Below are 55497 nucleotides of genomic sequence, written 5' to 3'. Positions count from 1 at the left end.
GGAGCGGTGCTCTTCGTAGGAGCGAGGGGGACGCCCAGTTCTTGCTCGCGAACCCGGCGTAACCTAAGGCTTGCGCGCCACCAGCGTCGCGCGCAGCGGCGCCGGAAGGCCTTCGATGGTGCGGCTGTGGTCGTTAGCGTCGAGGAAGTCCGGCAGCGACTGGTAGCGCATCCACTCGGTGGCGCGCTGCTCCTCGATCGAGGTGCGGCTCACGTCGACGCTGCGCACGTCGGTGAAGCCCGCGCGGCGCAGCCAGAGTTCCAGCGCCGGCACCGACGGCAGGAACCACACGTTGCGCATCTGCGCGTAGCGGTCCTCGGGCACCAGCACGGTATTTACATCGCCTTCCACCACCAGGGTTTCCAGCACCAGCTCACCGCCACGCAGCAGGCAGTCCTTGAGCGCCAGCAGGTGGTCGATGGGCGAGCGGCGGTGGTAGAGCACACCCATGGAGAACACTGTGTCGAAGCCTTCCAGTTTTTCCGGCAGGTCTTCCAGGGCGAAGGGCAGGTGCCAGGCCGGCTGGTCCGGCAGGAAGCGCTTCATGGCGAGGAACTGGCAGAAGAAAAGCCAGTTCGGGTCGACGCCGACCACGCTGCGTGCGCCGGCTCCGAGCATGCGCCACTGGTAGTAGCCGTTGCCGCAGCCGACGTCGAGGACGCGTTTGCCCGTCAGGTCGATATGCGGCGAGACGCGGTCCCATTTCCAGTCCGAGCGCCATTCGGTGTCGATGTGCACGCCGAACAGGTTGAACGGCCCCTTGCGCCACGGGATCAGCCCCTGCAGGGCAAGCTTGAGCTGGGCGCGGGTGTCTTCGTCGCAGTCGCCTTCCAGGTTGAAGCGCTCGCGCAGCTCGACGGCGGCGGCTTGCAGCTCGGGCAGGCGATCCACCGCGGCCAGCCAGCGTTCGAGATCGCCGTGGCCATCGTCGACCTTGCTGGCCAGTTGTGCGGGCAGCGCGGCGGCCCAGGATTCCAGTGGCGTGCCGGCCAGTTCAAGGCGCAGGCGGTCGAGGTCGAAGCGTTCGATCATGGCAGGGCAATCAGGGAGGCGAAGTTGAGGCACTGGAACCAGGGCACGACCTTGGAGAAACCGGCGGCCAGCAGGCGCTCGCGGTGGGTCTCCAGGGTGTCGGGGCGCATGACGTTCTCGATGGCGGTGCGCTTCTGGGCGATTTCCAGTTCGCTGTAGCCGTTGGCGCGCTTGAAGTCGATGTGCAGGCTGGTGAGCAGTTCGTGCTCCTGCTCATCGGCGAAGCGCAGTTTTTCCGAGAGGATCAGCGCGCCGCCGGGCAACAGCGCGCTGTGCAGGCGGGTGAGCAGTTCCAGACGTTGTTCGGGGGCGATGAACTGCAGGGTGAAGTTCAGCGCGATCAGCGAGCAGGGCTTGAGGTCCAGGGTGAGTATGTCCGCCTCGATCAGTTCGACCGGCAGCAGTTCCTGGTGCATGGCGTCCTGGGCGCGCAGGTATTCGCCGCAGCGCTCGATCATCGGTGCCGAGTTGTCGACGCCGATGACGCGGCAGCCCTCGGTCTTCACATGGCGGCGCAGCGCCTGGGTCACGGCGCCCAGCGAACAGCCGAGGTCGTAGAGCACGCTGTTCGGGGCAGCGAAGCGCGCACCGAGCACGCCGATGTTCTCGACAATGGTGGGGTAGCCCGGCACCGATCGCTTGATCATGTCCGGGAAGACGCGCACCACGTCCTCGTTGAAGGTGAAGTCGGGAACCTGGGTTTGCGGCTGGGCGAAGATGCGGTCGGATTCGCTCACGCTGGATGGGGCCTCGTTGCGCTGGAACAGGCAAGGAGGCGCGGCGCGCCCCGTTTGCCGGGGCGCGCATTGTAGCCGAGGCGCGAGGTGCGCCCAACCGTTAGCGGACGAGGGTCACTTGAGCTGGTCGGAGAAGTATTCGCCGGCGCCCTGCAGCGGGCCGAGGGGGTTCTTCTTGTCTTCCATGCGGCGGATGTTCGGCTCGCCGTTGCTGGTCTTGTGCACCACCACGTCGTCGATCAGCACGAACACCGGGCGGAACGACCAGCCCTGCACCTGGCGGCGCTTGCGGAAGTTGAAGATGTCGGCCCAGAAGCTGCCGACGCGCTGGCTGTCGGTCTTGTTGAAGTCGAAGGCGTAGCCGATGCAGCGGTCCTTGGCCTGCAGGCAGGTCACCAGGCCGTCGGGGAGGTAGTCGATGGGGATGTTGGGTTGCACGAAGAGCAGGCGCACGTCGATGAACGAGAGCATCTTCGCGTTGCCCTGGGACAGCGGGTCGAAGCCCAGTGCGTAGAGCTGGGAGCGGGTGGTCTTGCCAGGATCGACCTGGTTGAAGCGGCTCTGTGCATCCTGGTAGTCCAGGAACGGTGATTGCACTTCCGCGCGTTCGCTGGGCAACAAGCCGCCACAGGCGGAGAGCGTCAGGCACGCTCCCAGCAACAACATCGAGCGAACTACTGCACGCATGGAGCTCCCCTTTTTGCAGACTCTTATGATTGATCTATAGCCGATGGCAGATGGCTCTGCAGGACTTTTCTCACGCCTCTGTCGGGCTAGTCAACGGCGACGCCATAGCCCTGCATCAGAGGCTTCCACTGATCGTCACGGCGCAGTCCGCGCAAGCCTTCGTCGAGGTCGCTCAGGCGCTGTTCGACGCCCTCCAGGCGAGGGTTCAGCGCGACGTACATCGGGCGTTTTTCGCTCAGTTCGCCGGCTGCCTGGATGCGCGCGGAGAGACCGTGGCGACGCAGGTAGTGTTCGACTATCTGGCTGTCTTCGAGCAGCACGGTGATGCGCCCGAGCAGCAGCTTCTGGATATTGCGTTCGAGCACCTTCTCGCCGCTTAAGACCTGCACCTGTTCGTGGTTGGCCAGATTGTCGTCGCGCCAGGCATCCACTTCGCTGCCATAGGAGTAACCCTGGGCCAGGCCGACGGCCTGGTTACCCAGCGAGGGGATGCCGTTCCAGGTCCAGGGATTGTCCTCGCGGACGTAGAAGCGCATGGTCACCCAGCCGATCGGTTCGCGGCCGATCAGCAGGCCATCCGACTCTTCGCTGTAGGCGCCGACCACGCCGTCCACCAGGCCTTCGCGGGCCATCTGCAGCGCGCGTGGCCAGGGCAGGGGTTCGAACTGTGGCGGCTGCGGCAGCAACTGGCCGAGGGCTTCGAGGAGGAAGCCGGGTTTTTCCGGATCGCCTGGGCAGAGATAGGGGCACCAGTCATCGCCGGCCAGGCGCAGGGGCTCGGCGCTGGCCAGCGCGGAACAGAGCAGCAGGGCCGGTGAAGCGAGTCGCAGCATGTCAGGCTCGGGTGGCGGGTTGTCCTTCCGAGTATGGCAGAACGATATGACGACTTGTGACCGAAGCGGCGATGCCGAGCTGGCCGAGCCAGTAGGTCAGCATGATGGCGTAGGAGGAGCCGTCGAAGGCGACGACGAAGCGGCTGATGCCGATCATTGAGTCGGAGCTGACGAACAGCAGCGCGCCCAAGGCGGCAAATACCCGGCTGGCATTGGCGATCGAGGGCACACCGAGCCGGGCGATGGCGCGCCAGAGCATGGCGCTGATGGTCAGGCTGTACAGCGCAATCGGCAGCAGCAATGGGCCCAGGCCTCGGCTGTAGAGCAGGGCGAACAGGCCGCCGCCGAGGGCGCCGGCAACCAGCAGGCCGAGCGGGGCGAAGCGGCGAGTATCACCCAGGTAGGCGACCAGGTAGGCCAGGTGCGCCAGCAGGAAGGCGGCGAGGCCGGGGACGAAGGCGTTGATTGGCCATTCCAGCAGGATGTCGCCGAGCATCGACAGCACCAGGCCGATGGCGACCCAGCGCCGGTAGCCGTCGGCCGGCGTGCCGAGAATCCACAACAGCATGGCCAGCACCGGCAGCGGCTTGCACAGCATGCGCAGCGCGTGCAGGTCGAAGGTGACGGCGAACAGGTAAGCGGCACCGCCGATCAGTGCCAAGAGCGCCCAGCGCATGGGGTTCCCTCCCGTGGAAACGAGCGCTCACTTTGCCGCAGCGTGCAGTTGCTCCACAGGCCGAAGGCGCCAGCACGAGCGGCTTATGGCGCCGGGCTGTCGTTCGGTGGGCGCGCGTTACTTGACGGCAATCGGGCAGACGAAGGTCTGCGCGGGCGCCACTTCCGGCTCCCAGGGGCGGCGGTAGGCCAGTTCCAGCTTGTCCTCGCCAGCGCCGGAAACGCGGAAGCGCCAGGTGGACTCCCCGGCGCTGCCGACCAGGCCGGCGTCCTCGGGATTGCTGTAGACCTCCGGGCCGAGGGCGCGCAGCAGGCCGTTGGCGGCGTTGCGCATCTCCCAGCGGAAACCGGTGGTGGGGTTGCTCGGCAGGATCAGCACCAGCTCCTGGCCGGCATGCAGTTTCAGCGGCTTGCAGTCGCTGGCGTCTTCCAGGGTGACCACGGGTTTGGTCTGCCCGGCGCAGCCGGCGAGCAGGACCAGGGTGAGGGGCAGCAACGAGCGGTACGACGGCATGACGGCTCCTGGGAGGGGACAGGTTGGGCCGCAGGATAACGCAATCGACGTAGCAGTGGACGCACCTGCGATGCTTTTGGCTTGGGCGGTTTAGCGTCGCTTCGGCGTGCGCTCGGACTTCTTGATTCGCCCCCTCGGGCGAGCCAGAGCCAAAGCCAGATCGGTGTGAAGTGGGCTCTTCATAGGAGCGAGCTTGCTCGCGAACCGCCTGGCACCGCATTTCCCCGTAGGAGCGGACCTTGTCCGCGAGCAGAGTTCACATCCCCACCGAAACCACAGCGAAGCACAAACGTAGGATGGCGTGGAGCGCAGCGATACCCATCAATTCCTGTGCGTCAACAGCATCAATGTTCCGCCGGGGAGGGTGGCAGAGTGCGGTTCGCGAGCAAGCTCGCTCCTACAGGGTGGAGCTGGTCGTAGGGCGCATAACGCGCCAGCGTTATCCGCCGTTGTGGTATCGGCGGATAACCCGTTCCGGGTTATCCGCCCTACACACAAGCGCCGGCTCTGGCTCTTGAGGGTTTCCAGAGAAACATCCGCACGCTCCGGAGTGCCCCTTTCAGGAGGCCGAAGGTGATCGGAGTTTCAGGGGGAGAGCGGCATGGATGCCGCGGAAGCCGCGACTGGCCAGGGATGGCCCTTCGCGGCGGCCCCCTGAAACTCCGAGGAACCGAGGGTACTTTTCGCGAAGCGAAAAGCCGGATGGCAGGGGCGAGACCTTTTGGTTCCTTTTGGGGCGTCTGCCAAAAGGGACTCGCCCGAGGGGGCGAAACAAGAAGTCCGCGCGCACGCCGAAGCGGCGCTGAAACTCCCAAGCTCAAGCTCAAGCCCAAGCCCAAGCCCAAGCCCAAGCCAGAGCATCGCGGAGAAGCTCCGCTCCTACAAAAGCCAAAACCCAAACACCGGAGCCAGCCTGTAGGAGCGCCCCATGGGCGCGAATCGCGGGCGTGGCCCGCTCCTACAGGTTGGTTCAGGGCATCACGCCGGGAACAGCACCTTCGCCACATCGCCGAAGCGCTTGGCGAAATGCACCGTCAGGCCTTCCTTCAGGTACTCCGGCAGCTCCTCGAAGTCGCCGCGGTTGGGCTCGGGGAGGATCAGCTCGAAGATCTTCTGCCGACGCGCCGCGATGACCTTCTCGCGCACCCCGCCGATGGGCAGCACCTGCCCGGTGAGGGTCAGCTCGCCGGTCATGGCCACGCCCTTCTTCGGCGCCTGGTTGCGCGCCAGGGACAGCAGGGCGCTGGCCATGGTCACGCCGGCGCTGGGGCCGTCCTTGGGCGTGGCGCCCTCGGGTACGTGCAGGTGGACGAAGGCCTGGTCGAAGAAGGTCGACTCGCCGCCGTACTTCTTCAGGTTCGAGCTGATGTAGCTGTAGGCAATCTCCGCCGACTCCTTCATCACGTCACCCAACTGGCCGGTGAGCTTGAAGCCGCGGTTCAGCGTGTGGATGCGCGTCGCCTCGATGGGCAGGGTCGCGCCGCCCATGCTGGTCCAGGCCAGGCCGGTGATCACGCCGACGCCGGAGAGCACCTGCTCGGTGCGGAACACCGGCATGCCGAGGTATTCCTCCAGGTCCTTGGCGCCGATCTTCACCACCGATTCGGGGTCTTCCAGCAGCTTCATCACCGACTTGCGCACCAGCTTGCCGAGCACTTTCTCCAGCTGGCGTACGCCGGCCTCGCGGGCGTAGCCCTCGATTACCGCGCGCAGGGCGGCGTCGTTGATCGATAGCCGATTCTTCGGCACGCCGGCCTTTTCCAGCTGCTTGGGCCACAGGTGACGCTTGGCGATGGCCAGCTTCTCCTCGGCGATGTAGCCGGACAGGCGGATGACTTCCATGCGGTCCAGCAGCGGGCCGGGGATGGAGTCCAGGGTGTTGGCGGTGCAGACGAACAGCACCTTGGACAGGTCCAGGCGCAGGTCCAGGTAGTGATCGAGGAACTCCACGTTCTGCTCCGGATCCAGCGTCTCCAGCAGCGCCGAGGCGGGGTCGCCCTGGTAGCTGCTGCCGAGCTTGTCGATCTCGTCGAGCATGATCACCGGGTTCATCACCTCGACGTCCTTCAGCGCCTGCACCAGCTTGCCGGGCAGGGCGCCAATGTAGGTGCGGCGGTGGCCCTTGATCTCGGCCTCATCACGCATGCCGCCGACGCTGAAGCGGTAGAACGGCCGCCCCAGGCTCTCGGCGATTGACTTGCCGATGCTGGTCTTGCCGACGCCGGGCGGGCCCACCAGCAGCACGATGGAGCCGGCGATCTCGCCCTTGAAGGTGCCCACCGCGAGGAATTCGAGGATGCGGTCCTTGACGTCTTCCAGCCCGGAATGATGGCGGTCGAGGACCTTGCGCGCGTGCTTGAGGTCGAGCTTGTCGACGCCCATCAGGCCCCACGGCACCGAGGTCGCCCAGTCGAGGTAATTGCGCGTGACGGCGTACTCCGGCGAGCCAGTCTCGAGGATCGACAGCTTGTTCAGCTCTTCGTCGATGCGCTTCTTCGCCTGCTCGGGCAGGGTCTTGCCTTCCAGGCGGGCGCGGAATTCGTCGGAGTCGGCGCTCTTGTCGTCCTTGGTGATGCCCAGTTCCTGCTGGATGATCTTCAGCTGTTCCTGCAGGAAGAATTCGCGCTGGCGCTCGCCGATCTTGCGGTTGACCTCGGCGGACAGCTCCTTCTGCAGGCGCGCGACTTCCACTTCCTTGCGCAGTAGCGGCAGCACCTTCTCCATGCGCTTGAGCATCGGCACGGTGTCCAGCACGCCCTGCAGCTCGGCGCCCGGCGCGGTGGTCAGCGCGGCGGCAAAGTCGGTCAGCGGCGAGGGATCGTTGGGGTTGAAGCGATTGAGGTAGTTCTTCAGCTCTTCGCTGTACAGCGGGTTGAGCGGCAGCAGTTCCTTGATCGCGTTGATCAGGGCCATGCCGTAGGCCTTCACCTCGTCGCTCGGGTCGCTGGGGGTATGGGTGTACTCCACTTCCACCAGGAAGGGCGGGCGATGGCGCTTGATCCAGCCACGGATGCGCACACGCGACAGGCCCTGGGCGACGAACTGCAGCTTGCCGCCCTCGCGGCTGGCGTGGTGCACGCGCACCAGGGTGCCGTGCTCGGGCAGGCTGTCCGGGTCGAAGTGGCGCGGGTCTTCCGGCGGGTTCTCCATGAAGAACAGCGCCAGGCTGTGGTGCTCGGTCTTGGCGACCAGCTCCAGGGTCTCGGCCCACGGTTCCTCGTTGACGATCACCGGCAGCACCTGCGCCGGGAAGAACGGGCGGTTGTGGATCGGGATGACGTAGACCGTGGTCGGCAGGTTCTGCCCCGGCAACACCAGCCCGGTGTTGCTGACCTCTTCGGCGCTGTGGATATCGTGAATCTCGTCGTGGTCGCTCATGAGGCACCTGACTGATTGAACATGACAGTCTAGATGGGGAAACCGACGCAGGGTTTCAATCCCATTTCCGAAGGTTGTGCTCGGAGCATGTTGCGAGACGTTGCTTATGAGCGGATTAGCGGACGTGAACGGAGGAAATCGCTGGGCGGTCGGCCGAACTGGCGGCTGAACATGGCGCTGAAGGCGCTGGGCGTGCTGTATCCCACTTCCAGCGCCACGCTCAGCACGCTTTCGCCCAGGGCCAAACGCTCCAGGGCGGCCAGAAGCCGTGCCTGTTGCCGCCATTGGCCGAAGGTCAGCCCGGTTTCGGCGAAGAACCAGCGTTGTACCGTCTTGCTGTCGACATTCAATCGGGCCGCCCAGTCGCCGAGGCTGGCGCTGTCGCCGGGCTGCGCCTGGATGGCCTGGCACAGCGCACGCAAGCGCGGATGGGCGGGCAGCGGCAGGTGCAGCGGCAGCATCGGGTCTTCGCGCAGTTCATCGAGCATCAGGCCGAGGACGCGGCCGTCGCGGGAGTCCGGCCTGACTTCGCCGCTTATCGTCAGCGCTGCCAGGATCAGCTCGCGCAGCAGCGGCGAGACCGCCAGCACACAGCAGTCCGGCGGCAGGTGCGGAGCGCTGCCGGGCTCCACATAAAGAGTGCGCACCTGCACGTCGCCGACCATGCGCGTCCAGTGCTCCACGCCACCGGGTATCCACAGGCCGCGGTTGTCCGGCACCACCCACTGGCCGCTGGCGCTGCCCACCACCAGCACACCGCGCACGGCGTAGAGCAGTTGCGCGCGATGATGACTGTGCGCAGGCACCTGGTGGCCGTCGGGAAAGTCCAGGGCGACCGCGGCTACCGGGCTCGCCGCCCGTTCGTCGCCGTGATTTTCCGGTGGCTGGGTGGCTATGTCCTTTTTACGCATGTGGATGCCTGTTTGTCGTTAGACGACCACTTTCCTCCATCGTTAGGCTGCTGAACAGTCCCCATCCGCTTCGATGATCCCACCATGAACGACATGTCCGTAATCGCCGAACAACTGGCCCGTATCGCCCGGTTGCTTGAACAATCCCTGCCGCTTCGCGCCGAACTGGCGCTGGAAGAGGGTGCCATCGCCCATCTTTGGGAATACCGCCAGGGCCAGCCGCGCCTGACGCCGGTGATCGAGCCGGCGCTGATCGCCTTCGACGACCTGCGCAACGTTGACCGGCAAAAGGCGCTGATCGAGCAGAACACCCGCCAGTTCGTCTCCGGCCGCCCGGCCAACAACGTGCTGCTGACCGGCGCCCGCGGCACCGGCAAGAGTTCTCTGGTGAAGGCCTGCCTGCACGCCTTCCATGCCGAAGGGCTGCGCCTGATCGAAGTGGACAAGGAGCACCTGGCCGACCTGCCACAGATCATCGATCTGCTGCGCCATCGCCAGGAGCGCTTCGTGCTGTTCTGCGACGACCTGTCCTTCGAGGATGGCGAGACCGGCTACAAGGGCCTGAAGACCGTGCTGGACGGCTCGGTCGCCGGGCAGTCCGGCAACGTGCTGATCTACGCCACGTCCAACCGCCGCCACCTGCTGGCCGAGCGCGCCGAGGACAACCTGTCGTTCCAGCGCAGCGAGAGCGGCGAGCTGCACCCCGGCGAGGCGGTGGAGGAGAAGATCTCGCTCTCCGAGCGTTTCGGTCTGTGGATATCTTTCTATGCCTTCAGCCAGGAGCAGTACCTGGAGGCGGTCGCCCGCTGGCTGGAATCCCACGGCCTGGGCGGCGTACCGCAGGAGGAATGGGAGCAGGCGGCGATCCGCTGGGCGACCCATCGCGGGTCGCGGTCCGGGCGGATCGCCACACAGTTCGCTCGGGATTACGCCGGGCGTCAGCTGTAGAGCAGCAGAGCGCGGCGGCTTAGAACGCCACCTTCACCCCGGCCTGGATGCCGCGTCCGCCGGCCGGCACGCTGTCGCGCAGGATGGAGCTGGCGTAGCGCACGGTCTGGTTGGTCAGGTTCTCGCCCTTGACGAAGGCCAGCCAGCGGCTGTCGCCCAGGTCGAAGCGGTAGCCGACGCTGGCTCCCAGGGTGGTGTAGCCGTCGGTACGCAGCTCGTTCTCCGGCACGCGGTTCTGGTCGGCGGCGTATTCCACGTCGACCCGCGCCTGCCACTGCTGCAGCTCCCAGAGCAGCGCGCTGTTCAGGCGCAGCGGGGCGATGCGCGGCAGGGCTTCGCCGGTGTCCTTGTTCTTCGCGCGGGTGTAATCGCCGGAAAGCTCCAGGTCGAAGCGGCCGTAGGGGCTTTCCAGCAGGTGGATGCGATCCTGCGCCTCGACGCCGTAGAAGTCCGCCTTCACGCCACTGTAGAGGTACTCGGGCAGCGCCTCGTCGTCGCCGGCATCGACCACCGCGCCTTCCTCGTCGCGGTAGCGCCCGCTGGCCAGCAGGCCGATGTAGTTGGAGAAGCGGCTGTAGAACACGCCGACGCTGCCTTTGTGCCGTTCGCTGTCGAAGCGCAGGGCTAGGTCGGTGGAGACGGCCTTTTCCTTGCTCGCGTTGGCGTCGCCGACTTCGAAGGTGCCGGTGGCGGCGTGGGCGCCGTTGGCGTACAGCTCGTAGAAGGTCGGTGCACGCTCGGTATAGGCCAGGGTGCCGGCCAGCGACCAGATCGGCGTCAGCTTGTACACCGCGCCGGTGGACAGGCTGCCGGCGGTGAAGCTGCGCGAGTCGTCGTTCTCGGCGAAGCGCTCGTTATCCTTGGCGTTGGGCTCGATGCGCGTGTGCTCGACGCGGCCGCCCAGGTTCAGCGCCAGTCGCTCGCTGGCCTGCCAGTTCTCCAGGAAGAACAGCGCGGCGCTGTCGGTTTCGGTGTGCGGCACGAAGGCTTCGTCGCCCAGTGCGGAAAAGCGGCTGTTGGCGATCTGCGCGCCGACCACGCCGTCCAGCGGGCCGATGGGCTTGTGCCGTGCCTCGATGCGCGCCTCGTAGCCGTCGTTCTTGAAGGTGGTGCCGGTCTCGCCGTCCTCGATTTCCTTGTGCTGGTACTCGGTGTAGGCGGCATCCAGCTTCACCGAGCTGAAGGGGCCGTCGAGGTCGCGGATTTCCGAGGCGAAGGCGTAGCGGTCCTGCTGCATCTTCAGGCGCACGTCGTCTTCGGCGGGCGAGCCGTAGTTGCTGTCGTAGCCGCTGTAGGACAGGCCGGCGTAGCCGTGGTCCCAGTGGTAGCTGCCGCCGATGGCGCCACTGTCCTGGCGGCCGTCGCTGTTGTTCACTCGGTGTTTCGAGTCGTCGCCATCGATCTGGCGCTGGCGCGGGGAATGGGCGTAGCCGGGGATGCGCAGGTCGTTGAATTCGCGCGAGCCGGCGTCCAGGTGCAGGGCGAAGGTGCCGTCGCCGGCCTCCAGCGCGCCAGCGCTGCTGCGGGTGGTGTCCGAGCCGCCGTAGCGCAACTCGCCCTGGCCATGGATGCCGTCCACCGGTTCGCTGGGGATGCGGTTGTCGAAGCTGTTGACCACGCCGCCGATGGCGTTGCCGCCATAGAGCAGGGCGGCCGGGCCGCGCACGACTTCGATGCGCTCGACGACGTTGGGGTCTTCCGGCACGGCATGGTCGTAGGACAGCGACGAGGCGTCCAGCGCACCGACGCCATTGCGCAGGATGCGAATGCGGTCGCCATCCATGCCACGGATCACCGGGCGGCTGGCGCCGGGGCCGAACCAGGTGGAGGACACACCCGGCGTGCCGTTGAGGGTTTCACCCAGGCTGCCCTTCTGCCGCAGGGTCAGTTCGTCGCCCTGCAGCACGCTGCTGGGCGCGGCGGGGGAGGCGTCGCCCAGCGGGTTGGCGGTGATCACCTGGGGCTCCAGCTCGGTGGGGGCGGCCGCGGCCAGCGCGGGTGCGGCGGCGCACAGGGCCAGGCTCAGCGGGGCTAGACGCCAGCTGGGGCGGGGACGGGATGGGGACATGACGAACTCCTGGTTTTTCTTCTGGCAAAGCGAACCCCTCCCTCGTGATCAGGGATGCGCCAGGCGGCGGGGAAGGGCAAAGTGGGAATGTGTTATTTGTTATAACATAACATATCTATCAGTTAGCAAGGCTTTCGAGCTTAGACGCTTTGGTGCTTTGTGTTTTCCGAGTTGCGCCCGGTTGCACCTGTTGGCTGGGCAGCTGTACGAATTTTCCGTACCATGCTCAAAATTTGATCACCCAGTACCATGTTCGCTACCCGCCTCGCCACGCTGTCCGACCAGACCGACCAGCACGCCCATGACCATCACCAACTGGTGATGTCCCTCAGCGGCCGCGCGGAATTCGAGATTGGTGGTGCCGGTGGCGAGGTCTGCCGCATGCGTGCCTGTCTGGTGCCGGGGGATGCCGACCACGAGTTCGTCGGACTCGGCGATAACAGCATGCTGATCCTCGACCTGAACGAGGCCGGCACCGGCGAGCAGGACCGCGAGCTGCTGGCGCGGCTGTTCGAGGTGCCGCGCTACCCGACCCTGGATGCGGATTTCCAGCACCTGCTCAGCTACGCTGGCGCGGAGATCGCCCGCTATGGCGACGACCCGCTGCTCGCCCGCGCACTCGGCGGCGTGTTGCTGCGGGCTCTGCACCTGCGTCTGTTCGGTGAAGACCGCGCGCCGCGCAGCGGGCCGCTGGACCTGGAACGGCTGGATGGCTACATCGCCGAGCATCTTTCCCGACGCATCACCGTGGCCGAGCTGGCGCAAGTCGCCTGCCTGAGCCCCAGTCATTTCCATGCGCAGTTCAAGGATCGTGTCGGCCTCACTCCGCACCAGTACCTGCTGCGCCAGCGCCTGGATCGCGCCGCGCGCCTGCTGCGGGAATCCGACCTGCCACTGGTGAACGTGGCCGGCGAGTGCGGTTTTTCCAGCCAGAGCGCGCTGACCACGGCGATGCGCCGCTACCTGGGATTGACCCCGGGCAGCCTGCGCCGCAGCTGAATCCAATAGGCTGCACGGCCCTGATTGCTGATCGAATGGTCAGCTGTCGGCCTTCGGTTGCCGGAGTCTTCTGCAAGAACTCCAGAGCTTTCAGCAAGAATTGCGCAGGGTGCAACCCATAGAGTCCGCCCACCGTGTTGCTGGTGATCCAAAGTGCAACCGGTCATACCAAGAACAACAGCCAGCTCGATACGCGGGAGGGGCAGCATGCCCATCACCGGTTCTGCTTTTGCCTGTAGCGCGCCTGCACCTGGCCGCGCCACTCCATCCACGGCCCGGCCCACCGCGCCCGCCCGTGGCCTTGCGTCGTCTGCCCTCGGACCAGTGGCGCCATCCGCTGCGATGCTTTCTGTACAATCCGCGCCCTCGCGCGCCGGCCACCCCCTGCCGCCTCTCGCTGCGCGCGTCCGCACAGTTTCCGCTTCCCGCGACGAATGCCGTCGCCAGCCCTTTATCGTGCGGCTGGCCGGATTTGCTCGGGAGCAAGGCGTCGAATTCGACGCCTGAAGGATCACCGGGCATCGCCCGGGAAACGCCCCGCCCGCGCTTACCGGCGCAGGCGGGACGGAGGTCGCCGTGGTGAGACGGTGGCTGCAGGAAGACGCCAGCAAGGATGAGGGCGTGCCTGCGTCGGGAGGCGTAGCGGTTCGGTGCCTGTTTGGCATCACGCGCAACCCGGTTTGCCTGTGAGCAAGCGCTAACCGGTCGGCGTCAACCACGCCGGCTGCCAGTCAAGGGCCCGCGATACCCCGCGAGCCCGGATAAAAACAAGCTGCAGGGGAGACCCCATGAGCGTCAACACGCCAACACTGATCACCTTCGTGATCTACATCGCGGCCATGGTACTGATCGGCTTCGCCGCGTACCGTTCCACCAACAACTTCTCCGACTACATCCTCGGTGGCCGCAGCCTCGGTAGCTTCGTCACCGCGCTGTCGGCCGGCGCCTCGGACATGAGCGGCTGGCTGCTGATGGGCCTGCCGGGCGCCATCTACCTGTCGGGTATCTCGGAAAGCTGGATCGCCATCGGCCTGATCGCCGGCGCCTACCTGAACTGGCTGTTCGTCGCCGGTCGCCTGCGTGTGCACACCGAGCACAACGGCAACGCGCTGACCCTGCCGGACTACTTCAGCACCCGCTTCGAGGACAACAGCCGCCTGCTGCGCGTCATCTCTGCGCTGGTGATCCTGGTGTTCTTCACCATCTACTGCGCCTCCGGCATCGTCGCCGGCGCTCGCCTGTTCGAAAGCACCTTCGGCATGTCCTACGAGACCGCCCTGTGGGCCGGTGCCGCTGCGACCATCGCCTACACCTTCGTCGGTGGCTTCCTGGCGGTGAGCTGGACCGACACCGTGCAGGCCTCGCTGATGATCTTCGCGCTGATCCTCACGCCGATCTTCGTGCTGCTGGCCACCGGCGGCATCGATCCGACCTTCGCCGCCATCGAGCTGAAGGACGCGGCCAATTTCGACATGTTCAAGGGCGCTTCCTTCGTCGGCGTGCTGTCGCTGATGGCCTGGGGCCTGGGCTACTTCGGCCAGCCGCACATCCTGGCGCGCTTCATGGCCGCCGATTCGGTGAAGTCGATCCCGGCTGCCCGGCGCATCTCCATGGCCTGGATGATCCTCTGCCTGGGCGGCGCCGTGGCCGTCGGCTTCTTCGGCATCGCCTACTTCCAGGCGCACCCGGAGCAGGCTGGCGCCGTGGGCGAGAACCACGAGCGCATCTTCATCGAGCTGGCGAAGATCCTCTTCAACCCGTGGATCGCCGGCATCCTGCTGTCCGCCATCCTCGCCGCAGTGATGAGCACCCTGAGCTGCCAGCTGCTGGTCTGCTCCTCGGCGCTGACCGAAGACTTCTACAAGGCCTTCCTGCGCAAGAACGCCAGCCAGCTGGAGCTGGTGTGGGTCGGTCGCGCGATGGTGCTGCTGGTCGCGCTGGTCTCCATCGCCCTGGCGGCCAACCCGGAAAACCGCGTATTGGGCCTGGTGTCCTACGCCTGGGCCGGCTTCGGCGCCGCCTTCGGTCCGCTGGTGCTGTTCTCCGTGCTGTGGAAGGGCATGACCCGCAACGGCGCGCTTGCCGGCATCATCGTCGGTGCGGTCACCGTGATCGTCTGGAAGCAGTTCGGCTGGCTCGGCCTGTACGAGATCATCCCGGGCTTCATCCTCTCCAGCGTTTCCATCGTGGTCTTCAGCCTGTTCGGCTCCGCGCCGTCCAAGGCGATGATCCAGCGTTTCGAGGCCGCCGAGGCCGAGTACGCGGAAGCGCACCTGCCCGAGGGCACCGCGGCCACCAGCCGCTGAGTCTTCGCTGAATGAAAAAGGCCGCGCTCCCGCAAGGGGCGCGGCCTTTTTCGTAGGTGCATGGTTGTAGGTGCATGGGATCGGCCGATCGCGGACGGAGTCCGCTCCTACGCTCGGTCTGGTTCCCGCAGGAGCGGATTTATCCGCGATCGCCCTGCGCGGAGCCACCCAGCGCCGCGGCATACCGCCAGCAGGCGAACAGGCACAGCAGCAGGCCGGCCACTGCCAGCGCGCCGCCGACGTAGCCGATCCATTCCAGCCCCATGCCGACCGCCACGCGGCTGCCCAGCAGCGCGCCGCCGCCGATGCCGACGTTGTACAGGCCGGAGAACATCGCCATGGCCACGTCGGTGGCGTCATGGGCCAGTTGCAGCACCTTGGCCTGCAACGCCAGGCCGAAACAGAGGATCGCCGCGCCCCAGAACAGGCTCAGCCCCAGTAGCGCCGTGGACGAATGGGCCAGAGGCATCAGCAGCAGGAGCGTGCCGCCGAGCACGGCGATGGCCAGGCATGGGAAGGCGCGTGGGAAGCGCTCGCTGTAGCGGCTGAAGAGGATCGAGCCGAACATCCCGGCGCCGCCGAACAGCAGCAGGAGCAGGGTGGTCTGCCGGCTGTCCAGCGCGGCGACCTCACGGGCGAACGGTTCGATGTAGCTGTAGGCGGTGAACTGCGCGGTGATCACCAGCACGGTGAGCACGTACATCGACACCAGCGCCGGGCGGCGCAGTAGCAGTGGCAGGCTGCGCAGCGAGCCGGAGTTCTGGCTCGGCAGCAGCGGCAGCGCGCGGGCCAGCCAGAGCACCACCACCACCGAAACGCCGGCGATGGTGAGGAAGGTCGTGCGCCAGCCCAGCGCCTCGCCGAGCATGCGTCCCAGCGGAATGCCCAGCACCATCGCCAGGATGGTCCCGGTGGCCAGCAGGCCGAGGGCTTTCGCCTGCTGGCCCGGCGGCGCCACGCGCACTGCGAGCGACGCAGTGATCGACCAGAACACCGCGTGGGCGAAGGCGATGCCGAAGCGGCTGATCATCAGCACCGTGAAGTTCCAGGCGAAGCCGGAGAGCACGTGGCTGACGATGAACAGGCAGAAGATCACCACCAGCAGGCGCCGGCGTTCCATGTTGCGGGTCAGCTGCATCAGCGGCAGCGAGGCCAGCGACACGACCCAGGCGTAGAGCGTGAGCATCAGCCCGGTCTGTTCCGGGCGCATGTCGAAGCTCGCGCCGATGTCGCTGAGCAGGCCCACCGGGACGAACTCGGTGGTGTTGAAGATGAAGGCGGCGATGGCCAGGGCGATGACGTTCAGCCAACTGCCGGAGCGGGTTTCTTGCACGGTGGTCATGGTAATCCTGAGGTGGAGTGGGGCTCAGGCCGTGCCTTTGGATCACGCGAAAGGCGTGTCCCTGGCAAAGAAGAATTGTTGTTGCGGCGGGCATGATTCTACCCACGGGTTGCCCATCGCGCACGGCGAATGCCGCCCTGCGCGGGCGCAACGGCAGGCTCAGGCGGCGTTGTCGATCAGCGGGTCGGCGGCTTGCGCCGCTTCCTCGGCCAGCCAGTCGAGGAAGGCGCGCACCGGCGGGTGGCGCTCGCGGCCCGGCACGCAGAGAGCGGTGTAGCTGGCGCCGGGCACGTTGATGTCCGGGCGGTAGGGCACCAGCAGGCCCTTCTCCACGCTCTCGGACACCAGCAGCGAGCTGGCCAGCACCAGACCCTGGCCGGCGATGGCCGCCTGCAGGGCGTAGAACTCCTCGTCGTACTCGCGCTGCACCGCCCGGGCCAGCAGGCATTGCTCGCCGGCTACCTGACACCAGGCCTTCCAGCCGCGCTCGTAGAGCTCGGAGTTGTGCCAGCGCACGCTGATCATCTCCGGCACTTCCACATCGGCGGTGGCCACCAGCGCCGGCGCGCCATACACGGCGAAGCGCTCCGCCAGCAGGAACTGGCTGTGCATGCGCGGGTAGTCGCCGAAGCCGTAACGGATCGCCAGGTCAACGCTGGCGTCCTGCTGCAGGTCGAGCAGTTCGCACTGGCTATCGAGGCGCAGGCGGATGTGCGGGTAGCGCGCGTAGAAGCGGCCCAGGCGCGGTACCAGCCACAGTGCGGCGAAGGCCGGCGTGGTGGAGATCGTCAGGCTGCTGGCGCTGCGTTGCGGGCGCAGGCTGTCCACCGCTTGCGACACCTCCAGCAGCGCGCCATGCAGGCTGCGGAACAGCCGCTCGCCGGCTTCGGTCAGGCGCACCTGGCGCGGCAGGCGGTCGAACAGTGGCAGGCCCAGCCATTCCTCCAGTGCGCGCACCTGGTGGGACACCGCCGTCGGCGTCACCGCCAGCTCCTGGGCGGCGGCCTTGAAGCTCAGCTGACGCGCAGCGGATTCGAAGGTGCGCAGGGCGGGAAGCGGCAGGTTGGCGAACATATTGTGCTCCATGGATGAGCTGGATTCATCTGGAAGGAAATCCCCTCAGTTGTCCGGCTATCCGGCTGGAAATAGCTTAGGCGGCAACAGGAGGCCATTCAGGACCTCCGCAGTGTACACCCTCAGCAAGGAACGACAGATGAACAGGATTCTCGCCATCCACGCCAGCCCGCGCGCCGACCGCTCGCATTCCCGCCGCCTGGCCGAGGGCTTTCTCGCCGCGCTGCCGCAGGCGCAGATCACCCGCCGCGAGGTGGGCCGCGCTGATCTGCCCCATGTCAACGAAGGCTTCATCGCTGCCGCCTTCCACCCGCAGCGCGAGCATCGGCCGGCCGAGTTGCAGGCCGAGCTGGCGCTGAGCGAAGAGCTGGTGGACGAGTTGCTCGCCCATGACCTGCTGGTGATCTCCACGCCCATGTACAACTTCAGCGTGCCCAGCGGGCTGAAGGCCTGGGTCGACCAGATCGTCCGCATCGGCCGCACCTTCGACCTGCACCTGAAGGACGGCGAGGCGGAGTACGAGCCGCTGCTCAAGGGGCGCAAGGCGCTGATCGTCACCAGCCGCGGCGGTGCCGGCATGGGGCCGGGCGGTGAGCTGGAGTGGATGAACCACGCCGATACCTGGCTGCGCGTAGCGCTGGGCTTTCTCGGTATCGAGGACGTGCAGGTGGTGGCCGCCGAGGGCGAGGAGGGCAACCCCGAAGCATTCCGCGCTTCCTATCAACAGGCCGAGCAGGCCCTGGCCGACCTCGCCGAGAGCGAGTGGGCGCGTGCCTGATGGCCTGGGCGATGCTGATGGTGGCTGCGGTGTTCGAGGTGATGTTCGCGGTGTCGATGAAGTACGCCGAGGGCTTCACCCGGCCGCTGCCGACTGTGATAACCGTGGTCGCGGTGATCGGCGGAATCTTCTTCCTCACCCTGGCGATGCGCCAGTTGCCGGTGAGCATCGCCTACCCGATCTGGACCGCCATCGGCACGCTGGGCACGGTGTTCTTCGGCTTCCTGCTGCTGGGCGAGGCGCTGACCCTGACCAAGCTGGCTTCGGTCGCCCTGATCGTGGCGGGCGTGGCCGGGCTGCGGGCCTGATCGCCGCTGGCTGACGCTTGGTGGTAAGGTGCCGCGCATTCACCACGACGGCACCGAAGATGAACGACAAACCGAAGAACCCGCTGCATGGCGTGACCCTGGAAGCCATCCTCAACCAGCTGGTGGCGCAGTACGGCTGGGACGGGCTGGCCAAGCGCATCGACGTGCGCTGCTTCAAGAACGACCCGAGCATCAAGTCCAGCCTGACCTTTCTGCGCCGCACGCCCTGGGCGCGGGAGCAGGTCGAGGCGTTGTACGTGAAGAGCGTGCAGAAGAGCTGAGGGTGGGACGTGCGTAGGAGCGGACTTCGTCCGCGATTGGCCCGCCTCGCGCCGGAAGCCATCGCGGACGAAGTCCGCTCCTACGGTTCAGGGATGTATCGGCGCCTGGGCCTTCCCCTCACCCCAGCGCTCTCCCCGAGGAGAGGGGGCCGTTCGGCGTGGCGGCTGCCAAGGAAGCCAGGATCGTAGGGCGCATAACGCGCCAGCGTTATCCGCTGTCTTGGTATCGGCGGATAACCCGTTCCGGGTTATGCGCCCGACGCACTGAATGCAAATCGAGTCAGCCGGCTAGCGCAGCAATGCCAGAGCGCTCGGAACAGTCCCCTCTCCCTCCGGGAGAGGGTTAGGGTGAGGGGCGAAGCCAATCGCTGCGGCACTCAGCGCCAACTCACCCGCAGATTATCCAGCCGCGCCTGGCACCCGGTGCTGATCCCTGGTTCCAGGTAGCTCGACAACATCGGCGCCATACCCTTGAGCACCTGCACCGGTAGCGCCGAGGTGAACTTGAAGTTGTCCGACTCGCTGCCGGCCACGTAGGCGGTGAGCGTGCCGAAGTGGCGCGGGCCGATGTAGAAGACGAAAGTCGCCGTGCGGTTCATCGCCTTCGAACTCTTCACCCAGCCGCTGCGGGTGACGCTCTCGATGCGGTTATCGCCGGTGCCGGTCTTGCCGCCCATGACCAGTGCGCTGCCATCGGCCATCTTGAAGGTACCGGAGAGGCGCCGCGCGGTGCCCGCGTCCACCACCTGCGAGAGCGCGGTGCGTAGCGCCTGGGCGACTTCCGAGCGCATCACCTGGCGGCCACCGCTGGATTCCGGGCCGAGGGTGACCTCATAGGGTGTGGCGGCGGCGAAATGCAGGCTGTCGATGCGCAGGGTCGGCAGGCGCACGCCATCGTTGAGGATGATCCCCATCAGCTCCGCCAGCGCCGCCGGGCGGTCGCCCGAGCTGCCCAGCGCGGTGGCCAGCGACGGCACAAGGTGGTCGAACGGGTAGCCCAGGCGCTTCCACTGCTCGTGCAGGTCGAGGAAGGCTTCCACCTCCAGCATGATGCGGATGCGCTTGTCGCGGGCGTACTTGTGCCGCGACTTGAACAGCCAGCCGTAGACTTCCTTGCGCTCGGCACCACTGGCGGCCACGGCGTCGGCGAAGGTCGCCGTCGGCTCGCGCTGCAGGTAGCCCAGCAGCCACAGCTCCAGCGGGTGCACGCGGGCGACGTAGCCCTGGTCGTTGAGGTTGAAGGCGCCGGGGCCGTAGCGGGTGTAGAGGTCCTCGATGCGCTTGTCGGTGAGCTTGTCGCCGGCATAGTGACCCTGCTTCAGGCGGTCCTGGAGGAACGCGGTGAAGGTCGGCAGGTCCGCCTGCGGCTGCAGGTAGCGGTGGATCGCCGCCAGCCGCACCGGCCAGGCGCGCAGGCCGTCGAGGAAGGTGCTCAGGCGCGCGTCGTTGTCCTTGCCCTTGTACTTCTGCCAGAAGCGCAGCAGGTAGGTCTGGCTCTCCTTGTCGACGAAGCGGTCGAGGTAGTCCTGCCGGCGCGGGTCCTTGTCGTCGGCCAGCACGGCGACCTTGCTGCCTTCGTTGGCGTAGATGTCGTGGCGCACCAGGTCGCGCAGCAGGCGCACGAACGGCAGGTTGATCGACTCGCGCAGGGCGTCCTGCAGGGTCGGGATGCGGCCGTTGTCTTCCTTGCGGAAGTTGCTGAAGGTGTGCACGCCGCCGCCGGTGAAGAAGCTCTCGTAGGGGCTGGCGGAATACTTGCGTTGCAGCGCGGCGGCGAGCATGTCCGGCAGGTTGCGGTCCTTGGCGGTGATCAGGTAGTCGATGGACCAGCGGCTGAGGATGTCCAGTGGTTCGATGTCGACCTTCTTCAGCTCGGCGACGCTCATCGGCGCGTATTGATCGTGCAGGTCGGCGATGGTCTCCATGTAGGTGGAGAGCACGCGCAGCTTGGCGGTGGAGCCCAGTTCCAGCTTGCTGCCTTCGTTGATGTCGAAGGGTTGCTCGGTGCTGTCGGTCTGCACGCGCACGCGGTTGCCGCTGGGGGTGCGCTCGAACAGGGTGAAGCTGTAACGCACGTCCTTGGTCTTGTCCTTGGACAGCAGGTGCTCGCCGAACAGGCCGATCTGCTCGGCGAAGGCCGGGTCGGAGAGCTGCCGCAGATAGCCGGTGACCTGCTCCTGCAACTCATGCTGCAGGGTGGTGGTGAAGCTCATGTCGAAGCGGTCGAGGTCGTACAGCGGCACGTCGAGCATGCCAGCCAGGCGGGTGCGCGCCAGGCCAATGCCCTTGTTGTTCTCCAGCGGGGTGAAGCTCGGCTCGCTGCGTGGATCGCGGAACGTGAGCTTCTGCTTGAGCGCGGCGTCCCGCAGCTCGGGGGCGATCACATTGTTCTGTGCCAGCAGGCGCAGGTAGCTGTCGGTCAGCACGGCGAGCTGGTCGCGGCCGCGCGCCAGGTACCAGGACGGCCGCCGGTGGGCGATCATCAGCGACACCACCTGGCGCAGCGCCTTGCCCTGGGCGGCCAGTTCGTCACCGCTGCCGGGTGGCGCGTTAAGCAGCTTGTTGACCTGCTGGTAGTCGGCGCCGTACCAGATCCACAGACCGTCCGGCAGGCCGCTGACTTCGCCGTAGCCCGGCTGCGCCGAGAGCGGCACCGAGTTCAGGTAGGTGAGGGCGACATTGCGCCGCGCACCCATGTTCTCTGCGCCGTTCTGGTAGGTGCGTACGCTGGCCGAAGCCATCTGCCGCAGCTTGTCGGTGATGGAGTTGGTGCGGCCATCCTCGGAGTGGCGGTACTTCTCGATCTGCGTGGCGAGGGTGCTGCCGCCGGGGGCGTGGTTGCCCAGGCCGACCAGTTTGCCAACCTGCGCCACCGAGGCCTGGGTGAAGCGGCTCCAGTCGATGGCCGGGTTCAGGTAGGGACGGTTGGGGTCGAGCAGGTCGCGGTTCTCGATGAACAGCAGGCTGTTGACGATGGCCGGGGAGACGCTCTCGAAGTTGGAATAGAGCCGCTGCGGATAGCGGAAGCTGTAGATCGGCAGGCCGCGGCAGTCGGCGATGTCGACGCCGGCCTGGGCCTTCTCCGGGTAGGGCGGGAACATGCCGTGGCTGGTGTATTCCATCAGTGGATCGGAGAAGCGCGCCTGGCTCAGGGTGACGAAATTGCGCTCGTGCAGGCGACCGAGGAAGCTCGGCAGCTGCTGGTAGCCCAGGCGCCGGTCGAACGGGCCGCCCAGCGGGTAGACCACGCTGCCGGTGCTGCCCTGTTCCAGGCTCCAGGTCAGGCCGCTGGCGTAGTGCGCCAGTTCGCGCGCCTGCAGCTTGGAGGTGTTGGCCTCGTAGAGCAGCGCCGCGCCCATGGCCGCCAGTAGCGGCAGGAGAAACAGGAAGAGGATCAGGAAGCGGTGATGGTGGACTTTCTGCGGGGAAATGCCGGCCTTGCGTCCTCCGGTCAGGTCACCCGGTTGACTTGCCGATTGCGTACCGGAATGCTTCGCTCTGCCCATCTTCACGCCCCGCCCATGCTTGTACGACAGCCCAGGAAAGCGGACTCCGCCCACGTGATGGCCGACGCCCCTCCGGCGCCGCGAAAGCCCCATCCCAGCGGCCTTCCTATGTTCCAGCGTAGTCGGCGACGAAAAAACTGCGCGCCGCCTGGCAGCCTTCGCGGCCGTGCGGATTGATTTGCCGACGGCCAGCAGGTGCAATGTGCTTATTTCGACAGGACCCCTTCGCCATGCGTTCGTATTTTCTGCCCCGAGTCGTGCCGCTGGCGGTTCTGCTACTGGCGTCCTTGAGCGCCCAGGCGGCGCCGATGCCCTTCTACAAGTGGCAGAGCAAGCTCGATGGCGCCTATACCTGCCAGCAGACTTCGCCGGGCAATGGCTGGCAGAAGATCGGCGGGCCGTTCCGCGACGCCGGCTGTCGCGAAGCGCTGCCGCAGACCCCGCCGCCGAAAGGGTTGGCGGTGCCGAAGGTGTTGAAGGGGCAGTAGTTTCAGTTTCTTGGGGCGTTGTACCGGGACATTGGGTGCCGACGTTTTCCCTCACCCCAGCCCTGGCTGCGCGCCCCGCTCCTGAGGGAGAGGGAGCAGATTGGGCCGGCTGATGCTGTGGTTTCATCCTGCACCGAACGGTCCCCTCTCCCTCCGGGAGAGGGTGAGGGCCGGCCCGGGCGCCGGAGTATCACTGTAGGAGCGGATTCATCCGCGATCGCTTCACCCCACGCTCGGAGCTAGCCATGACTGATCACGACGCCCGAATCCGCCACAGCTGGCAAACCAACGCCGATGCCTGGACCCGCGCCGTGCGCGAGCAGCGTATCGAGAGCCGGCGGCTGGTGACTGACGCGGCGATCCTCGGCGCCATCGCCGATGGCCCGTCGCGGCGCGTGCTCGACATAGGCTGCGGCGAAGGCTGGCTGTGTCGTGCGCTGGCGCAGAGCGGCAGCGAGTGCGTTGGCGTGGATGCCTCCGCGCCGCTGATCGAAGCCGCGCAGGCGGTCGGTGGCGGGCGCTTCGAAGTGATGGATTACGCGACGCTGATCGAGCAGGGCTCGGTGCTGGGGCAGTTCGATGCGCTGGTCTGTAACTTCGCGCTGCTCGACGAGTACATCGCGCCTCTGCTGGGCGCCTTGCGCGAGCGCGTCGCTCCCGGCGGCCGCCTGCTGATCCAGACCGTGCACCCCTGGGCCGCCTGCGGCGACGAGCCCTATGCGGACGGCTGGCGCCTGGAGACCTTCGCCAGCTTTGGCGGCGAATTCAGCGCGTCGATGCCCTGGTTCTTCCGCACCCTGGAGTCCTGGCTGGCGCTGCTGGCCGCCAGCGGCTGGCGCTTGCGGATGCTGCGCGAACCGTGCCATCCGGACACCGGCAAGCCCTGCTCGCTGCTCCTGGAATTGCAGCCGCTGGCGAGCTGAAGCGCTCTGGCTCGGCGCTGGCCACGGGAGCAGATGTGGCGATACGCCGCTATCCCTTTGGTCACATTGCACTATGGTGGTGCAGACGTTTCCCAACGCTTGTGTAACACTCGCCCGCGACCTCAGCCGTGGTTCTCCCGCAATGCCCACGTCCGCTTCACAAGAGCGGGCAGCCTCTTCCGGTGTGCCGTCCTGGAACTGCCAGACACTTCCCCCTCCGTGCCGCCCGGCGCGCTGGCGAAGCCGTTCCGGCGCTTCCGCATCCTGACTGCACAACGAGTCCGCAGCTGATTACTCCCAAGAACAAAATGAGGTTGCATCACCATGTCGTCCCACGATCTCCAAAGGGATCTCAACGAGCGGCACATCCGTCTCATGGCCCTGGGCGCCTGCATCGGCGTCGGTCTGTTCCTTGGCTCCGCCAAGGCCATCCAGATGGCCGGCCCGGCCATCATGCTGTCCTACATCATCGGCGGTCTCGCCATCCTCGTGATCATGCGCGCCCTCGGCGAGATGGCCGTGCACAACCCGGTGGCCGGCTCCTTCGCCCGCTACGCACAGGACTACCTCGGCCCGCTGGCCGGCTACCTGACCGGCTGGAACTACTGGTTCCTTTGGCTGGTGACCTGCGTCGCGGAGATCACCGCGGTGGCCATCTACATGGGCATCTGGTTCCCCGACGTGCCGCGCTGGATCTGGGCGCTGGCCGCGCTGGCGAGCATGGGCACTATCAACCTCATCGCCGTGCGCGCCTTCGGTGAGTTCGAGTTCTGGTTCGCGCTGATCAAGATCGTCACCATCGTCGCCATGATCCTGGCCGGCGCTGGCATGATCTTCTTCGGCCTGGGCAACGGCGGCATCGCCACCGGCATCTCGAACCTCTGGAGCAACGGCGGCTTCATGCCCCACGGCATCACCGGCGTGCTGATGTCGCTGCAGATGGTGATGTTCGCCTACCTGGGCGTGGAGATGATCGGCCTTACCGCCGGTGAAGCGAAGAACCCGCAGAAGACCATCCCCGGTGCGATCAACTCGGTGTTCTGGCGCATCCTGCTGTTCTACGTGGGCGCGCTGTTCGTGATCATGTCGATCTACCCGTGGAACGAGATCGGCACCCAGGGCAGCCCCTTCGTGATGACCTTCGAGCGCATGGGCATCAAGACCGCCGCCGGCATCATCAACTTCGTGGTGATCACCGCCGCGCTGTCGTCCTGCAACGGCGGCATCTTCAGCACCGGGCGCATGCTCTACAGCCTCGCCCAGCATGGCCAGGCGCCGGCCGTGTTCGCCAAGACTTCCAAGGGCGGCGTGCCGCGCAATGCGCTGCTTCTGTCGATCTTCGCGCTGCTGCTGGGCGTGCTGCTGAACTATCTGGTGCCCGAGAAGGTGTTCACCTGGGTGACCTCCATCGCCACCTTCGGGGCGATCTGGACCTGGGCGATGATCCTGCTGGCGCAGCTGAAATTCCGCCGCGGCCTCTCCGCCGCCGAAGCTGGCACGCTGCAGTTCAAGATGTGGCTGTATCCGCTCAGCTCGTACCTGGCCATGGCCTTCCTGGTGCTGGTGGTGGTGCTGATGGCGTTCTTCGAGGACACCCGCATTGCGCTGTACATCGGCCCGGCGTTCCTGGTGTTGCTGACGGTGTTGTACTTCGCGCTGAACCTTGCACCCAAGAATCTGGCTCCGAAAGAGCAGGGCAGCGTCGCCAGCCGTGCCTGATGTGCGGTTGAGCGAATAAGAAAAGGGCCTCTTCGGAGGCCCTTTTTTGTGTGTGCCGGTTCAGGTGGTGGGCAGGCTGCCGGCCATGCGGGTCAGGCTGCGGTCGAATTCGGTGATCTCCAGTTGCAGGCCGACGGGGCGTTTTTCCATGAGCGTGGCGAGGGTCTGTTCGGCCGTGGCGAATAGCGTGTCGACGATGCGCTGGCGCAGTTCTTCCGGGCGGCCGGGGGCGATGCGGATCTGGATGTTGATGAAGGCTTCGTTCTTTTGGTTTGCGCCCACTTGGTAGTCCTCGATGGCGCGGGCGAAGGTGCGCAGGCCGTTGATGGGGAACACGGCCAGGGCTTGGGCTGCTTCGTGGAGTTTCCGGGGCAGGTCGAGTGGCTGGAGGTCGTCGGTGAGGTTGGCGGTGTAGTCGATGGTGATGTGGGGCATGGCGTGTGTCCGGTATCCGTGATGCCAGCCATCCTAGGGAGCTGGTCTCATGACGGATATGCGGGTGACTACGTATTCGATGGCGCCGACCTGTAGGACGGGGGGCGCCTGGCCCATGCCCGCGATCTGTCGGCAGGGCCGGCGTGTTGCTTCAGCCTAGTGATTTAAGCGCCGCTTCGGCGTGCGCGCGGACTTCCTGTTTCGCCCCCTCGGGCGAGTCCCTTTTGGCAAACGCCCCAAAAGGAACCAAAAGGTCTTGCCCCGGACATCCGGTTTTTCGCCTAGGCGAAAAATTCCCTCGTTGAAGCGGAGTTTCAGGGGCACGCTGCGAAGGGCCATCCCTGGCCCATCGCAGCTCTCGCGACATCCATGTCGCTCAACCCCTGAAACTCCACTTCAACGAGGCCTCCTGAACGGGGCAGTCGGAGTGTGCGGATATTTCTCTGGAAGATCTTAAGAGCAAGAGCCAGAGCGGCGCATTCGATTTTCGTAGGATCGAGGGGGGCGCCTAGTTCTTGCTCGCGAACCGCATTGCACGGTATCCCCCTGCAGGAGCGGACCTTGTCCGCGATCGGAGTTCCTCTCCCCACTGAAATCACGGTGAGGCACGAACGTAGGATGGTGTGGAGCGAAGCGATACCCATCAATTCCCGTGCGCCGTCAGCTTCGTAGGGCACATAACGCGCCAGCGTTATCCGCCGTCGTGGTACCGGCGGATAACCCGTTCCGGGTTATGCGCCCTACGTGCTGAAGCGTCAGGCCGCCAGCAAAGGCGGCATCGGGCAATCGAGGATATCCGCTACCGCGCGCATCAGCTCTGCCTCGCCGGTGCTGATGCGCCCGTCGTGCTCGATGCAGCGCGCCAGTGCCTTGAGCAGTTGCGGCTTCTGCAGCGGGCGCAGTTGCTCCAGTTTTTTCAGGGCGCCTTCGAGGTCACGCAGGCTGCCTTCCGCCGGCAAGGGGCGAGGCGGGAAGGGCAGGCCGTTCCAGGCGTCGGCGAAGGCTTGCGCGGTCTCTACCTCGCTGGCTTCGCCGACGCGGGCGAGGAAGGCCAGCAGCGTTGCGCATTCCTCGGCAAGTTCCGCCAGCGGCAGGTTGCCGATCTTGCCGCTGCCTGGCCGCAGGTTGCGTTCGACGATGCGCAGCAGCGTCCACTCCAGCAGCTTGACCTTGCCGTCCAGCTTGATCAGCAGCGCCATGTTCTCGCGGAGGGTTAGGAAGGCCTTGGCGTCCAGTTGCTTGAGCGCCGGCATGGCCAGGTCCAGCAGCGGCAGGCGCTGGCCGGGGTCGAGGCGCAGCAGTGATTCTTCCAGGAGGTCCAGTTGCAGGGCCAGGCTCAGGTTCAGGCGCTTCTTGATCTCTTCCAGCTGGCGCGCACGCAAACCAGGCTCGCTGTCCAGCAGCAGGCCGTAGATCAACGCCTCGGCGCCTTCGCTGTCGTGGGCGGCGCGTTGCAGGCGTTCGTCCAGGCGCTGCAGGGTGCTGCGCGCTTCCTGCAGGTGGGCGACGGTCGGCGCGCCCACGGCGGCCACCGCCACTTCCACGGCGCTGGGCTGGTAGGGCTGGCCGGTGACGGCGGCGGTCCAGGCTTCCTTGTTCATCAGCGCCACGTCCAGGCGTGGTTCGAATTTCGGATAGCGGCCGTCCCAGCCCGGATCGACGCGGCGAATGCGGTCCTTCAGCGGCGGGTGGGTATCGAACCAGCTGCTGCCGACGCCATCGCCGAAGTACATGTGGCTGAACTCGGCCGCCCGCGGTGCGCTGAGCAGGGCGCCCAGCGGGTTGCCGCCGATCTTTTTCAGCGCGCCGGCGATGGTCGACGGATCGCGGGTGAACTGCACCGCCGAGGCGTCGGCCAGGTACTCGCGCTGGCGGCTCACCGAAGCCTTGATCAACTGGCCGAAGAAGGTCCCGACGTAGCCCAGCACGTAGAGCACCACGCCAGCGCCGATCACCAGCAGCACCACGCTGCCGCCGCTGTTCTTGTCGTTGCTGCTGCTCCGGCTGCTGACGCGGATGCCGGTGCTGGTTTCGCTCCAGCCGCGCAGCAGCATGCCGCCGATCAGGCCGAGTAGCAGCATTCCATGGAGCAGGGCGGTCAGGCGGGTGTTGAGCAGCATGTCGCCGTGGTGGATATGGCTGAACTCGTGGGCGATCACGCCTTGCAGTTCATTGCGGTCGAGCTGCTCGATGGCGCCACGGGTGATGCCGATCACCGCATCGCGCGGCGTCAGGCCGGCGGCGAAGGCGTTGATCGAGCCATCCTCCAGCACATACACCGGCGGTACCGGCGAGCCGGAAGCCAGGGCCATTTCCTCGACGACATTGAGCAGGCGGCGCTCGTCGGCATTGCCGGCGCTGAGGTTGAGCAGGCGGCCGCCGAGGCTCTCGGCCACCACCTTGCCGCCGGCGCTCAGCTGCACCTGCTTGTATAGCGCGCCAAGCACGACCACGCCGATGATCACGGCGGCCACCGACAGGTACAGCTCCGGGTCGGGCAGCGAGGCGCGCGAGGTCAGGTGCAGCGCCGGCTCGCCCAGGTGACGCCAGAGCCAGCCCAGGGCGAGGCTGGTGATGGTGACCAGGCAGACCACCGCAACGGTCAGCAGCAGGACCAGGCGCCCGGTCTGCTTGCGGGCGCGGTCCTGGTGTTCGAAAAAGTTCATCGCGCGTCCTGCGCCGAGGTTTTAGAAGGCGACTTTCGGTGCGGCCTGGATGGCCTTGCTGTCCTCGAATTCCAGCAGGCTGGCGTCCTTGCTGTGGCCGTAAGTGGTGGCGAGGAAGTTGGCGGGGAACGACTGGCGGTAGGTGTTGTAGTCCATCACCGCGTCGTTGTAGGCCTGGCGGGCGAAGGCGACCTTGTTTTCGGTGCTCGACAGCTCCTCGCTGACCTGCTGCAGGTTCTGCGAGGCCTTGAGGTCCGGGTAGGCTTCCAGAGTCACGTTCAGGCGGCCCATGGCGCCGCCCAGGGCGTTCTCGGCGGCAGCCAGTTGCGCCATGCGGCCGGCGTCTCCGGGTTGTTCGGAAGCGGCCTTCAGACCCGCCACCGCAGCGTTGCGCGCGGCGATCACCGCTTCCAGGGTCTCGCGCTCGTGCTTGAGGTAGGCCTTGGCGGTTTCCACCAGATTGGGAATCAGGTCGTAGCGGCGCTTGAGCTGCACCTCGATCTGCGCGAAGGCGTTCTGGTAACGGTTGCGCAGCGCGACCAGACGGTTGAACACGCTGATCAGCAGGAAGATCACGCCAGCGATGATGGCGAGGGTGATGATCGACGAAACGCTCATGGGATGTCCTTATCGGCAGGCGAATGTGGCCCGATGATAGCGGAAAGCCGGCCGAGTGTTGCGCAGCTTCTCACGTCCTGGTGCGCCGGTTCGTCGGCAGTGTTACGGAGCGTTTCTGAACGAAAAGCGGCCTCCGGGGAGGCCGCTTTTGCCGAACGGGTTGATTAGCGATTCAGGTACTCGGCGGTAGAAACCACCTCGGCGTAGGCAAATGCCAGGGAGGCCATGTAGGCCGCATGTACCTGGGCGGCCGGAACCTTCACGCCGTTGAACTCCAGGTCCAGGGTGGCGCAGGCGTCGTGCAGCACGGTCACCGGGTAGCCGAAATCGGCGGCGGCACGCACTGCGCCATCCACGCACATGTGGCTCATGTGGCCGACTACCACCAGGGATTCCACGCCGTGCTGGTCGAGGATGGTCTTCAGGTCGGTGTCGCGGAAGGCGTTGACGAAGTGCTTGAGCACCACCGGCTCGCCGGGCAGGGTGGCGACCTTGCCGTGGATCTTCGCGCCGTCGCTGCCGGGGGCGAAGAACGGCGCGTCGGCGCTTTCGAATTCGTGGCGCACGTGGATGACCAGGTCACCGCGCTCGCGGAACGCGGCCAGGACCTTGGCAGCCTGGTCGGCGGCAGCTTCGATGCCGACCAGCGGCCACTTGCCGGAAGGGAAGTAGTCGTTCTGGATATCCACTAGGATGAGCGCTTGCTTGGCCATTTCCGAAGTCCTTCTTGAGCGTTGAGTGGTGAGGAAGTGGACCCAGTATGGTTCGCCCTGCGCCGCGCGGGGATCAGGCGGAACGACAATAACCGGGGGAAAACTGACTATGGTTGTGGAACGGAGCGTCGTCGAGATCGGGTTGCTGCTCTATCCCGGTGTGCAGACGGCGGCGCTGCATGGGCTGACCGACCTGTTCGCGGTGGCCGAGCGCATCGCCGGCGAAGAAGCCGCGCAGCAGTTGCCGGCGCTGCGGGTCAGCCACTGGTCCGGTGAGGACGGTGGCGAGCTCCGGCGCGTATTTGACACCCACCCCGACGCGGATAGCCGGCTGGTCGCCGTGCTGGTACCGCCCTCGTTGTTCGGCCTGCCGGATGCCGCGCCGCTGCGCAATCTCACTGACTGGCTCGCCGCACGCCACGGCGAGGGCGCCATCGTCGGCTCGGTGTGCATCGGCGGCCTGCTGGTGGCCGAAGCCGGGCTGCTCGACGGGCGCAGCGCCACCGCCCATTGGAGCGGCGCCGAGGCTTTCGCCAAGCGCTTCCCGCGTGTGCGGCTGGAAGCGCACAAGCCGATGGTGGACGACGGCGACCTGATCACCTCCGCCGGGCTGATGGCCTGGTCGGAGCTGGGCCTGCGCATCGTCGACCGCCTGCTCGGCCCGAGCATCGCCAACCGCACCGCGCGCTTCCTGGTGGTGGAGCACAGCGACAGCGCCCAGCAATGCGGCAGCAACTTTGCGCCGCTGCTGGGCCATGGCGACGCTGCCATCCTCAAGGTCCAGCACTGGCTGCAGGGCAATGGGGCGGTGGACGTCAGCCTCGCCGCCATGGCAGCCCAGGCCGGGCTGGAGGAACGCACCTTCCTGCGCCGCTTCCGCGCCGCCACCGGGCTCAAACCCACCGAGTACTGCCAGCACCTGCGGGTGGGCAAGGCGCGCGAGCTGCTGGAGTTCACCAATGGCACCGTGGATCACATCGCCTACACGGTCGGCTACCTCGATCCGGGTTCCTTCCGCAGCACCTTCCGCAAGATCACCGGGATGGCGCCGAGCGATTACCGCAAGCGCTTCGGGGCCAAACCGGGCGAGGCGCTCGCCAGGGGCTGAGCGTGACTGGGAACGTCGTCCCATAATCGATGTGTTCGCGCTAATATACTTATTGGAAGACTTATATTCTTGCCTCTCCCAGCGAGGCAGCCATGAACCGGATCAACTGGACCCGAAAGGCCGTGAAGCAGCTCGGCAGGCTCAACAAGGCGGGCCAGCCGGTGATCTACGTGCCGTGCAGGAGCTGGTCCGGATGCCGGCGGTGCCGAACGTCAGAAGGTTGGTCAATCATGCCTACGGCTACCGCCTGCGGGTGGGCAGGTACCGGGTGCTGTTCGACTGGGATGGCGGTATCCGCATCGTGAATATCGAAGAGGTCAGCAAGCGCGATGAGCACACGTACTAGCGTGCAGATCATCAACGGGCCGGACGGCGTTCCGGCATTCGTGGTCATTCCCTACGCGGAGTACATCGCCAGCCACCCGAAGGAGGACCTTGTCCCCAACGAGGTGGTGGGCTTGATGGTCAAGGAAGGGCTTAGCGCTGTCGGCGCCTGGCGCAGGCACCTGGGCCTGACCCAGGCGGAAGTGGCCGAGCGTATCGGCATCAGCCAGCCCGCCTATGCTCAGCAGGAAGCGGCGACCCGGCCGCGCAAAGCCACGCGGGAGAAGCTCGCCAGGGCACTGGGAATTCACGCCGACCTGCTGGATCTCTGAGCGCAGGGCAATCACACCCAGCGATCATTCTCCGCCGTGCGCTCGCCACCCTGGTCGCCGGTGTTCAGCACGCCGCGCGGTTCGATCAGCATCAACTGCACCTCGTGCTCGGCGTACGGCTTGTGCTCCACGCCGCGGGGCACCACGTACAGCTCGCCGGCGCGCAGGGTCAGCGGGCCGTCGCGGAAGTCGATGCGCAGCTCGCCGTCGAGCACGATGAAGGTTTCGTCGGTGTCGGCGTGGCTGTGCCAGACGAAGTCGCCCTGCAGCTTCACCACCTTGAGCTGGTAGTCGTTCATCTCGGCGATCACCCGCGGTTGCCAGGTTTCGCTGATACGGCCGAGCTTGTCCTGCAGGTTGATCGGTTGGCGTTGGCTCACGGTGTGTTGCTCCCTGGAATCGTGCTTTCGACACTACGGCTGACCCGGCGCAGGGTCTTGCAGGAAATTGCGCTTCGATTGCCCCGGCATTGACCTCATCGGCTTGCCGCCCCCGTCCTTGACGCAGACAATCGACCCTTGGTCCGTCAGACAGGAGGTGCCGATCCATGGCGCAGAACATCTACGACAACCCCGAATTCTTCGCTGGCTACGCCCAGCTGCCGCGCTCGCAGCACGGCCTGGACGGCGCGCCGGAGTGGCCTGCCCTGCGCGCGTTGCTGCCGCCGCTGGAGGGCCTCGACGTAGTCGACCTCGGCTGTGGTTACGGCTGGTTCTGCCGGTATGCGGCGGAGCAGGGCGCACGCACGGTGAGCGGGCTGGACGTCTCGCAGAAGATGCTCGACCGCGCGCGGGAGACTACCGAGGCCGCGCAGGTCAGCTACTTCCACGCCGACCTCGACCAGCTCGAACTGCCCACCGCAGCCTTCGACCTGGCCTACAGCTCACTGACCCTGCATTACCTCGAAGACCTGCCGCACTTCTTCCGCAACGTGCGCGACGCACTGCGGCCCGGCGGCAGCCTGGTCTTCTCCATCGAGCACCCGATCTACATGGCCTCATTGAACCCCGGCTGGATAGTCGATGGCGACGGTCGACGCTGCTGGCCGGTGGACCATTACCAGGAGGAAGGCGAGCGCCGCACCGACTGGCTGGCCAAGGGTGTACTCAAGTATCACCGCACCCTCGGCAGCGTCCTCAATGCCGTGATCGGCTCGGGGCTGAGCCTGCGCCACGTCGAGGACTGGGGCCCGAGCGCCGAGCAGGTGCAGGCCACTCCGGTGCTGGCCGAAGAGCGCGAGCGGCCGATGTTGCTGCTGGTCGCCGCGCAGCGCTGAGGAGCGAGAAGCGGGCGACTATGCTCAGACCATCGCGCCCGTTTTCCCGGAGACCGCCATGTCCTCGCCCGCACCCATCGCCCGTCCCAGCGTGATTCCCTGCCTGCGTTATCGCGATGCGCCCCAGGCCATCGACTGGCTGTGCGCCACCTTCGGCTTTCAGCGGCAACTGGTGGTCGCCGATGATCACGGCGGCATCGCTCACGCGCAGCTGGCGCTGGCCGACGGCTGCGGGCTGGTGATGCTCGGCTCGCTGCACGACAACGAGTACGGTCGGCTGATGCGCCAGCCCGACGAGATCGGCGGCTGCACCCAGAGCATCTACGTGGTGGTCAAGGATGCCGAGGCGCTGTATCGCGCGGCGGTCGATGCCGGCGCGCAGATCGTCATCGACATCAAGGACGAAGACTACGGCGGCCAGGGCTTCACCTGCCGCGATCCGGAGGGGCACATCTGGAGTTTCGGTACCTACGATCCCTGGCACTGATCCTGCGAACTCGCAGCCCGCCCGCAACATCCTGCCCAACCCCCGCGCTTGACGCTTTCCGCCGTCGAATGTTCAGATGCGCCCCGTTTCAGGTGCCCCCCGCCGCCGTGCGTGGGGTGAAACGGGAAGCCGGTGCGTCGCCTTCGAGCGATCAGTCCGGCGCTGCCCCCGCAACGGTAAGCGAGCGAAGCATCCACTAGGCCACTGTGCGCAGGCATGGGAAGGCGGATGTTTCATGACCCTCGCAAGCCCGGAGACCGGCCTGGAACCTGTTTGGCAAACCCGCGGTGGGCGGGCGTGAGCCGGTTCCCGGGGCGCGCTCGTTCCGGGTGTCGCTGCGCCGCCTGCGAAATCCCGATTTCGAGGCGATCACCTTGCAACTTCCTCTGTACCTGAACCGGCGCGTCCTGCGCTGGAGCCCCGTTCTTCCTCTCTGTGTCCTTGGCTCGCACTTGTCGGCGGCTCCACTGAACCTGGCCGACGAAGTCGTCAGCGCGCCTTCGGTGGAATCCACCACCGTGGCCGACACGGCCCGCTACGGCAGCAAGCTGGAGGTCATCGACCGCGAGCAGATCGAACGCGCCGGCCCTAGCGCCGACATCACCCGCGTGCTGCAGATGTACGTGCCCGGCCTGTTCGTCGCGCCGAAGAACGGCCCGTTCGATTACGGAACCTACTCGCTGCTCGGCGGGCGCAACGACGACACGCTGATCCTGCTGGACGGCGTGCGCCTGAACAACCGCCTGTATGGCGGCATCTACATCGACACCCTGCCGACCACCGCGGTGGAGCGCATCGAGGTGCTCAAGGGCGGCCAGGGCCTGCTGTTCGGCACCCAGGCGGTGTCCGGGGTGATCAACATCGTCACCCGCAGCGCACGCAGCCGCGAAGCATCGGGCGAGGTGAACCTCGGCCTGGACACTTTCAAGGGCCGCAGCGGCGATGCCCGCGCCGAGAAGATCGTGCAGAACGGCTTGGGCGACCTCGGCCTGATGGCCTATGTCAGCCACAACCGCTCCGACGGCTACCAGCCGTACCGCGACCGCGACATGACCGACACGGTGAGCGACAAGCGCCGCTCCTACGACGTCAACGTGTTCGGTGCCAAGGCCATCCAGGCCATCGGCGACGCCTCGCGGCTGGAGTTGTTCTACCAGTACGCCGACGCCGAGCTGGACTTCGCCCGGCCGACCTCCAACCACCACACCAGCAACAACCGCGTGCAGCAGATCGCCACGGCGACCTTCCAGCAGAGCGTCAGCGACGACTTCAGCTGGTTCGCCAAGACCCATATCAACGACTGGGACACCCGCTACGACCGCGTCTACAACCTGCAGGGCGGTGGCACCCAGGTGCTCAACCACAACGACTACTGGGGCTTCACCGACTGGGGCGCGCAGCTCGAAGGCAAAGCCAGCTTGGCGGGCGGCCACGAGCTGGTCTTCGGCAACGACAACCAGTGGTACAAGGGCCAGGACGATGTGCTGATCATCGACAATGACAAGGCCGAATCCCACGCACTCTATGCCCAGCTGCGGCCGAACATCGAGTCGCTGCCCGACTGGCACCCGAGCCTGGGCGTGCGCCGCGAGGAAATCTCCGGCGGCGAGGGCGCCACCGTGTGGATGCTCACCTCGCTCTATGACCTCACCGAGCAGCTCAAGCTGCGCGGCCAGTTCGGCACCGCCTTCAAGCTGCCCACCGCCGAGCAGCTGTTCGTCAACGAGCCGGGCGACGAAGTCGGCAACCGCGACCTCAAGCCCGAGCGCAGCCGCAACGCCGAGCTGGGCCTGGACTACACCGGCGAGTTATTCGAGCAGCCCTGGAGCGGCAGCGTCACCCTGTTCCGCCGCGAGATCACCGACCTCATCACCCTGGCCGGCGACCAGTGGGTGAACGGCAAGGGCGAGATCGAGGTGCGCGGCGTCGAGGCCAACGGCCAGTGGCAGTTCGGCCGGCACTGGCAGGTTTCGGCCGACGCCACGCGCAACCTGGTGGACAGCCGAGAGGGCGTGACGGTAAACAACATCCCGCACTTCTTCGCCCGCGTGCGCCTGGGCTATGACGACAGCCTCTGGGGCGCCGGCGTCGCTACGCGCTACATCGGCTCCATCGTCAGCGCCCAGGACGACGACTACGGCCATTACACGGTGCTCGACGGCGATGCCTACCGCTACCTCGACGCCGCCCACGCGCACCGCCTGAGCCTGCTGCTGGAGAACCTGCTGGACCGCGACTACGCCACCGGCCGCACCAGCAATGGCATCCGCCAGGTGGACAACCTCGGCCGGCCGCGCACCGCCGAGCTGCGCTACACCTTCAGCTTCTGATGCGCGCCATCCTGCTGGTCGGCCCGTTGGCCGGCGCCCAAGGCGAGCGCCTGCACCGTGAGGTGTCGGCGCGCGCTGCTGGTGTCGAAAGCATCGACACTAGCGAAGGTTTCGACGCGCTGTGGGTGCGGCTGCGCGAGCTGTTGGCCGAGGGGCGGGAAGTGCTGCTGGTAGACCTCGAACCAGCAGCAGACGGCGCCTATCTCGACTGGTTGCGCGCCGAGCTGGCCGCCTTGTTCGAGGAGCACCCGCAGGCGCCGCCGCCGAAGGTCACCGCCTCGGCGCTCGGCCGGCGCGGGCTGGAGGCCGCGGCGGTGCTGACGGCGATTGACGATCCTGCGCAACAGCTGGATTGCCAGGGCGTCGGCGCAGTGCCGACGCAACCGGACTGGTCCGCACCGCCGCCGCATCGGCATCACCTGTTCCTCTGCACCGGGCCGCGCTGCGTGCGGCGCGGCGCATTGCCGTTGTGGAAAACCCTGCGCCGCGAGCTGATTCGGCTCGATCTCTACGAGAATGCCGAAGGCGCTCTGCTGACCCGCACCGGCTGCCAGTTCCCGTGCAATCGCGGGCCGCTGCTGACGGTCTATCCGGAACGTGTCTGGTATGGCCTGCGCAGTGACGAGCAGGTTTGTCGGGTGGTGACGGAGCATCTGCGCGACGGCGTGCCAGTGGCAGAACTGCGGGTGGACGAGCCATGACGCGCACGCTCTTCGTAGGAGCGAGCTTGCTTGCGAACCGCTTGATGCCATGGGTTTCCGGGCGGGTTCGCGAGCAAGCTCGCTCCTACAGATTGGCGTCTGTGCTCGGGATGGCATTGCTGCTGAACGTGACGACGGCATTTGCCCAGGACTACCGCAACTGCGCCCAGTCCTGGCAGCTCGACCACCCGCCACAGCGTATCCTCGCCCTCAACCAGCACGCCGCCGACCTGCTGCTGGCGCTGGGCGCCGGAGAGCGGCTGATCGGCGTGGCCTATATCGATGACGATCTCGACATCAGCCAGGGAAGCTATCGCGGCGTGCCGCTGCTGTCGCGCCAGTACCCGTCGGCGGAAGCGGTCTACGCGCAGCAGCCGGACCTGGTGGTGGCGGGGTTCGCCTCGGCCTTCGGCCTGGGCAACCTGAGCCGTGGCGAGCTGGCCGGGCGCGGCGTTGCCAGCTATCTGCTGGATGCCGGCTGCACGGCGCGCCAGGCCGATCTGTTCGCGGGCGTCGAGATCGACCTGCAGGTGCTCGGTGAATTGCTCGGCGAGCAGGCACGGGCGCAGGAGCTGATCCGCCAGCAGCGCGCCGAACTGGAGCGGGCGCGCCAGTTGAGCGCGGGAAAACCGTCGCTGGCGGTGTTCTACCTCGACAGCGCCGACCCTGAGCTGGTCAGCCAGGGCCGCCTGGGCACGGTCACCCAGCTGCTGCACGCCGCCGGCGCGCGCAACCTGTTCGAGGACGTCGAGCTGCGCGGCTTCACCGCCAACACCGAGCAACTGCTGGTGCGCGACCCGGATGTGATCCTGCTGGCCGATGCCCTGTGGTCCACGGCTGAACGGAAGATCCGCACGCTGCGCGCCGACCCGGTTCTTTCGCGCCTGCGTGCCGTGCGCGAAGGGCGCTTCGTGGCCTTGCCGTTCACCCACCTGTTCCCAGGTGTGCATAGCGGCCAGGCCGCCCGCGAGCTGGCGCAGGAGCTGGGCCGGTTCTGAGCGACGCGGCTCGTCTGTTCGCCTGCCACTGTTCCTACCCAAGCGCCGGAGCCCGTGTTAGAAAGCGCCCATCGACCATTCGGAGGCTGTCATGGGCAAGTTGCGCGTTGGGGTGATTTTCGGTGGGCGTTCGGCGGAACACGAGGTGTCCCTGCAATCGGCGAAGAACATCGTCGATGCCCTGGACCGCGAGCGCTTCGAGCCGGTGCTGATCGGCATCGACAAGGAGGGCCGCTGGCACCTCAACGATGCCTCCGACTACCTGCTCAACCAGGAAAACCCGGCGTTGATCGCCCTCAACCGCTCCAACCGCGAGCTGGCCGTGGTGCCGGGCAAGGCCGAGCAGCAGCTGGTCGAAACCGGCAGCCGCCAGCTGCTCGATCACGTCGATGTGATCTTCCCCATCGTCCATGGCACCCAGGGCGAGGACGGCTGCCTGCAGGGCCTGCTGCGCATGGCCGACATTCCCTTCGTCGGCTCCGACGTGCTCGGCTCGGCGATCTGCATGGACAAGGACGTGAGCAAGCGCCTGCTGCGCGACGCCGGCATCGCTATCACGCCCTTCGTCAGCCTGACTCGCACCAACGCCGCGCGCACACCGTTCGCCGAGGCGCAGCGCAAGCTCGGCCTGCCGCTGTTCATCAAGCCGGCGAACATGGGCTCTTCGGTGGGCGTGAGCAAAGTTGAGGATGAGGCCGCCTACAACGAAGCTGTGCGTCTGGCGCTGGCCTTCGACGACAAGGTGCTGGTGGAGTCCGCCGTCAAGGGCCGCGAGATCGAGTGCGCGGTGCTGGGCAACGAACAACCGATCGCCAGCGGCTGCGGCGAGATCGTGGTCGGCAGCGGCTTCTACTCCTACGACAGCAAGTACATCGACGAGGACGCGGCCAAGGTCGTGGTGCCGGCCGACATTCCCGCCGAGGCCAGCGAGCGTATCCGCCAGCTTGCCGTGGACGCCTTCCTCGCCCTGGAGTGCTCCGGTCTGGCGCGAGTCGACGTGTTCCTCACCGAGACGGGCGAGGTGCTGATCAACGAGCTGAACTCGCTGCCCGGCTTCACCCGCATCAGCATGTACCCCAAGCTCTGGCAGGCCGCCGGGATGACCTACAGCGAGCTGGTCAGCCGCCTGATCGACCTGGCCATCGAGCGCCACGCCGCCCGCCGCAATCTGCAGACCAACCGCTGATCCACAGCCCGGCTCCTGCTTCTGCGCTACCCTGTGTGCCCGTCGCCCGGTTTCGGGCGGCTGGCCCCGTGTCCCCATTACCAGCGCAAGAAGGAGCACGAGATGAACACCGTAGTATTTGCCGACGGCACTGCCGTTCCCGCCATCGGCCAGGGCACCTGGCGCATGGGCGAGGACAGTCTCCAGCGCAAGCGCGAGATCGCTGCCCTGCGCGAAGGCATCGAGCGCGGCCTGACCCTGATCGACACCGCCGAGATGTACGCCGAGGGCGGCTCGGAAGAGGTGGTCGGCGAGGCGCTGGTCGGCTTGCGTGACCAGGTCTTCCTGGTCAGCAAGGCCTACCCGCACAACGCCAGCCGGCGCGGTCTTGTCGAAGCCTGCGAGCGCAGCCTGCGGCGCCTGGGCACCGATTGCCTGGACCTCTACCTGCTGCACTGGCGCGGCCAGTACCCGCTGGAGGAGACCGTCGAGGCCTTCGAGCGTCTGCGCGAGGCGGGCAAGATCAAGCGCTGGGGCGTGTCCAACTTCGATCTGGACGACATGCAGGAGCTGAACGAGCCGGCCTGCGCCACCAACCAGGTGCAGTACAGCCTGGAGGAGCGCGGCATCGAGTGGGACCTGCTGCCCTGGTGCCAGGAGGAGCGCATGCCGTTGATGGCCTACTGCCCGGTGGGGCAGGGCGGCAAGCTGCTGCGCCACCGGGTGCTGGGCGAAATCGCCGGCCGCCACGACGCCACCCCGGCCCGCGTGGCGCTGGCCTGGCTGATCCACGAGCCGGGGGTGATTGCCATTCCCAAGGCGGTGGAACCGCTGCACGTGCGCGACAACGCCGCCGCGCTGCAACTGCGCCTGACCCCCGAGGACCTCGAAGCCCTCGACGCCGCTTTCCCGCCGCCGACCCGCAAGCGCCACCTGGCGGTGGTCTGATCCCCGCGCCCCGGCCGTCGCTCGTCAGGGCACGGCCGGGACGTGGTGCTAGCCTTGCCCCATGGGTCACCGACCGGGGAGAGCAGCAGCGATGGGCAACTACACGGCGGACAGCGCCGCCATCAACCGCGTACTGACGGACTACGTCGAAGGCATGACCTTCGGCGACGAGGCCAGGTTGCGCCAGGCCTTCCACCCGTCCTGCAAGATCATCGGCAACTACCACGGCGCGCTGGAGTGGGCGTCGCTGGATGAGTTCATCGCCGCCATCAAGGCCGAGTCGCCAGCGGCCGACGGCGCGCCGCCGGTGTGGGAACTCAAGTCGCTGGACATCACCGGCGACAGCGCGGTGGCCAAGCTCACGGACGAGTTCCTCGGCATGCATTTCACCGACTACCTGTCGTTGCTGCAGCTGGGCAATGGCTGGCAGATCGTCAACAAGCTCTACCACCTGCATCCCTAACGTGGAGCGCGTCGAGCTGCACGGCACGCCCGAAACGCTGCTGATCACCCTCTGCGCCAAGGCCCGCGAGAGCGAGCTGCTTGACAGCCTGTTGCGCGACCGCTACTCGCTGCAGGCGCTGCAACAGATCGACTACGACTTCGCCCGCCTGCGCATCGGCCCCGCCGAGCAGGTGGGCATCGCGCTGCGGGCGAAGCTGTTCGACGACTGGGTGCGCGACTTCCTCGCCCGCCATCCCTCCTGCGTGGTGCTGCAACTGGGCTGCGGGCTGGACAGCCGGGTATTCCGCGTCGACCCGCCCGCCAGCGTGCAGTGGTTCGAGGTGGATTTCCCCCAGGTGATTGCCCTGCGCGAAAAGCTCTATCCGCCACGGGAGAATTGCCACCTGCTGGCCACTTCGCTGACCGAGCCGGATTGGTGGCGCGCGGTGCCGACCGGACGGCCGGTGCTGCTGGTGGCCGAGGGCGTGTTGCCCTATGTCGAGACCGACGCCGTGTTCTGGCTGCTGCGGGCGCTGACCGCTCACTTCGGCGCTGGCGAGCTGGTGTTCGACGGCTACAGCCGCCTTGGCATTCGCCTGCTGCAATGGAACCCGATGATCCGCCGCACCGGCGCCGTGCTGCACTGGGGCATCGATGAGCCCTGGGAGCTGGAACAGCAGGTGCCGGGCCTGCGCTTCTGCGACGCCATCGAAGCCTACGACCGCGACCAGATCGCCCGTCTGTCGCTGGGCATGCGCCTGCTCTACGACATCACCCTGGCCATCCCGGCGATGCGCCGCATGGGCAGGTTGCTGCGCTATCGCTTCGGCGCCTGATGGCTGCGCGCTGGTGCGGCTGCTTTACTGAGGCATTCGTGAGGGGGCTGCGCAGGAGCCGACGATGAAGCTTGAGCCGCTGATGGAAATGAACGTGAAGGCCAGCGTGCCGCTGGAGATCGGCCGTGTGCCGCAAGGCCAGCGGCTGATCTCGGCGGCCGGCGGCGGCACCTTCAAGGGCCGGCGGCTGAGCGGCGAGGTGTTGCCCGGCGGCGGCGACTGGATCCTGGTGGACAGCGATGGCGGCTGGCACCTGGAGGTGCGTCTGGTGCTACGCACCGACGACGGCGCGCGCATCCTGATGCAGCACAACGGCCTGCTGGTGGCCAATCCGAAGATCATCCATGCGGTTTCGCGGGGTGACAGCACCGAATTTGGCGATACCTACTTCATGATCCAGCCGCGCTTCGAGGTGGGCGACGAGCGCTATCGCTGGCTCAACCACCAGTTGGCAGTGGGCGAAGGACGCCTAGGACCCGGCTGGGTCGAGTATCGGATTTATTCCCTGGTGAATGGTTGAAATATCGCATACCCGGATCTGTCATACGCGACGAACATGCTGGGTCTAACGGGTATCCGGAGATATTTCGATGCCACTGCCAGCCAATGTCCGTCCCAGCGACAAGATCGTTCTGATCGATGGCCACTGCCGACTCTGCAATGCCGGAATGCGTTTCCTGCTCAGGCAGGACCGCGCCCGGCAGCTGAAAGTATTCAGTGTGCAGTCCGCCGAGGGCCAGGCAATCCTCGACTGGTTCGGCCTGCCGTCCCGGCACACCGATGCGCTGCTGTATGTCGATGACCGCCTGGGCGTGGAAGGCGCCGATGCCGTGCTGCGCCTGCTTGGCGAGCTGCCGGCACCATGGAGCTGGCTGCGGACACTGTGGCTGGTACCGCGGCCGCTGCGCGACTGGTGCTACGAGAGCCTGATGTCCAATCGTTACCAGTGGTTCGGCCGCGAGGCGCGCCGTCCGGCGATCTATCCCTGATTCGCCGAACAGCGGGGGCGTCCGCTTCGCCCCCGCTGTTCCTCCTCAGAATTGCCGCGAGACGCTGGCCACCACGGTAGCCGTGCACACATCGCCGAAGCCAAACTGCGTGCGGCATTCGTTCTGCGACAGGTCGGTGTCGATGTAGCTCACCGCCCAGTCGAAGCCCAGCAGCTCATGGCTGAGCTTGGCTTCCCACTCGTGGTAGGTGTCGCGGGTATCGCCGCTGCCGGAGAGGTAGAGCGGGTCCTTGGCGTCGTTGCGGCCCAAGCGCACGCGCAGCTTGAACTCTTCCGGCAGCTCGGCGTTGTAGGCCAGGTAGGTGTAGAGGTTGGCCTGGTCCTCGCCGAAGTAGGTCGGGTAGTCGTTGCCGTAGTAGGCGCCGACTTCGAAGCCGTAGGCATGCAGGATGGCGTAGGTGTCGCTCTGGTTGAACTGCGCCTCTTTCGGGTAGGCGTACTTGATGTAGCCCAGGTCCAGGGCGATGTCGTCGTTGGCCTGCCAGTACCAGCCTGCGTAGTAGTCGGTTTCCTGGCGGGTCTTCAGGCCGCCGCCGAAGTCGACGTTGGACGTCCACACCCCCAGGTAGGCGCCGGAGGCGTGCTGCAGGGTCAGGCCGAGCTGGGCGGCGGGGTCGTTCTGCGTCTGCGAGATGCCGCGGGTGCGGTAGTCGCTGACCAGGGCGGTATCGATCTGCAGGGCGAAGCCCTCGCCGAGCTCCACGGCCAGGGCGGAGGTCAGCGGGGTGCAGGCGAGCAGCGCGCCGACAAGCCATTGCGGGCGATTCATACGGGGTTCCCTTTGTTGTGATTGTCTGTGGGCAGATGAAAAATCCCGCGCAGCGCCAACCCTCCCGGTCGACTCGGGAAGTGGCGGCAAGGGTTGCGCTGGCGGGCAGGGCGCCGGGGGTGTTCACGCCCCGGCGCAGGAGCCCGGCTCAGAGAGCCGGTTGGTCTTCGGCGCGGTAGATCTCGCGGCCTTCGAACAGGGTGTGGAGCACGCGGGCTTCGTCCAGTTGCTGGTCGGGCACGGTGAACACGTCGCGGTCGAGCACCACCATGTCGGCCTGCTTGCCGGGAGCCAGGCTGCCGATCTTGTCGCCCAGGCCGATGGTCTGCGCGGCGTTGCGGGTGTAGGCGTAGAACATGGTCTGGCGATCCACGCGCTCGGCGGGGTTGAGCACGCCTTCCTCGCCCTGGCGGGTGACGGCCTGGTAGATGGCCTTCAGCGGATCGGGGGTGGACACCGGCCAGTCGCTGGCGCCGGCGATGGTGGCGCCGTTGTCCAGCAGCGACTTGGCTGGGTACATGTAGCGATAGGCCTCGTCGGCGATGTACGGCTTCACCAGTTCCACCGTGTAGACCTCCGCGGTGGCCCAGTCCAGCTGCATCGAGGCGATCACGTTCAACTGCTTGAAGCGCGGGAAGTCCTTGGGGTTGACCAGTTGCAGGTGGGTGATCGAGTGGGTCACGCCGCTCTGCCGGTCCTTGCGCGCCTGGGCGAAGCCGTTGAGCGATTCGCGCACCGCGCGGTCGCCGATGGCATGGATGTGCACCAGCCAGCCGCGTGCGTCGGCAGCGCTGACCAGTTCGCCAAAGTGCTTCGGATCGATCAGCAGTTCGCCCGGCTTGTGGCTGTTCTTGTAGTTCTCCAGCAGCGCGGCGGACTGCGCCGGGAATTCGATCACGCCATCGGCGAACACCTTGATGCCTGGCAGCGTCAGGTTGGGGATGCCCTGGAACTGCTGGCGGACCTTCTCGATGACCTCGAGATCGGCCGGCGTGCTCCTGGGGTTGACCACCTGCAGCGCGGCGACGTGGGCGGTGAGTTCGCCGTCGCGGGCCAGGTCACGGTACACCGGCAGTACGCCGACGGTCTTCTCGGTGGGCTTGATGTTGAACACCGCCTCGCCCGGGGCGCCGTTGGCGGCCGGGTCCATCCAGGCGGTGATGCCCAGGCTGTTGTTGTACTTCACCGCCGCGCGGCCGGCGCGGTCCATGGTCTCGGTGCTGGCGGCGGGCATGGTCGCGGCGACCAGGTCGAAGCCCGAGTCCACCAGGAAACCGGTGGGGTTGAAGTTCTTGTCGTGGGTGATGTTGCCCTGCTCCAGCGCGCTGAGGCTGCGCACCCGCTTGGCGTCGAGCTTGGCGCGCTTGAGCATGGCGGCGTTGGCCCAAGCGGTATGGTGGTCGCTGCCGATCAGAATCACCGGCACCTGCTCCCATTCGCCATGGTTCAGGCGCTCGGCCAGGCCGTCGGCCTTGGACCAGTAGCTGGAGTTCATGCCGTTCATCACGACGACATCGCCGTTCTTCGCCTTGCCGCTGTCGCGGTCCTGCTTCAGGCGGGCGACGAAGGCGTCGAGGTCCATCTCTTCGTCCAGCAGGCTGGCGGAAATCAGCTCCAGGCCGCCGAAGATCGAGTGCGAGTGGCTGTCGATGAAGCCGGGCATCAGCACCTTGCCGCCCAGGTCGACCTGCTTGCTGCCGGTGCCGGCGAGCTTGCGGATGTCTTCGTTGGAGCCCACCTGCAGCACCTTGCCGCCAGCGACCGCGACGGCCTGCTGCAGCGGTTGGMCTGGCTCGGCGGTGAAGACCTTGGCGTTGTACAGGATCAGGTCCGCGTTCTGTGCCTGAGCTTCAAAAGTACCCAGTGCGATGGCGAGCGCCAGCGCGCCCTTGAGCATGCCGTGCATGACTTCCCTCTGCTTTTCGATGGATTATTGTTGGTCTGCGGCGCAGGCTAACGGCGCGGCGACAGCGGCGGAAGTTGCCAGCGGGCATAACACTTGTGAGCAATTGGCACGAATAGGCGGCCAGAGGGACAGACCATGATGGACAGGTTCAGCAGCCTGGCGATGTTCGTTGCCAGCGCCGAGACCGGCAGCTTCAGCCGCGCTGCGGAACAGCTGGGCAAGACGCCCTCGGCAGTGACCAAGGCGGTCGGCCAGCTGGAAAGCGAGGTCGGCGCACGGCTGTTCGAGCGCACCACGCGCAGCATGTCGCTGACCGAAGCCGGCCAGCTCTACCTCGACGGCGCCCGCGAGGTGCTGGCGCGGATGCGCGAGACCACCGAGGAAATCGCCCAGCTGCAGCACAGCCTGCGCGGAGTGCTGCGCATCACCGGGCCGCTGATCGTCGGCCCGGTATTCCTCGACCAGGCCTGCGCCGAGTTCCTCGACCTGCACCCGGACGTGCGCCTGCAGGTGGACCTCTCCGACAGCTACGTCGACCTGCTTGACGGCCGCTACGACCTCGCCCTGCGCATGGGCAACAGTGACCTGCCGGGCCTGATCGCGCAGCCCCTGGCCGAGAGTCGCCTGGCGCTCTGCGCCACACCTGCCTACTTGGCCCGGCGCGGCACGCCCCGGCATCCCAGCGAAATCATTGACCACGATTGCCTCGTCTATCGCCATCCGGCGCTGGACGACCGCTGGTGGTTCGATGTGGAAGGCGAGCGCTACTCCACCCCGCGCAATGGCCGCCTGAACAGCGACAACCAGGCTGTGCTGCTCACCGCCTGTCTCGCCGGCCATGGCCTGCTGCCGTGCCCGCGCTGGAGCGTGCTGGAGCACCTGCGCAGCGGACGTCTGGTGACGGTGCTGGATGACTATTTCTTCGAGCCGGATACCTTCGGCGCGCAGATTCTCGCGGTCTACCCGAGCAATCGCCGGGCGACGCGCAAGATCCACGCCTTCATCGAGCACCTGCGCGACTACCTGCGGCGGGACGGCATTCTCTGAGGACTAGAGCAGCGCCCCGGCCCAGGCCGACACCAGCAGCAGGACCGCCATCAGTTGGTTGAGCCGCTGCATCTGCGTCGGTGAGAGCAGGCGCTGGCTGCCGATGCCCAGGCCGGCCCAGACCGCCGTGCAGGGTATCGACACCAGGAAGAACAGCAGCGACAGCAGTTGCACGCGGTCCAGGCGGTCAGCGCCGTGGCCGGCATACACGCTGATCACCGCCAGCGCCATCATCCAGGTCTTCGGGTTGACCAGTTGCAGCGCGGCGGCGCCGGTCGCGCCCAGGCGTGCGGCAGCGCTGTCGCGCTCCAGGCTGGCCGGCGGGCTGCGGAAGATCTGCCAGGCCAGCCAGCTCAGCCAGAGCACGCCGATGGCGCTCATCACCTGTTGTACGCGCGGTAGGCTGGCAAGCACTTCGCCCAGGCCGCTGCCCACTGCCAGCACCAGCGCAGCCGCAGCCGCGCAGCCGCCGAACATGATCGGCAACGCAGCGCCCCAGCCGAAGCGCGCGCTGTTGCTGAAGATCAGCAGGTTGGTCGGCCCCGGGGTGATCGAGGCGACGAAGGCGAAGAGGACGAAGGGCAGCCATTGGGCGAGCTGCGGAAGGTGCATGGCGGGAACTCCGGTGAATCCGTGGGAGTTCATCTTCGCCAGTGCGCCTGGCTCAGTCTGGAAGCTTTGAGCAGCGCTTGCGGTAATAGGCCGGGGTGACGCCATAGGCACGGCGGAACCAGCGACCGAGGTGGCTCTGGTCGGCGAAGCCGAGGTCGGCGGCGATGTCTGCCGGCGCCAGGCCGCGGCCGAGCAACTGGCGCGCACGGGCCAGGCGCAGCTGGATCAGGTAGGCGTGGGGCGGCAGGCCGAAGGCCTGCTTGAACGCGCGGGTCAGGCGGAAGCGGTCGCAGCCGCTGGCGCGGGCCACGTCGTCGAGGCCGATGTCGGCGGTCAGGTTGGCGTGCAGGAAGTCCCGTGCGCGCTGCGCCACCAGCGGCAGTTGCGCCGTCGTGGTGCCGCGCTGGCGCCAGTGCAGGTGGCTGGTCATGCCGTCGAGCAGTTCGTCCATGGCGGTCTGGCGGACGATCTTCAGGTCGTTGCCGTGCACCGCCTGGAAGGCATTGTCGATGCGCCGTGTCAGACGTGGGTCGTCGATCAGCAGCTCGGGCACGCTCAGCTGACAGTTGCCCGGCGCTTCTTCGAACAGTGTGCCGATCTCGCGTTCCAGCCAGGGCGCGTCGAGGTACAGGGTGCGGTAGGTGAAGCCGCCTTCGGTGGGCGCCTCGCCGTCGTGGATGTCGCCCGGCTCAAGGAAGAACACCTTGCCGGTGGTACTGATGTGGCGCTGGTTGCGACTGCGGAATTGCTGCACGCCGGACTCGGTGTAGCCGATCAGGTAGCTGTCGTGCCAGTGCGGATCGTAGGCGTGGCCCTTGAAATGGGCGCGCAGGCTCTGGATGCCGGTGTCGGCATCCTGCAGCAGGTCGATCCAGTTGTCTTTGTGCATGGGCCGCCTCCGCACCGCTTGCCCGGTCGGCCAGCATAACCGCTGGGCGGCCGCTGTCTGGAAGATTCGTGCAGCCGTCGATCGGCCGAGTTCCTGGCGACTTCTTGATCCTGGGCAGGAGAGGCGTAGCGTGGGCCGTGTATCGTTCGCCGGCGACTCGCAGCGCCAGACTGCCAGCGCCCAGGAGCCCCGTGTCATGCCCGAATCGATGAGTTTCAACCGCGCGCTGGTGGAAAAGTACGACCGTCCCGGCCCGCGCTACACCTCCTATCCCACCGCCCCGCAGTTCCACGGCGCGTTTGCCGCCGACGACTATCGTGCGGCGGCCCAACGTAGCAACCAGAGCAGCAGCAACCAGAGCAACCTTGAGCACCCGGCCAAGCCGCTCTCGGTGTACATCCATATCCCGTTCTGCAAGAGCCTCTGCTACTACTGCGCCTGCAACAAGATCATCACCCAGAAGACCCACCGCGCCGTGGAGTACCTGGACTACCTCAAGCGCGAAATTGCCATGCAGGCCGAACTGTTCGACCGTTCGCGCAAGCTCACCCAGCTGCACCTGGGCGGCGGCACACCGACCTACCTGACCAGCGAACAGCTGGGCGACCTGATGGACAGCCTGCGCGAGCACTTCAACCTCGACGAAAGCGACGCCCACGAGTTCTCCATCGAAGTCGACCCGCGCACCATCAGCCGCGAGCGCATCGCCGAGCTGCGCGCCCAGGGCTTCAATCGCCTGAGCTTTGGCGTGCAGGACTTCGACGAGCAGGTGCAGGAGGCGGTCAACCGCGTGCAGAGCGAGCAGCAGGTGTTCGACCTGGTCGCTGCCGCCCGCGAGGCGAAGTTCAAGTCGGTGTCGGTGGACCTGATCTACGGTTTGCCGCTGCAGACCGTGGCGAGCTTCGACACCACGCTGGCGAAGATCATCGCCCTGCGCCCGGACCGCATCGCCGCCTACAGCTATGCCCACTTGCCCGAGCGGGTACGCGCGCAGCGGCTGATCCGCCGCGAGGACATGCCGCCGCCCGAGCGCAAGCTGGAACTGCTGGAACTGACCATCCGCCGGCTGACGGCGGCGGGCTACGTCTACATCGGCATGGACCACTTCGCGCTGCCCGACGACGAGCTGACCGTAGCCCGCGCCAACGGCAGCCTGCAGCGCAACTTCCAGGGCTACTCGACCCATGCCGACTGCGACCTGATTGCCCTGGGCGTGTCGTCCATCAGCAAGGTCGGCGACACCTACGGGCAGAACGTCAAGGAGCTGTCGCAATATTACGCACGGCTCAACGAGGGGCTGCTGCCGGTGCACAAGGGCTACCGCCTGACCGACGATGACTGCCTGCGTCGCGAGGTGATCAGCGCGCTGATGTGCCACGGCCGGGTGGACTACGCGCCGCTGGAGCAGAGCCACGGCATACGCTTCGCCGAGTACTTCAGTGATGCGCTGCAACAGTTGCGCGAACAGGTCGGCGATGGGCTGATCGAACTGCATGACGACGCGCTGGTGCTGTTGCCCCAGGGGCAACTGATGATGCGCAGCGTGGCGATGGCCTTCGACGCCTACCTGGGCGGCGGGCAGCAGGAACGTTTCTCCCGCACCATCTGATCGCGCAGAGGCAAAAAAGGCGCCGGCCACCTTAGGTGACCGGCGCCTTTTTTCGTCGGGCGATCAGCCTTCGGCGACATCGAAGCTGTCGCTGCGGGCCATGCGCCAGATGCGCTCGTAGAACTCACCCTCGATATTGCCCGAGAGCAGTTCGCCGGGCTTGAGGAAGTAGTGCAGGTGCGAGAACAGGCGGATCTCGGTGGCGGTGACGCGGCGCACCAGATGCTTGGCTTCCAGCTGCGAAGGGTGCTGGATGCCGGCGGCGGCGATCATCTCGGCCAGGCCCTTGAGCGTGTTGCGGTGGAAGTGGAACACCCGCTCGGCCTTGTCCGGCACCACCAGCGCGCGCTGGCGCAGTGGGTCCTGGGTGGCGACGCCGGTCGGGCACTTGTTGGTGTGGCAGGACTGCGACTGGATGCAGCCAATGGCGAACATGAAGCCGCGCGCCGAGTTGGCCCAGTCGGCGCCCATGGCCAGCACGCTGGCGATGTCGAAGGCGCTGACGATCTTGCCGCTGGCGCCGATGCGGATCTTGTCGCGCAGGTTCATGCCGACCAGGGTGTTGTGGACGAACAGCAGGCCCTCACGCATCGGCAGGCCCATGTGGTCGGTGAACTCCAGGGGCGCCGCCCCGGTGCCGCCTTCCTTGCCGTCGACGACGATGAAGTCGGGGAGGATGCCGGTCTCGTGCATGGCCTTGGCGATGCCCATGAACTCCCACGGGTGGCCGATGCACAGCTTGAAGCCGACCGGCTTGCCGCCGGACAGCTCGCGCAGCTGGACGATGAAGTCGAGCAGGCCCTTGGGCGTGCTGAAGGCGCTGTGGGAGGAGGGCGAGACGCAGTCGTGGCCCATGGACACGCCACGGGTGGCGGCGATTTCCGCGGTGAGCTTCTCCTTGGGCAGGATGCCGCCATGGCCGGGCTTGGCGCCCTGGCTGAGCTTGATCTCGATCATCTTCACCTGCGGGTCGACTGCCTGCTTGGCGAAGCGCTCGGGGCTGAAGCTGCCGTCGTCGTTGCGGCAGCCGAAGTAGCCGCTGCCCAGTTCCCAGGTCAGGTCGCCGCCATATTCGCGGTGGTAGGGGCTGATGCTGCCTTCGCCGGTGTCATGGATGAAGCCGCCGAGCTTGGCGCCCTTGTTCAGCGCGCGGATGGCGTTGGCGCTGAGCGAGCCGAAGCTCATCGCCGAGATATTGAACACCGAGATGGAGTAGGGCTGCTTGCACTCCGGGCCGCCGACGCTGACGCGGAAGGTGCAGGGATCGGCCACCGGCGCGGGGCGGATGGAGTGGGCGATGAATTCGAAACCGGCCTGGTAGACGTCGATCAGGGTGCCGAAGGGCTTGTCGGCGGTCTCGTTCTTTGCCCGCGAGTAGACCAGGGCGCGCTGGGCGCGGGAGAAGGGCAGGGCTTCCTGGTCACCTTCGAGCAGGTACTGGCGGATTTCCGGGCGGATGGCTTCCACCAGGTAGCGGATGTTCCCCAGGATCGGGTAGTTGCGCCGCACGGCGTGGCGTTGCTGCAGCAGGTCGAACACCCCGAGGACGCTCAGGGCGAGGGTCAGCAGGGTGAAGGGCCAGACCCATGGATGCCCGAGGAAGGGCAGGCTGAGCACGGTGAACAGGATACAAGCGGCGAAAAAGGCGTAGCGGCTGAGCAGCGACAGGTTCATGGAATCTCCAGTCGTCGGGCATTTATCACGGTCAGGTTGGCCAGAAGGGCCGCCAGAGAGCATGGCAGGCAACGCGCGAACGTGCCTGGGCAGAGGTCAATGTGGCGGGCTTTCGGGTGTTTTTCTGGTTATGGGGGCTGTGACGGTAGCCCGATGGGATAGTAAAGGAAAGCTAGCTAACGATTTTCTCTGGAGTTGAGAAAGCTTGTGTCGGGTGTTGCAAGAGATTCCGTTCCACGGTTGTTCGCGAGCAAGCTCGCTCCTACGAAGAGCGTCCCGGAGCTGGCCTGTAGGAGCGAGCTTGCTCGCGAACCCGCATTCACTCGACCTAACAGGCAATCACATTCACCGCCAGCCCGCCCTTCGCCGTTTCCTTGTACTTGTCCATCATGTCGCGGCCGGTGTCGCGCAGGGTGTCGATAGCCTTGTCGAGGCTGACCAGGTGCTGGCCATCGCCACGCAGGGCGAGCTGGGCGGCGTTGATGGCCTTGAGCGAGGCCATGGCATTGCGCTCGATGCAGGGCACCTGGACCAGCCCGGCCACCGGGTCGCAGGTCAGGCCGAGGTTGTGTTCCAGGCCGATCTCGGCGGCGTTCTCCACCTGTTCCAGGCTGCCGCCCAGCACTTCCGCCAGCCCGCCGGCGGCCATGGCGCAGGCCGAACCGACTTCACCCTGGCAGCCGACTTCGGCGCCGGAGATGGAGGCGTTGAGCTTGCACAGGATGCCGATGGCGGCAGCGGTCAGCAGGTAGCGCTCGATGCCTTCGGCGTTGGCGTTGCTGTCGTAGCGCGCGTAGTAGTGCAGCACCGCCGGGACTATGCCGGCTGCGCCGTTGGTGGGCGCAGTCACCACGCGGCCGCCAGCGGCGTTTTCCTCGTTTACCGCCAGCGCCCAGAGGTCGACCCAGTCCAGGGCGCCAAGGGTGGTGGCGATCAGGTTGCCGCTGTCGGCCTCATTGAGCCGGCGGAACAGCATGGGTGCGCGGCGGCGCACCTTGAGGCCGCCGGGCAGCGTGCCTTCTGTCTCCAGGCCGCGGTTCACGCAGGCCTGCATTTCATCCCAGATGTGCGCGAGACCGGCGCTGATTTCCTCGTCGCTGCGCAGCGCGCGTTCGTTGGCCCACATCAGGTCGCTGATGCGTTTGAAACCCTGCTCGTGGCACAGGCGCAGCAGTTCCTCGGCGCTGTGGAAGGGGTAGGGCATCGGGGTGCCCTGCAGGGCGCGGTCGGTGTTGAAGTCCTGCGCATCCACCACGAAGCCGCCGCCGACCGAATAGCAGATGCGCTCGGCCAGCAGCTCGCCGTGTTCGTCCAGCGCCCGCAGGTGCAGGCCGTTGGGGTGGGCGGGCAGGCTGTCGTCGTGGAAGACCAACTGGTGTGCCGGGTCGAAGTCGATTTCCTGCACGCCGCCCAGGCGCAGGCGATGGCGCAGCAGGATGTCGTCCACCTGCGGGGCGAGGGCGGCGGGGTCAGCTTCGGCCGGATCGATGCCGAGCAGGCCGATCAAGCAGGCGCGGTCGGTGGCGTGGCCCTTGCCGGTGGCGCTGAGGGAGCCGTAGAGGTGCACCTCCATGGCGGCGGTGCGTGGCAGCATGTCGGCGTCACGTAGACGGTCGACGAACTCACGGGTGGCGCGCATCGGCCCCACGGTGTGGGAGCTGGACGGCCCGACGCCGGGCTTGAACATGTCGAAGACGCTGAGGGTCATGGGGATTCCTCCTGTCTCAAGCATGGACCCGCTTCGGCGCAGATGCTCACCGCCTGCCCGGCGGCCAGCTGCTTTTCGTAGGAGCGAGCTTGCTCGCGAACCGCTTCACTCCGAGCCCCCTGTAGGAGCGGACCTTGTCCGCGAAATGGCCGGTAGGCCATGACGGGGGAATGCACCGCTATTGCGGTGATCGCGGAGAAGCTCCGCTCCTACAAGAGCGGAACGGTATGAACCCGACCTATGCACGTAGGGCGCATAACCCGTAACGGGTTATCCGCCCTACGAACCTCCCGGCTGACGCTGCGCTTTCATCCTGCACCGAACGGTCCCCTCTCCCTGCGGGAGAGGGCCAGGGTGAGGGCAAGCCCTGGCGCAGGACTAGTCTGTAGGAGCGGACCTTGTCCGCGAAATGGCCGGCAGGCCATGGTGGGAAAATGCACCGCTATCGCGGTGATCGCGGAGAAGCTCCGCTCCTGCAAGAGCGGAACGGCGTGGCGCCTTAGCCTTGCGCCCTACGGATTGGCTGTTCGGCGGCCAGGAGCTTTTTGTAGGAGCGAGCTTGCTCGCGAACCGCTTCACGACGAAACCGGCCGGGAAACTCTGTTCGCGAGCAAGCTCGCTCCTACCATTACGGTTCTCGTATGAGCGGGGCGGAGTGCTCTCAGCCCTGCGCCTGCAGAAACAGCGAGAACAGCTCCGACTGCGACTTGATCCCCAGCTTGGAATACATGTGCTTGCGGTGGACCTTCACCGTCTCGGCGGAGATCGCCAGCTTGCGGGCGATTTCCTTGCTGGAGCAGCCGCTGAGCATCAGCCGGCCGACTTCCAGTTCGCGGGCGGTGAGCGGGGTTTCCATCTGCTGCGCGGTGGACTCCAGGCGGTTCTGCCAGCGCGGTGGCGGCGGCGCTTCCTGCACTTCGCGCTCGAAGGCCATGCGCTGGCGCATCAGCCCGGCGACCCAGGGCTGCACCAGGGCGAGCAGGGCGATCTGTTCCGGGGTGAAGCGGCCCTTGCTGCCCACCGAGCAGCACAGGGTGCGCTCGCCGTCGAGCTGCACGTTGATCTGCACTTCGTCGGCGACCACGTTGAGGCTGAAGTAGCGCTGGTAGTAATCGGTCTGCTCGAACATCTCCGGCGCCACGTCGCCCAGGCGGAACAGCCCGCTGCCGGGCGCCTCGCGGCTGGCGATGTAGAAGGGGTCGAGCAGGTAGAGGCCCTTGAGGTAGTCCTGGAACAGCGGATCGGAGCCGCCATCCTCGCCGGGACATTCGGCGAACACCTGTGGCCTACCATTGCTGAAGAGCAGCACGACCCAGCTGTCGAACGGCACATACTGGCCCAGCAGGCGCACCAGCGAAGTCCAGAAATTCGGCTTGTCCAGCGCCTCGATCAGTTGCCCGACCGAGCGGTGCCAGGCGATATCCTGAAGCGAAAGGCTCATGACTCTACCCCCGATGGGTTACCACGCGGGCGTAATTACCCGGTGATGGCACGCCCGGCATACTCGGTGGATGCCTTGAGTCGGCGCGGTGCGCATTTTGACCCTTTTGCGCTGCGCGGTCACTGGAATACAAGAATCCGAGGAAGCCCCATGAAAGTAGAACTCGTCCAACTCGCCGGCCGTGATGGCGACGTGGCCTGGAACCTGGCCCGCACCCTGGAGGCCATCCACGCCTGCGCCGACGACACCCAACTGGTGGTGTTCCCCGAGACCCAGCTGACCGGCTTCCCCACCGAGCAGAACATCGCCGCCATCGCCGAGCCGGTGGATGGCCCCAGCGTGCAGGCCGTGCAGGCCGCCGCGCGGGAGAAGAACATCTCTGTGGCCGTGGGCTTCGCCGAAGCCGCGGACGGCCGCTTCTACAACACCACGCTGCTGATCACCCCCGAAGGCATCGCCATGAAGTACCGCAAGACGCACCTATGGGCGTCGGACCGCGGCATCTTCACCCCCGGCGATCGCTACGCCACCTGCCTGTGGAACGGCATCCGCGTCGGCATCGTGATCTGCTTCGACATCGAGTTCCCCGAGTCCGCCCGCGCCCTGGGCCAGCTCGGCGCCGAGCTGATCATCGTCACCAACGGCAACATGGACCCCTACGGTCCGACCCACCGCACCGCGATCATGGGCCGCGCCATGGAAAACCAGGCCTACGCGGTGATGGTCAACCGTGTCGGCGCCGGCGATGACGACCTGGTGTTCGCCGGCGGCAGCGCCGTGGTCGATCCCTACGGCCAGCTGATCGTCGAGGCCGGCCGCGAAGAGTGCCGGCAGATCGTCGAGCTGGACTTCGAACGCCTGGCGCAGTCGCGCCGCGACTACAGCTACCTGGCCGAGCGCCGCTTCGTGCTGCCCGGCGAGATGCGCGAGCACGACAGCGGCCTGCGCGAGCTGATCATTCCTGCCTGAGTTATCCATCCGGCCCACTGCAACCGGGCCGGGGCGCAGGGCCGCGCCGCCATAGCGTTATTCCATATTCGACGGGCGCCCCGAGCGCCCGCGAGGCCTGCGGGTGAGCGCAGGCCGCCACTTTGCACTGCCATAACAAACACAACGCGGAGTAAGCAGTAATGGCTCGACTGAAACGAACCCTGTCGCTGGGTTCGGTGGTGCTGTTCGGCATCGCCTACATGACCCCGATCATCGTCCTCGGCACCTTCGGCATCCTCGCCGACGTCACCCGCGGCGTAGTCCCCTCGGCCTACCTCGTCGCCTCCGTGGCCATGCTGTTCACCGCGCTCAGCTACGGGCGCATGGCCGCCGCCTTCCCGGTTGCCGGTTCCGCCTATACCTACGTACGCAAGTCGATCAGCCCCAAGCTGGGCTTCCTCGCCGGCTGGGCGGTGCTGCTGGATTACCTGTTCCTGCCCATGGCGATCTGGCTGATCGGTGCGGCCTACCTGCACTCGGCGTTCCCCGCCGTGCCCCAGGCCCTGTGGGTGCTGGCGTTCATCGGCGTGACCACCGCGATCAACGTGGTCGGCCTGCGCCTGGCGAAGAACATCAACGGCGTGCTGATGCTGGTGCAGTTCCTCGTGCTGATCGCCTTCGTCGGCCTGGCCATCCACTACATCCTGGGTGATGGCGGCCGTCCGCTGTGGACCCTGGAACCCTTCCTCAAGGAAGGCACCCAGTTGCCGCTGATCATGGGCCAGGCGCGCAGGCCGTCGAGGAAGGTGCTCAGGCGCGCGTCGTTGTCCTTGCCCTTGTACTTCTGCCAGAAGCGCAGCAGGTAGGTCTGGCTCTCCTTGTCGACGAAGCGGTCGAGGTAGTCCTGCCGGCGCGGGTCCTTGTCGTCGGCCAGCACGGCGACCTTGCTGCCTTCGTTGGCGTAGATGTCGTGGCGCACCAGGTCGCGCAGCAGGCGCACGAACGGCAGGTTGAT

Annotated in this window: 50 protein-coding genes, 2 pseudogenes and 1 riboswitch; of the genes and pseudogenes, 27 read left to right on the top strand and 25 right to left on the bottom strand. The window is 66.5% G+C overall.

From position 1 onward, the window contains the following. Nucleotides 1-63 precede the first annotated feature (63 nt). From cmoB to QO207_RS23625, 8 genes are all read right to left on the bottom strand, one after another. Nucleotides 64-1032, bottom strand: coding sequence for a tRNA 5-methoxyuridine(34)/uridine 5-oxyacetic acid(34) synthase CmoB (gene cmoB, locus QO207_RS23660; RefSeq protein ID WP_301534716.1), 969 nt, complete (start codon nt 1030-1032; stop codon nt 64-66). After that, nucleotides 1029-1769, bottom strand: coding sequence for a carboxy-S-adenosyl-L-methionine synthase CmoA (cmoA, locus tag QO207_RS23655; RefSeq protein ID WP_301534715.1), 741 nt, complete (start codon nt 1767-1769; stop codon nt 1029-1031). The genes cmoB and cmoA overlap by 4 nt, the downstream gene beginning before the upstream one ends. A gap of 114 nt (nt 1770-1883) precedes the next feature. Next, entirely contained in the window at nt 1884-2456 is a 573-nt protein-coding gene (locus QO207_RS23650; protein ID WP_184587266.1) for a hypothetical protein, read from the bottom strand. An 86-nt stretch (nt 2457-2542) separates the two neighbouring features. Continuing rightward, entirely contained in the window at nt 2543-3289 is a 747-nt protein-coding gene (locus tag QO207_RS23645) for an ABC transporter substrate-binding protein (RefSeq protein WP_301534714.1), read from the bottom strand. A 1-nt stretch (nt 3290) separates the two neighbouring features. Continuing rightward, nucleotides 3291-3965 carry a lysoplasmalogenase gene (locus tag QO207_RS23640; protein ID WP_301534713.1) on the bottom strand — a complete coding sequence of 225 codons (675 nt, stop codon included), beginning with the start codon at nt 3963-3965 and terminating at the stop codon, nt 3291-3293. 117 nt (nt 3966-4082) lie between these two features. After that, nucleotides 4083-4478 (bottom strand): protease inhibitor I42 family protein, encoded by a 396-nt coding sequence (locus tag QO207_RS23635; protein ID WP_301534712.1) that lies wholly within the window; start codon nt 4476-4478, stop codon nt 4083-4085. Between the two features lie 978 nt (nt 4479-5456). Next, nucleotides 5457-7856: an endopeptidase La gene (gene lon, locus QO207_RS23630; protein WP_301534711.1), complete on the bottom strand. Its 2400-nt coding sequence runs from the start codon at nt 7854-7856 to the stop codon at nt 5457-5459. Nucleotides 7857-7960: 104 nt separating this feature from the next. Then, a complete protein-coding gene (locus QO207_RS23625) occupies nt 7961-8767 on the bottom strand; it encodes a helix-turn-helix domain-containing protein (protein WP_301534710.1) in 807 nt (268 codons plus the stop codon). 84 nt (nt 8768-8851) lie between these two features. Between QO207_RS23625 and QO207_RS23620 the strand changes: the two genes are divergently transcribed. Then, nucleotides 8852-9715, top strand: a complete 864-nt coding sequence (locus QO207_RS23620) for an ATP-binding protein (RefSeq protein ID WP_301534709.1) — start codon at nt 8852-8854, stop codon at nt 9713-9715. Nucleotides 9716-9734: 19 nt separating this feature from the next. Here QO207_RS23620 and QO207_RS23615 read toward each other — a convergent pair whose 3' ends face one another. Beyond that, nucleotides 9735-11783: a TonB-dependent receptor gene (locus QO207_RS23615; protein WP_301534708.1), complete on the bottom strand. Its 2049-nt coding sequence runs from the start codon at nt 11781-11783 to the stop codon at nt 9735-9737. 249 nt (nt 11784-12032) lie between these two features. Here QO207_RS23615 and QO207_RS23610 point away from each other — a divergent pair, with 249 nt between their 5' ends. Both QO207_RS23610 and putP read left to right on the top strand, forming a co-directional pair. Beyond that, the gene (locus QO207_RS23610) at nt 12033-12782 is read left to right on the top strand and encodes an AraC family transcriptional regulator (RefSeq protein WP_301534707.1); all 750 of its coding nucleotides are present in this window, start codon (nt 12033-12035) and stop codon (nt 12780-12782) included. A gap of 788 nt (nt 12783-13570) precedes the next feature. Next, a complete protein-coding gene (gene putP, locus QO207_RS23605; RefSeq protein ID WP_301534706.1) occupies nt 13571-15088 on the top strand; it encodes a sodium/proline symporter PutP in 1518 nt (505 codons plus the stop codon). Between the two features lie 139 nt (nt 15089-15227). On the opposite strand, the gene QO207_RS23600 is transcribed toward putP, so the two are convergent. Beyond that, complete coding sequence (locus tag QO207_RS23600) at nt 15228-16430, bottom strand: sugar transporter (protein WP_301534705.1); 1203 nt, start codon at nt 16428-16430, stop codon at nt 15228-15230. A gap of 159 nt (nt 16431-16589) precedes the next feature. Beyond that, a complete protein-coding gene (locus QO207_RS23595) occupies nt 16590-17504 on the bottom strand; it encodes a LysR substrate-binding domain-containing protein (protein ID WP_301534704.1) in 915 nt (304 codons plus the stop codon). A 139-nt stretch (nt 17505-17643) separates the two neighbouring features. Between QO207_RS23595 and QO207_RS23590 the strand changes: the two genes are divergently transcribed. From QO207_RS23590 to QO207_RS23580, 3 genes are read left to right on the top strand one after another with little or no spacing between them, the layout of a single operon-like run. Next, nucleotides 17644-18282: an FMN-dependent NADH-azoreductase gene (locus tag QO207_RS23590; protein WP_301534703.1), complete on the top strand. Its 639-nt coding sequence runs from the start codon at nt 17644-17646 to the stop codon at nt 18280-18282. Further along, nucleotides 18282-18590, top strand: coding sequence for a multidrug efflux SMR transporter (locus QO207_RS23585; protein WP_301534750.1), 309 nt, complete (start codon nt 18282-18284; stop codon nt 18588-18590). Before QO207_RS23590 ends, QO207_RS23585 begins: the two co-directional genes overlap by 1 nt. A 59-nt stretch (nt 18591-18649) precedes the next feature. Beyond that, nucleotides 18650-18871: a VF530 family protein gene (locus QO207_RS23580; RefSeq protein WP_301534702.1), complete on the top strand. Its 222-nt coding sequence runs from the start codon at nt 18650-18652 to the stop codon at nt 18869-18871. 377 nt (nt 18872-19248) lie between these two features. Here the strand turns inward: QO207_RS23580 and QO207_RS23575 are convergent, their stop codons facing one another. Continuing rightward, the gene (locus tag QO207_RS23575) at nt 19249-22266 is read right to left on the bottom strand and encodes a transglycosylase domain-containing protein (protein ID WP_301534749.1); all 3018 of its coding nucleotides are present in this window, start codon (nt 22264-22266) and stop codon (nt 19249-19251) included. Nucleotides 22267-22607: 341 nt separating this feature from the next. Between QO207_RS23575 and QO207_RS23570 the strand changes: the two genes are divergently transcribed. The 3 genes from QO207_RS23570 to QO207_RS23560 all read left to right on the top strand — a co-directional run bounded on the left by QO207_RS23570 (nt 22608) and on the right by QO207_RS23560 (nt 25507). Beyond that, nucleotides 22608-22865, top strand: a complete 258-nt coding sequence (locus QO207_RS23570) for a hypothetical protein (protein ID WP_301534701.1) — start codon at nt 22608-22610, stop codon at nt 22863-22865. A gap of 245 nt (nt 22866-23110) precedes the next feature. Further along, nucleotides 23111-23788 carry a bifunctional 2-polyprenyl-6-hydroxyphenol methylase/3-demethylubiquinol 3-O-methyltransferase UbiG gene (locus tag QO207_RS23565; RefSeq protein ID WP_301534700.1) on the top strand — a complete coding sequence of 226 codons (678 nt, stop codon included), beginning with the start codon at nt 23111-23113 and terminating at the stop codon, nt 23786-23788. Nucleotides 23789-24112: 324 nt separating this feature from the next. After that, entirely contained in the window at nt 24113-25507 is a 1395-nt protein-coding gene (locus QO207_RS23560; protein ID WP_301534699.1) for an amino acid permease, read from the top strand. Nucleotides 25508-25567: 60 nt separating this feature from the next. Here QO207_RS23560 and QO207_RS23555 read toward each other — a convergent pair whose 3' ends face one another. The 4 genes from QO207_RS23555 to QO207_RS23540 form a co-directional block, all read right to left on the bottom strand. Continuing rightward, a complete protein-coding gene (locus QO207_RS23555; protein ID WP_301534698.1) occupies nt 25568-25942 on the bottom strand; it encodes a hypothetical protein in 375 nt (124 codons plus the stop codon). Between the two features lie 755 nt (nt 25943-26697). Continuing rightward, nucleotides 26698-28608: a M48 family metallopeptidase gene (locus QO207_RS23550; RefSeq protein WP_301534697.1), complete on the bottom strand. Its 1911-nt coding sequence runs from the start codon at nt 28606-28608 to the stop codon at nt 26698-26700. 21 nt (nt 28609-28629) lie between these two features. Next, nucleotides 28630-29226, bottom strand: coding sequence for a LemA family protein (locus tag QO207_RS23545; RefSeq protein ID WP_301534696.1), 597 nt, complete (start codon nt 29224-29226; stop codon nt 28630-28632). A gap of 164 nt (nt 29227-29390) precedes the next feature. Next, nucleotides 29391-29939, bottom strand: coding sequence for a cysteine hydrolase family protein (locus QO207_RS23540; RefSeq protein WP_301534695.1), 549 nt, complete (start codon nt 29937-29939; stop codon nt 29391-29393). Nucleotides 29940-30048: 109 nt separating this feature from the next. Between QO207_RS23540 and QO207_RS23535 the strand changes: the two genes are divergently transcribed. The 3 genes and pseudogenes from QO207_RS23535 (at nt 30049) to QO207_RS23525 (ending at nt 31703) form a co-directional block, all read left to right on the top strand. Then, nucleotides 30049-31047, top strand: coding sequence for a GlxA family transcriptional regulator (locus QO207_RS23535; RefSeq protein ID WP_301534694.1), 999 nt, complete (start codon nt 30049-30051; stop codon nt 31045-31047). Between the two features lie 92 nt (nt 31048-31139). Continuing rightward, a pseudogene (locus tag QO207_RS23530) lies at nt 31140-31393 on the top strand (type II toxin-antitoxin system RelE/ParE family toxin). Further along, complete coding sequence (locus QO207_RS23525; RefSeq protein ID WP_301534693.1) at nt 31377-31703, top strand: helix-turn-helix domain-containing protein; 327 nt, start codon at nt 31377-31379, stop codon at nt 31701-31703. Before QO207_RS23530 ends, QO207_RS23525 begins: the two are co-directional and overlap by 17 nt. Before the next feature lie 11 nt (nt 31704-31714). Here QO207_RS23525 and QO207_RS23520 read toward each other — a convergent pair whose 3' ends face one another. After that, on the bottom strand, nt 31715-32083 hold the full coding sequence (locus QO207_RS23520; RefSeq protein ID WP_301534692.1) for a cupin domain-containing protein: 369 nt from the start codon (nt 32081-32083) through the stop codon (nt 31715-31717). A gap of 167 nt (nt 32084-32250) precedes the next feature. Here QO207_RS23520 and QO207_RS23515 point away from each other — a divergent pair, with 167 nt between their 5' ends. From QO207_RS23515 to QO207_RS23465, 11 genes are all read left to right on the top strand, one after another. After that, entirely contained in the window at nt 32251-32979 is a 729-nt protein-coding gene (locus tag QO207_RS23515; RefSeq protein ID WP_301534691.1) for a bifunctional 2-polyprenyl-6-hydroxyphenol methylase/3-demethylubiquinol 3-O-methyltransferase UbiG, read from the top strand. Nucleotides 32980-33037: 58 nt separating this feature from the next. After that, nucleotides 33038-33466, top strand: coding sequence for a VOC family protein (locus tag QO207_RS23510; protein ID WP_301534690.1), 429 nt, complete (start codon nt 33038-33040; stop codon nt 33464-33466). 73 nt (nt 33467-33539) lie between these two features. Continuing rightward, nucleotides 33540-33747: riboswitch (cobalamin riboswitch) on the top strand. A gap of 171 nt (nt 33748-33918) precedes the next feature. Then, nucleotides 33919-35796 carry a TonB-dependent siderophore receptor gene (locus tag QO207_RS23505; RefSeq protein ID WP_301534689.1) on the top strand — a complete coding sequence of 626 codons (1878 nt, stop codon included), beginning with the start codon at nt 33919-33921 and terminating at the stop codon, nt 35794-35796. Then, nucleotides 35796-36497 carry a ferredoxin gene (locus tag QO207_RS23500; RefSeq protein ID WP_301534688.1) on the top strand — a complete coding sequence of 234 codons (702 nt, stop codon included), beginning with the start codon at nt 35796-35798 and terminating at the stop codon, nt 36495-36497. The genes QO207_RS23505 and QO207_RS23500 overlap by 1 nt, the downstream gene beginning before the upstream one ends. Before the next feature lie 110 nt (nt 36498-36607). Continuing rightward, entirely contained in the window at nt 36608-37495 is an 888-nt protein-coding gene (locus QO207_RS23495; RefSeq protein WP_301534687.1) for an ABC transporter substrate-binding protein, read from the top strand. 91 nt (nt 37496-37586) lie between these two features. Beyond that, nucleotides 37587-38681, top strand: a complete 1095-nt coding sequence (ddlA, locus tag QO207_RS23490) for a D-alanine--D-alanine ligase (protein WP_301534686.1) — start codon at nt 37587-37589, stop codon at nt 38679-38681. A 102-nt stretch (nt 38682-38783) separates the two neighbouring features. Beyond that, nucleotides 38784-39608, top strand: coding sequence for an aldo/keto reductase (locus QO207_RS23485; protein ID WP_301534685.1), 825 nt, complete (start codon nt 38784-38786; stop codon nt 39606-39608). A 91-nt stretch (nt 39609-39699) separates the two neighbouring features. Next, nucleotides 39700-40071 carry a nuclear transport factor 2 family protein gene (locus QO207_RS23480; protein WP_301534684.1) on the top strand — a complete coding sequence of 124 codons (372 nt, stop codon included), beginning with the start codon at nt 39700-39702 and terminating at the stop codon, nt 40069-40071. A gap of 1 nt (nt 40072) precedes the next feature. Continuing rightward, a complete protein-coding gene (locus tag QO207_RS23475; RefSeq protein ID WP_301534683.1) occupies nt 40073-40888 on the top strand; it encodes a class I SAM-dependent methyltransferase in 816 nt (271 codons plus the stop codon). A 64-nt stretch (nt 40889-40952) separates the two neighbouring features. After that, nucleotides 40953-41408: a DUF3237 domain-containing protein gene (locus QO207_RS23470; RefSeq protein ID WP_301534682.1), complete on the top strand. Its 456-nt coding sequence runs from the start codon at nt 40953-40955 to the stop codon at nt 41406-41408. 70 nt (nt 41409-41478) lie between these two features. Continuing rightward, nucleotides 41479-41877, top strand: a complete 399-nt coding sequence (locus QO207_RS23465) for a thiol-disulfide oxidoreductase DCC family protein (protein ID WP_301534681.1) — start codon at nt 41479-41481, stop codon at nt 41875-41877. 45 nt (nt 41878-41922) lie between these two features. On the opposite strand, the gene QO207_RS23460 is transcribed toward QO207_RS23465, so the two are convergent. Further along, nucleotides 41923-42666 (bottom strand): TorF family putative porin, encoded by a 744-nt coding sequence (locus QO207_RS23460; protein WP_301534680.1) that lies wholly within the window; start codon nt 42664-42666, stop codon nt 41923-41925. A gap of 148 nt (nt 42667-42814) precedes the next feature. Next, nucleotides 42815-44572 (bottom strand): amidohydrolase, encoded by a 1758-nt coding sequence (locus QO207_RS23455; RefSeq protein ID WP_301534679.1) that lies wholly within the window; start codon nt 44570-44572, stop codon nt 42815-42817. A 138-nt stretch (nt 44573-44710) separates the two neighbouring features. Here QO207_RS23455 and QO207_RS23450 point away from each other — a divergent pair, with 138 nt between their 5' ends. Next, the gene (locus tag QO207_RS23450) at nt 44711-45619 is read left to right on the top strand and encodes a LysR substrate-binding domain-containing protein (protein WP_301534678.1); all 909 of its coding nucleotides are present in this window, start codon (nt 44711-44713) and stop codon (nt 45617-45619) included. Between the two features lie 3 nt (nt 45620-45622). Here the strand turns inward: QO207_RS23450 and QO207_RS23445 are convergent, their stop codons facing one another. Both QO207_RS23445 and QO207_RS23440 read right to left on the bottom strand, forming a co-directional pair. Next, nucleotides 45623-46231 (bottom strand): LysE family translocator, encoded by a 609-nt coding sequence (locus QO207_RS23445; RefSeq protein WP_301534677.1) that lies wholly within the window; start codon nt 46229-46231, stop codon nt 45623-45625. A gap of 52 nt (nt 46232-46283) precedes the next feature. Further along, nucleotides 46284-47120 carry an AraC family transcriptional regulator gene (locus QO207_RS23440; RefSeq protein WP_301534676.1) on the bottom strand — a complete coding sequence of 279 codons (837 nt, stop codon included), beginning with the start codon at nt 47118-47120 and terminating at the stop codon, nt 46284-46286. A gap of 196 nt (nt 47121-47316) precedes the next feature. On the opposite strand from QO207_RS23440, the gene hemN reads away from it, so the two are divergent. Beyond that, entirely contained in the window at nt 47317-48729 is a 1413-nt protein-coding gene (gene hemN, locus QO207_RS23435) for an oxygen-independent coproporphyrinogen III oxidase (RefSeq protein WP_301534748.1), read from the top strand. A gap of 63 nt (nt 48730-48792) precedes the next feature. Here hemN and QO207_RS23430 read toward each other — a convergent pair whose 3' ends face one another. From QO207_RS23430 to QO207_RS23420, 3 genes are all read right to left on the bottom strand, one after another. After that, nucleotides 48793-50403: an FMN-binding glutamate synthase family protein gene (locus QO207_RS23430; RefSeq protein ID WP_301534675.1), complete on the bottom strand. Its 1611-nt coding sequence runs from the start codon at nt 50401-50403 to the stop codon at nt 48793-48795. 328 nt (nt 50404-50731) lie between these two features. Beyond that, nucleotides 50732-52111, bottom strand: coding sequence for an L-serine ammonia-lyase (locus QO207_RS23425; RefSeq protein ID WP_301534674.1), 1380 nt, complete (start codon nt 52109-52111; stop codon nt 50732-50734). A gap of 661 nt (nt 52112-52772) precedes the next feature. After that, on the bottom strand, nt 52773-53552 hold the full coding sequence (locus tag QO207_RS23420; protein WP_301534673.1) for a helix-turn-helix transcriptional regulator: 780 nt from the start codon (nt 53550-53552) through the stop codon (nt 52773-52775). Nucleotides 53553-53702: 150 nt separating this feature from the next. Here QO207_RS23420 and QO207_RS23415 point away from each other — a divergent pair, with 150 nt between their 5' ends. Together QO207_RS23415 and QO207_RS23410 are read left to right on the top strand one after the other, a co-directional pair. Next, nucleotides 53703-54521: a carbon-nitrogen hydrolase family protein gene (locus tag QO207_RS23415; RefSeq protein WP_301534672.1), complete on the top strand. Its 819-nt coding sequence runs from the start codon at nt 53703-53705 to the stop codon at nt 54519-54521. Between the two features lie 161 nt (nt 54522-54682). After that, nucleotides 54683-55261: pseudogene (locus QO207_RS23410) on the top strand (APC family permease); the annotation flags it as partial. Here QO207_RS23410 and QO207_RS23405 read toward each other — a convergent pair. After that, nucleotides 55180-55497: hypothetical protein (locus tag QO207_RS23405; protein WP_301534671.1), on the bottom strand; the 318-nt coding region annotated here is incomplete at its 5' end. The pseudogene QO207_RS23410 and the gene QO207_RS23405 overlap by 82 nt on opposite strands.

Source organism: Pseudomonas sp. CAN1, assembly GCF_030462585.1.
In the GTDB taxonomy this organism is placed as follows: Bacteria; Pseudomonadota; Gammaproteobacteria; order Pseudomonadales; family Pseudomonadaceae; genus Pseudomonas.
The sequence above is the reverse complement of the archived record's forward strand: the minus strand, read 5'-3'. Positions and strand labels throughout refer to the sequence as shown.

What these genes read in the sequence shown, in the direction of transcription:
- cmoB (WP_301534716.1), bottom strand. Translation starts at nt 1,032, where the DNA reads ATGATCGAACGCTTCGACCTCGACCGCCTGCGCCTTGAACTGGCCGGC.
- QO207_RS23650 (WP_184587266.1), bottom strand. Translation starts at nt 2,456, where the DNA reads ATGCGTGCAGTAGTTCGCTCGATGTTGTTGCTGGGAGCGTGCCTGACG.
- QO207_RS23645 (WP_301534714.1), bottom strand. Translation starts at nt 3,289, where the DNA reads ATGCTGCGACTCGCTTCACCGGCCCTGCTGCTCTGTTCCGCGCTGGCC.
- QO207_RS23640 (WP_301534713.1), bottom strand. Translation starts at nt 3,965, where the DNA reads ATGCGCTGGGCGCTCTTGGCACTGATCGGCGGTGCCGCTTACCTGTTC.
- QO207_RS23635 (WP_301534712.1), bottom strand. Translation starts at nt 4,478, where the DNA reads ATGCCGTCGTACCGCTCGTTGCTGCCCCTCACCCTGGTCCTGCTCGCC.
- lon (WP_301534711.1), bottom strand. Translation starts at nt 7,856, where the DNA reads ATGAGCGACCACGACGAGATTCACGATATCCACAGCGCCGAAGAGGTC.
- QO207_RS23625 (WP_301534710.1), bottom strand. Translation starts at nt 8,767, where the DNA reads ATGCGTAAAAAGGACATAGCCACCCAGCCACCGGAAAATCACGGCGAC.
- QO207_RS23620 (WP_301534709.1), top strand. Translation starts at nt 8,852, where the DNA reads ATGAACGACATGTCCGTAATCGCCGAACAACTGGCCCGTATCGCCCGG.
- QO207_RS23615 (WP_301534708.1), bottom strand. Translation starts at nt 11,783, where the DNA reads ATGTCCCCATCCCGTCCCCGCCCCAGCTGGCGTCTAGCCCCGCTGAGC.
- QO207_RS23610 (WP_301534707.1), top strand. Translation starts at nt 12,033, where the DNA reads ATGTTCGCTACCCGCCTCGCCACGCTGTCCGACCAGACCGACCAGCAC.
- putP (WP_301534706.1), top strand. Translation starts at nt 13,571, where the DNA reads ATGAGCGTCAACACGCCAACACTGATCACCTTCGTGATCTACATCGCG.
- QO207_RS23600 (WP_301534705.1), bottom strand. Translation starts at nt 16,430, where the DNA reads ATGACCACCGTGCAAGAAACCCGCTCCGGCAGTTGGCTGAACGTCATC.
- QO207_RS23595 (WP_301534704.1), bottom strand. Translation starts at nt 17,504, where the DNA reads ATGTTCGCCAACCTGCCGCTTCCCGCCCTGCGCACCTTCGAATCCGCT.
- QO207_RS23590 (WP_301534703.1), top strand. Translation starts at nt 17,644, where the DNA reads ATGAACAGGATTCTCGCCATCCACGCCAGCCCGCGCGCCGACCGCTCG.
- QO207_RS23585 (WP_301534750.1), top strand. Translation starts at nt 18,282, where the DNA reads ATGGCCTGGGCGATGCTGATGGTGGCTGCGGTGTTCGAGGTGATGTTC.
- QO207_RS23580 (WP_301534702.1), top strand. Translation starts at nt 18,650, where the DNA reads ATGAACGACAAACCGAAGAACCCGCTGCATGGCGTGACCCTGGAAGCC.
- QO207_RS23570 (WP_301534701.1), top strand. Translation starts at nt 22,608, where the DNA reads ATGCGTTCGTATTTTCTGCCCCGAGTCGTGCCGCTGGCGGTTCTGCTA.
- QO207_RS23565 (WP_301534700.1), top strand. Translation starts at nt 23,111, where the DNA reads ATGACTGATCACGACGCCCGAATCCGCCACAGCTGGCAAACCAACGCC.
- QO207_RS23560 (WP_301534699.1), top strand. Translation starts at nt 24,113, where the DNA reads ATGTCGTCCCACGATCTCCAAAGGGATCTCAACGAGCGGCACATCCGT.
- QO207_RS23555 (WP_301534698.1), bottom strand. Translation starts at nt 25,942, where the DNA reads ATGCCCCACATCACCATCGACTACACCGCCAACCTCACCGACGACCTC.
- QO207_RS23550 (WP_301534697.1), bottom strand. Translation starts at nt 28,608, where the DNA reads ATGAACTTTTTCGAACACCAGGACCGCGCCCGCAAGCAGACCGGGCGC.
- QO207_RS23545 (WP_301534696.1), bottom strand. Translation starts at nt 29,226, where the DNA reads ATGAGCGTTTCGTCGATCATCACCCTCGCCATCATCGCTGGCGTGATC.
- QO207_RS23540 (WP_301534695.1), bottom strand. Translation starts at nt 29,939, where the DNA reads ATGGCCAAGCAAGCGCTCATCCTAGTGGATATCCAGAACGACTACTTC.
- QO207_RS23535 (WP_301534694.1), top strand. Translation starts at nt 30,049, where the DNA reads ATGGTTGTGGAACGGAGCGTCGTCGAGATCGGGTTGCTGCTCTATCCC.
- QO207_RS23525 (WP_301534693.1), top strand. Translation starts at nt 31,377, where the DNA reads ATGAGCACACGTACTAGCGTGCAGATCATCAACGGGCCGGACGGCGTT.
- QO207_RS23515 (WP_301534691.1), top strand. Translation starts at nt 32,251, where the DNA reads ATGGCGCAGAACATCTACGACAACCCCGAATTCTTCGCTGGCTACGCC.
- QO207_RS23510 (WP_301534690.1), top strand. Translation starts at nt 33,038, where the DNA reads ATGTCCTCGCCCGCACCCATCGCCCGTCCCAGCGTGATTCCCTGCCTG.
- QO207_RS23500 (WP_301534688.1), top strand. Translation starts at nt 35,796, where the DNA reads ATGCGCGCCATCCTGCTGGTCGGCCCGTTGGCCGGCGCCCAAGGCGAG.
- QO207_RS23495 (WP_301534687.1), top strand. Translation starts at nt 36,608, where the DNA reads ATGGCATTGCTGCTGAACGTGACGACGGCATTTGCCCAGGACTACCGC.
- ddlA (WP_301534686.1), top strand. Translation starts at nt 37,587, where the DNA reads ATGGGCAAGTTGCGCGTTGGGGTGATTTTCGGTGGGCGTTCGGCGGAA.
- QO207_RS23485 (WP_301534685.1), top strand. Translation starts at nt 38,784, where the DNA reads ATGAACACCGTAGTATTTGCCGACGGCACTGCCGTTCCCGCCATCGGC.
- QO207_RS23480 (WP_301534684.1), top strand. Translation starts at nt 39,700, where the DNA reads ATGGGCAACTACACGGCGGACAGCGCCGCCATCAACCGCGTACTGACG.
- QO207_RS23470 (WP_301534682.1), top strand. Translation starts at nt 40,953, where the DNA reads ATGAAGCTTGAGCCGCTGATGGAAATGAACGTGAAGGCCAGCGTGCCG.
- QO207_RS23465 (WP_301534681.1), top strand. Translation starts at nt 41,479, where the DNA reads ATGCCACTGCCAGCCAATGTCCGTCCCAGCGACAAGATCGTTCTGATC.
- QO207_RS23460 (WP_301534680.1), bottom strand. Translation starts at nt 42,666, where the DNA reads ATGAATCGCCCGCAATGGCTTGTCGGCGCGCTGCTCGCCTGCACCCCG.
- QO207_RS23450 (WP_301534678.1), top strand. Translation starts at nt 44,711, where the DNA reads ATGGACAGGTTCAGCAGCCTGGCGATGTTCGTTGCCAGCGCCGAGACC.
- QO207_RS23445 (WP_301534677.1), bottom strand. Translation starts at nt 46,231, where the DNA reads ATGCACCTTCCGCAGCTCGCCCAATGGCTGCCCTTCGTCCTCTTCGCC.
- QO207_RS23440 (WP_301534676.1), bottom strand. Translation starts at nt 47,120, where the DNA reads ATGCACAAAGACAACTGGATCGACCTGCTGCAGGATGCCGACACCGGC.
- hemN (WP_301534748.1), top strand. Translation starts at nt 47,317, where the DNA reads ATGCCCGAATCGATGAGTTTCAACCGCGCGCTGGTGGAAAAGTACGAC.
- QO207_RS23430 (WP_301534675.1), bottom strand. Translation starts at nt 50,403, where the DNA reads ATGAACCTGTCGCTGCTCAGCCGCTACGCCTTTTTCGCCGCTTGTATC.
- QO207_RS23425 (WP_301534674.1), bottom strand. Translation starts at nt 52,111, where the DNA reads ATGACCCTCAGCGTCTTCGACATGTTCAAGCCCGGCGTCGGGCCGTCC.
- QO207_RS23420 (WP_301534673.1), bottom strand. Translation starts at nt 53,552, where the DNA reads ATGAGCCTTTCGCTTCAGGATATCGCCTGGCACCGCTCGGTCGGGCAA.
- QO207_RS23415 (WP_301534672.1), top strand. Translation starts at nt 53,703, where the DNA reads ATGAAAGTAGAACTCGTCCAACTCGCCGGCCGTGATGGCGACGTGGCC.